The sequence below is a fragment of the Campylobacter concisus genome, assembly GCF_902460715.1.
Lineage (GTDB): Bacteria > Campylobacterota > Campylobacteria > Campylobacterales > Campylobacteraceae > Campylobacter_A > Campylobacter_A concisus_AK.
In genome coordinates this window covers 1093212-1150882 of sequence record NZ_CABPUX010000001.1, presented here as the reverse complement: position 1 = coordinate 1150882, position 57671 = coordinate 1093212, and the positions used below count along the sequence as shown (strand labels likewise).

The 57671-nt window shown below is 38.9% G+C and carries 58 protein-coding genes and 6 tRNA genes (1 of these 64 only partly in view); 14 read left to right on the top strand and 50 right to left on the bottom strand.

Features of this window, described 5'->3' with window-relative positions; translation table 11 throughout:
• Window positions 1-49, bottom strand: partial view of an Mrp/NBP35 family ATP-binding protein gene (locus tag F3G91_RS05710; protein WP_149700953.1) — the 5' end (the start) only. 1052 nt of this gene lie to the left of the window's left edge; 49 of the gene's 1101 nt are visible here — the first part of the coding sequence; the start codon lies at window positions 47-49; its stop codon lies off the left edge, out of view.
• Complete coding sequence (gene thiC, locus F3G91_RS05705) at window positions 43-1338, bottom strand: phosphomethylpyrimidine synthase ThiC (RefSeq protein ID WP_107791674.1); 1296 nt, start codon at window positions 1336-1338, stop codon at window positions 43-45. The genes F3G91_RS05710 and thiC overlap by 7 nt, the downstream gene beginning before the upstream one ends.
• A 146-nt stretch (window positions 1339-1484) precedes the next feature.
• On the opposite strand from thiC, the gene F3G91_RS05700 reads away from it, so the two are divergent.
• The 4 genes from F3G91_RS05700 to F3G91_RS05685 are packed head-to-tail and all read left to right on the top strand — an operon-like array spanning window position 1485 to window position 5125.
• Window positions 1485-2603 carry a bifunctional 2-C-methyl-D-erythritol 4-phosphate cytidylyltransferase/2-C-methyl-D-erythritol 2,4-cyclodiphosphate synthase gene (locus tag F3G91_RS05700; RefSeq protein WP_107791673.1) on the top strand — a complete coding sequence of 373 codons (1119 nt, stop codon included), beginning with the start codon at window positions 1485-1487 and terminating at the stop codon, window positions 2601-2603.
• Window positions 2600-3490, top strand: coding sequence for a response regulator (locus F3G91_RS05695; protein ID WP_103612275.1), 891 nt, complete (start codon window positions 2600-2602; stop codon window positions 3488-3490). Before F3G91_RS05700 ends, F3G91_RS05695 begins: the two co-directional genes overlap by 4 nt.
• Window positions 3468-4649, top strand: coding sequence for a sulfate adenylyltransferase (locus tag F3G91_RS05690; RefSeq protein ID WP_021089996.1), 1182 nt, complete (start codon window positions 3468-3470; stop codon window positions 4647-4649). Before F3G91_RS05695 ends, F3G91_RS05690 begins: the two co-directional genes overlap by 23 nt.
• 8 nt (window positions 4650-4657) lie before the next feature.
• Window positions 4658-5125, top strand: a complete 468-nt coding sequence (locus tag F3G91_RS05685; protein ID WP_149700952.1) for a phosphatidylglycerophosphatase A family protein — start codon at window positions 4658-4660, stop codon at window positions 5123-5125.
• A 55-nt stretch (window positions 5126-5180) separates the two neighbouring features.
• On the opposite strand, the gene F3G91_RS05680 is transcribed toward F3G91_RS05685, so the two are convergent.
• The 31 genes from F3G91_RS05680 to F3G91_RS05530 form a co-directional block, all read right to left on the bottom strand.
• Entirely contained in the window at window positions 5181-5747 is a 567-nt protein-coding gene (locus F3G91_RS05680) for a hypothetical protein (protein WP_149700951.1), read from the bottom strand.
• 78 nt (window positions 5748-5825) lie between these two features.
• The gene (locus F3G91_RS05675; protein ID WP_021089989.1) at window positions 5826-6260 is read right to left on the bottom strand and encodes a hypothetical protein; all 435 of its coding nucleotides are present in this window, start codon (window positions 6258-6260) and stop codon (window positions 5826-5828) included.
• The gene (locus F3G91_RS05670) at window positions 6261-9356 is read right to left on the bottom strand and encodes a cytochrome c biogenesis protein CcsA (RefSeq protein WP_149700950.1); all 3096 of its coding nucleotides are present in this window, start codon (window positions 9354-9356) and stop codon (window positions 6261-6263) included.
• A 45-nt stretch (window positions 9357-9401) separates the two neighbouring features.
• Entirely contained in the window at window positions 9402-9959 is a 558-nt protein-coding gene (locus F3G91_RS05665; protein WP_002941036.1) for a c-type cytochrome, read from the bottom strand.
• Between the two features lie 93 nt (window positions 9960-10052).
• Entirely contained in the window at window positions 10053-11330 is a 1278-nt protein-coding gene (locus F3G91_RS05660; protein ID WP_149700949.1) for a major outer membrane protein, read from the bottom strand.
• Between the two features lie 268 nt (window positions 11331-11598).
• The gene (locus F3G91_RS05655) at window positions 11599-12036 is read right to left on the bottom strand and encodes a hypothetical protein (RefSeq protein ID WP_107944803.1); all 438 of its coding nucleotides are present in this window, start codon (window positions 12034-12036) and stop codon (window positions 11599-11601) included.
• A 123-nt stretch (window positions 12037-12159) separates the two neighbouring features.
• On the bottom strand, window positions 12160-12747 hold the full coding sequence (locus F3G91_RS05650) for a hydrogenase-4 component G (protein WP_149700948.1): 588 nt from the start codon (window positions 12745-12747) through the stop codon (window positions 12160-12162).
• Between the two features lie 83 nt (window positions 12748-12830).
• Window positions 12831-13265 (bottom strand): Dps family protein, encoded by a 435-nt coding sequence (locus F3G91_RS05645; RefSeq protein WP_009294499.1) that lies wholly within the window; start codon window positions 13263-13265, stop codon window positions 12831-12833.
• A 152-nt stretch (window positions 13266-13417) separates the two neighbouring features.
• On the bottom strand, window positions 13418-13795 hold the full coding sequence (locus F3G91_RS05640; protein ID WP_087582022.1) for a rhodanese-like domain-containing protein: 378 nt from the start codon (window positions 13793-13795) through the stop codon (window positions 13418-13420).
• Window positions 13796-14017: 222 nt separating this feature from the next.
• Window positions 14018-14094: transfer RNA gene (locus F3G91_RS05635), tRNA-Arg, on the bottom strand.
• A gap of 78 nt (window positions 14095-14172) precedes the next feature.
• Window positions 14173-16251 carry an elongation factor G gene (gene fusA / locus F3G91_RS05630; RefSeq protein WP_149700947.1) on the bottom strand — a complete coding sequence of 693 codons (2079 nt, stop codon included), beginning with the start codon at window positions 16249-16251 and terminating at the stop codon, window positions 14173-14175.
• Between the two features lie 12 nt (window positions 16252-16263).
• Window positions 16264-16734, bottom strand: coding sequence for a 30S ribosomal protein S7 (gene rpsG, locus F3G91_RS05625; RefSeq protein WP_002941142.1), 471 nt, complete (start codon window positions 16732-16734; stop codon window positions 16264-16266).
• A gap of 78 nt (window positions 16735-16812) precedes the next feature.
• Window positions 16813-17208 carry a 30S ribosomal protein S12 gene (gene rpsL / locus F3G91_RS05620; RefSeq protein ID WP_002941121.1) on the bottom strand — a complete coding sequence of 132 codons (396 nt, stop codon included), beginning with the start codon at window positions 17206-17208 and terminating at the stop codon, window positions 16813-16815.
• A gap of 80 nt (window positions 17209-17288) precedes the next feature.
• Entirely contained in the window at window positions 17289-18422 is a 1134-nt protein-coding gene (gene iadA / locus F3G91_RS05615; protein ID WP_149700946.1) for a beta-aspartyl-peptidase, read from the bottom strand.
• Entirely contained in the window at window positions 18419-19831 is a 1413-nt protein-coding gene (gene nhaC / locus F3G91_RS05610; protein ID WP_149700945.1) for a Na+/H+ antiporter NhaC, read from the bottom strand. The genes iadA and nhaC overlap by 4 nt, the downstream gene beginning before the upstream one ends.
• 136 nt (window positions 19832-19967) lie before the next feature.
• A complete protein-coding gene (locus F3G91_RS05605) occupies window positions 19968-20357 on the bottom strand; it encodes a DoxX family protein (protein ID WP_009294512.1) in 390 nt (129 codons plus the stop codon).
• Window positions 20358-20490: 133 nt separating this feature from the next.
• Window positions 20491-25005, bottom strand: a complete 4515-nt coding sequence (gene rpoC / locus F3G91_RS05600) for a DNA-directed RNA polymerase subunit beta' (RefSeq protein ID WP_149700944.1) — start codon at window positions 25003-25005, stop codon at window positions 20491-20493.
• The gene (gene rpoB, locus F3G91_RS05595) at window positions 24992-29137 is read right to left on the bottom strand and encodes a DNA-directed RNA polymerase subunit beta (RefSeq protein ID WP_149700943.1); all 4146 of its coding nucleotides are present in this window, start codon (window positions 29135-29137) and stop codon (window positions 24992-24994) included. The genes rpoC and rpoB overlap by 14 nt, the downstream gene beginning before the upstream one ends.
• A 117-nt stretch (window positions 29138-29254) precedes the next feature.
• The gene (gene rplL / locus F3G91_RS05590; RefSeq protein WP_012001504.1) at window positions 29255-29632 is read right to left on the bottom strand and encodes a 50S ribosomal protein L7/L12; all 378 of its coding nucleotides are present in this window, start codon (window positions 29630-29632) and stop codon (window positions 29255-29257) included.
• Window positions 29633-29661: 29 nt separating this feature from the next.
• On the bottom strand, window positions 29662-30147 hold the full coding sequence (gene rplJ, locus F3G91_RS05585; RefSeq protein ID WP_009294520.1) for a 50S ribosomal protein L10: 486 nt from the start codon (window positions 30145-30147) through the stop codon (window positions 29662-29664).
• A gap of 103 nt (window positions 30148-30250) precedes the next feature.
• A complete protein-coding gene (gene rplA, locus F3G91_RS05580) occupies window positions 30251-30952 on the bottom strand; it encodes a 50S ribosomal protein L1 (RefSeq protein ID WP_149700942.1) in 702 nt (233 codons plus the stop codon).
• A gap of 59 nt (window positions 30953-31011) precedes the next feature.
• Window positions 31012-31437: a 50S ribosomal protein L11 gene (rplK, locus tag F3G91_RS05575; RefSeq protein WP_002941145.1), complete on the bottom strand. Its 426-nt coding sequence runs from the start codon at window positions 31435-31437 to the stop codon at window positions 31012-31014.
• A gap of 10 nt (window positions 31438-31447) precedes the next feature.
• On the bottom strand, window positions 31448-31981 hold the full coding sequence (gene nusG, locus F3G91_RS05570) for a transcription termination/antitermination protein NusG (RefSeq protein WP_180385147.1): 534 nt from the start codon (window positions 31979-31981) through the stop codon (window positions 31448-31450).
• A 12-nt stretch (window positions 31982-31993) separates the two neighbouring features.
• The gene (gene secE / locus F3G91_RS05565; protein WP_002941070.1) at window positions 31994-32173 is read right to left on the bottom strand and encodes a preprotein translocase subunit SecE; all 180 of its coding nucleotides are present in this window, start codon (window positions 32171-32173) and stop codon (window positions 31994-31996) included.
• 17 nt (window positions 32174-32190) lie between these two features.
• Window positions 32191-32266: transfer RNA gene (locus F3G91_RS05560), tRNA-Trp, on the bottom strand.
• Window positions 32267-32285: 19 nt separating this feature from the next.
• Window positions 32286-32444 carry a 50S ribosomal protein L33 gene (rpmG, locus tag F3G91_RS05555; RefSeq protein ID WP_002941157.1) on the bottom strand — a complete coding sequence of 53 codons (159 nt, stop codon included), beginning with the start codon at window positions 32442-32444 and terminating at the stop codon, window positions 32286-32288.
• A 53-nt stretch (window positions 32445-32497) separates the two neighbouring features.
• A complete protein-coding gene (gene tuf / locus F3G91_RS05550; RefSeq protein ID WP_002941132.1) occupies window positions 32498-33697 on the bottom strand; it encodes an elongation factor Tu in 1200 nt (399 codons plus the stop codon).
• Window positions 33698-33769: 72 nt separating this feature from the next.
• A tRNA-Thr gene (locus tag F3G91_RS05545) sits at window positions 33770-33844 on the bottom strand.
• Between the two features lie 124 nt (window positions 33845-33968).
• A tRNA-Gly gene (locus F3G91_RS05540) sits at window positions 33969-34045 on the bottom strand.
• Window positions 34046-34052: 7 nt separating this feature from the next.
• Window positions 34053-34137, bottom strand: a tRNA-Tyr gene (locus F3G91_RS05535).
• A gap of 52 nt (window positions 34138-34189) precedes the next feature.
• Window positions 34190-34265: transfer RNA gene (locus F3G91_RS05530), tRNA-Thr, on the bottom strand.
• Window positions 34266-34522: 257 nt separating this feature from the next.
• On the opposite strand from F3G91_RS05530, the gene F3G91_RS05525 reads away from it, so the two are divergent.
• On the top strand, window positions 34523-34771 hold the full coding sequence (locus F3G91_RS05525; protein WP_002941090.1) for a hypothetical protein: 249 nt from the start codon (window positions 34523-34525) through the stop codon (window positions 34769-34771).
• On the opposite strand, the gene F3G91_RS05520 is transcribed toward F3G91_RS05525, so the two are convergent.
• The 12 genes from F3G91_RS05520 to hemB form a co-directional block, all read right to left on the bottom strand.
• Window positions 34768-35262, bottom strand: coding sequence for a transglutaminase-like cysteine peptidase (locus tag F3G91_RS05520; RefSeq protein WP_223227820.1), 495 nt, complete (start codon window positions 35260-35262; stop codon window positions 34768-34770). The genes F3G91_RS05525 and F3G91_RS05520 overlap by 4 nt on opposite strands.
• A gap of 124 nt (window positions 35263-35386) precedes the next feature.
• Window positions 35387-36022, bottom strand: coding sequence for a response regulator transcription factor (locus tag F3G91_RS05515; RefSeq protein ID WP_149700940.1), 636 nt, complete (start codon window positions 36020-36022; stop codon window positions 35387-35389).
• A 17-nt stretch (window positions 36023-36039) separates the two neighbouring features.
• Complete coding sequence (locus F3G91_RS05510; RefSeq protein ID WP_149700939.1) at window positions 36040-36537, bottom strand: DUF5416 family protein; 498 nt, start codon at window positions 36535-36537, stop codon at window positions 36040-36042.
• Window positions 36537-38003, bottom strand: coding sequence for an HlyD family type I secretion periplasmic adaptor subunit (locus F3G91_RS05505; protein ID WP_149700938.1), 1467 nt, complete (start codon window positions 38001-38003; stop codon window positions 36537-36539). The genes F3G91_RS05510 and F3G91_RS05505 overlap by 1 nt, the downstream gene beginning before the upstream one ends.
• 2 nt (window positions 38004-38005) lie before the next feature.
• Window positions 38006-40144, bottom strand: a complete 2139-nt coding sequence (locus F3G91_RS05500) for a type I secretion system permease/ATPase (RefSeq protein ID WP_002941147.1) — start codon at window positions 40142-40144, stop codon at window positions 38006-38008.
• A gap of 3 nt (window positions 40145-40147) precedes the next feature.
• Window positions 40148-42097 carry a bifunctional diguanylate cyclase/phosphodiesterase gene (locus F3G91_RS05495; RefSeq protein ID WP_149700937.1) on the bottom strand — a complete coding sequence of 650 codons (1950 nt, stop codon included), beginning with the start codon at window positions 42095-42097 and terminating at the stop codon, window positions 40148-40150.
• Window positions 42094-42753 (bottom strand): transglutaminase-like cysteine peptidase, encoded by a 660-nt coding sequence (locus F3G91_RS05490; protein WP_149700936.1) that lies wholly within the window; start codon window positions 42751-42753, stop codon window positions 42094-42096. The genes F3G91_RS05495 and F3G91_RS05490 overlap by 4 nt, the downstream gene beginning before the upstream one ends.
• 20 nt (window positions 42754-42773) lie before the next feature.
• Entirely contained in the window at window positions 42774-44453 is a 1680-nt protein-coding gene (locus F3G91_RS05485) for a TolC family outer membrane protein (protein WP_103574048.1), read from the bottom strand.
• Window positions 44454-44565: 112 nt separating this feature from the next.
• A complete protein-coding gene (gene hemN, locus F3G91_RS05480) occupies window positions 44566-45927 on the bottom strand; it encodes an oxygen-independent coproporphyrinogen III oxidase (RefSeq protein WP_149700935.1) in 1362 nt (453 codons plus the stop codon).
• Window positions 45920-46405, bottom strand: coding sequence for a DUF2603 domain-containing protein (locus F3G91_RS05475; RefSeq protein ID WP_012001494.1), 486 nt, complete (start codon window positions 46403-46405; stop codon window positions 45920-45922). Before F3G91_RS05475 ends, hemN begins: the two co-directional genes overlap by 8 nt.
• On the bottom strand, window positions 46402-47319 hold the full coding sequence (gene argF / locus F3G91_RS05470; protein WP_149700934.1) for an ornithine carbamoyltransferase: 918 nt from the start codon (window positions 47317-47319) through the stop codon (window positions 46402-46404). The genes F3G91_RS05475 and argF overlap by 4 nt, the downstream gene beginning before the upstream one ends.
• A gap of 1 nt (window position 47320) precedes the next feature.
• A complete protein-coding gene (gene hemB / locus F3G91_RS05465; RefSeq protein ID WP_149700933.1) occupies window positions 47321-48292 on the bottom strand; it encodes a porphobilinogen synthase in 972 nt (323 codons plus the stop codon).
• 68 nt (window positions 48293-48360) lie between these two features.
• Between hemB and ribA the strand changes: the two genes are divergently transcribed.
• Genes ribA through htpX form a run of 5 tightly spaced genes read left to right on the top strand, consistent with a single transcriptional unit; the run spans window position 48361 to window position 50915 of the window.
• Entirely contained in the window at window positions 48361-48924 is a 564-nt protein-coding gene (gene ribA, locus F3G91_RS05460; protein ID WP_149700932.1) for a GTP cyclohydrolase II, read from the top strand.
• Window positions 48924-49490 (top strand): 16S rRNA (guanine(527)-N(7))-methyltransferase RsmG, encoded by a 567-nt coding sequence (gene rsmG, locus F3G91_RS05455; RefSeq protein WP_149700931.1) that lies wholly within the window; start codon window positions 48924-48926, stop codon window positions 49488-49490. Before ribA ends, rsmG begins: the two co-directional genes overlap by 1 nt.
• Window positions 49487-49681 carry a hypothetical protein gene (locus F3G91_RS05450; RefSeq protein ID WP_103570813.1) on the top strand — a complete coding sequence of 65 codons (195 nt, stop codon included), beginning with the start codon at window positions 49487-49489 and terminating at the stop codon, window positions 49679-49681. The genes rsmG and F3G91_RS05450 overlap by 4 nt, the downstream gene beginning before the upstream one ends.
• Window positions 49678-50040 carry a hypothetical protein gene (locus F3G91_RS05445; RefSeq protein ID WP_149700930.1) on the top strand — a complete coding sequence of 121 codons (363 nt, stop codon included), beginning with the start codon at window positions 49678-49680 and terminating at the stop codon, window positions 50038-50040. Before F3G91_RS05450 ends, F3G91_RS05445 begins: the two co-directional genes overlap by 4 nt.
• Window positions 50041-50048: 8 nt before the next feature.
• Entirely contained in the window at window positions 50049-50915 is an 867-nt protein-coding gene (gene htpX / locus F3G91_RS05440; protein WP_149700929.1) for a zinc metalloprotease HtpX, read from the top strand.
• 915 nt (window positions 50916-51830) lie between these two features.
• Here the strand turns inward: htpX and F3G91_RS05435 are convergent.
• The 5 genes from F3G91_RS05435 to pgp2 are packed head-to-tail and all read right to left on the bottom strand — an operon-like array spanning window position 51831 to window position 54877.
• Complete coding sequence (locus F3G91_RS05435) at window positions 51831-52172, bottom strand: hypothetical protein (RefSeq protein WP_180996301.1); 342 nt, start codon at window positions 52170-52172, stop codon at window positions 51831-51833.
• Between the two features lie 50 nt (window positions 52173-52222).
• Window positions 52223-52654: a peptide deformylase gene (locus F3G91_RS05430; protein WP_103608467.1), complete on the bottom strand. Its 432-nt coding sequence runs from the start codon at window positions 52652-52654 to the stop codon at window positions 52223-52225.
• Between the two features lie 9 nt (window positions 52655-52663).
• On the bottom strand, window positions 52664-53677 hold the full coding sequence (locus F3G91_RS05425) for an alanine racemase (protein ID WP_149700927.1): 1014 nt from the start codon (window positions 53675-53677) through the stop codon (window positions 52664-52666).
• Window positions 53670-53909, bottom strand: a complete 240-nt coding sequence (gene cmeU / locus F3G91_RS05420) for a CmeU family protein (protein WP_149700926.1) — start codon at window positions 53907-53909, stop codon at window positions 53670-53672. Before cmeU ends, F3G91_RS05425 begins: the two co-directional genes overlap by 8 nt.
• A gap of 2 nt (window positions 53910-53911) precedes the next feature.
• A complete protein-coding gene (gene pgp2 / locus F3G91_RS05415) occupies window positions 53912-54877 on the bottom strand; it encodes a cell shape-determining L,D-carboxypeptidase Pgp2 (RefSeq protein ID WP_149700925.1) in 966 nt (321 codons plus the stop codon).
• A 136-nt stretch (window positions 54878-55013) separates the two neighbouring features.
• Between pgp2 and F3G91_RS05410 the strand changes: the two genes are divergently transcribed.
• From F3G91_RS05410 to F3G91_RS05395, 4 genes are all read left to right on the top strand, one after another.
• The gene (locus tag F3G91_RS05410; RefSeq protein ID WP_103611158.1) at window positions 55014-55436 is read left to right on the top strand and encodes a copper chaperone PCu(A)C; all 423 of its coding nucleotides are present in this window, start codon (window positions 55014-55016) and stop codon (window positions 55434-55436) included.
• Window positions 55436-55900: a hypothetical protein gene (locus tag F3G91_RS05405; RefSeq protein WP_149700924.1), complete on the top strand. Its 465-nt coding sequence runs from the start codon at window positions 55436-55438 to the stop codon at window positions 55898-55900. The genes F3G91_RS05410 and F3G91_RS05405 overlap by 1 nt, the downstream gene beginning before the upstream one ends.
• Before the next feature lie 9 nt (window positions 55901-55909).
• Window positions 55910-56452 (top strand): SCO family protein, encoded by a 543-nt coding sequence (locus F3G91_RS05400; RefSeq protein WP_149700923.1) that lies wholly within the window; start codon window positions 55910-55912, stop codon window positions 56450-56452.
• 117 nt (window positions 56453-56569) lie between these two features.
• The coding region (locus tag F3G91_RS05395; RefSeq protein ID WP_149700998.1) for a HAMP domain-containing protein at window positions 56570-57671 on the top strand (1102 nt) is incomplete at its 3' end.

Sequence of the window (57671 nt, the reverse complement as noted above, 5' to 3'; positions counted from 1 at the left end):
GATATATGACGCCTTTTAGTCTATTTAAGACCTCTTCTTTATTTAACATTTTTCTCCTTTTTCTAGATCTTTTGAAATTTTATATGCACAAAATTTTGGTCCGCACATCGAACAAAAATGAGCGCTCTTAAACGCATCTTCTGGCAAGCTCTCATCGTGAAGCTCTCTAGCCTTTTTTGGATCAAAGCTAAGCTCAAACTGCTTGTTCCAGTCAAACGTATATCTCGCATCACTCATCGCATGGTCTTTTTCGATAGCTCCTGCCTTGCCAAGTGCGACGTCTGCGGCATGAGCTGCTATCTTGTGAGCTACGATGCCCTCTCTTACGTCATTTTCATTTGGCAAGCCAAGGTGCTCTTTTTGCGTCACGTAGCAAAGCATGCTAGCGCCGTGATATGCTGCCATCGTACCACCAATCGCTGAAGTGATATGATCATACCCCGCGCCGATATCGCTAACAAGCGGCCCAAGCACGTAAAATGGGGCATCATGGCAGAGCTCTTGTTCGATTTTCATATTATACTCAATTTGATTTAATGGCACATGACCAGGGCCTTCTATCATCACTTGTACATCTTTTTCCCACGCACGAAGTGTAAGCTCTCCAAGCACCTTTAGCTCACTAAGCTGTGCCTCGTCTGTTGCGTCGTAAAGGCAGCCTGGACGAAGTCCGTCGCCAAGCGAGAGCGAGACGTCATATTTTGCGCAAATTTCTAAAATTTGATCAAAAATCTCATAAAATGGATTTTGCCTATTTAGCTTTGACATGTAGCTAGCGCTCAAGCTGCCGCCACGGCTTACTATGCCCATTTTGCGCTTTTTAACAAGTGGCAAAAACTCACGCAAAAAGCCAGCGTGTATCGTAAAGTAACTAACCCCTTGCCTTGCTTGCTTCTCTAGCACGCTTAAAATTAGCTCATTTGTGATATTTGTAACCTCTTTTGCCTCTTTTAAAATTTCATACATCGGCACCGTTCCAACTGGTACGCTTGAATGCTCAATAATAGCGCTTCTAATGGCGTCTAAATCGCCGTCCGTGCTTAGATCCATAACCGTATCAGCGCCAAATTCTAAGCAAATTTCAAGCTTTCTAAGCTCCGCGCAAATGTCACTACTTAGGCTTGAGTTGCCGATATTTGCATTGATTTTCGTCTTTAGCTTTCTGCCTATGCCCATAGGCTTTAAATTTGTGTGATTTACGTTTGCTGGGATGATGATGCTACCTTTTGCCACCTCATCCATCACTAAATTTTCGCTCACTCCCTCGATCTTTGCCACATAGCTCATCTGCTTTGTGAGCTCACCTCGCCTAGCATAGTGCATCTGCGTCTTTGTCATGACTAGCCTTTTTTTAAAATTTAAAGGCTCATTTTAGTCCTTTTTTGTTTTGATCTAACTAAATGCTAGCCTTAAATTTATTTCTATAAAAAGAAATATTTAGCTTTTAGGTGTATAATTCCGTAACAATCTTCAAAGGAGCTACCTTGCTTGATATCTCACTTATAATGCTAGGAGCAGGAAATTCCAGCCGTTTTGAGCTACCTGTAAAGAAGCAATGGCTTCGCATCGGCAGCGACCCACTTTGGCTATTTGCCACTAAAAATTTGAGTAACTTTTACACATTTAAGGAGATCATCGTCGTTAGTAAAGAGTGCAAATATATGTCTAAATTTGCTCCAAATTATAAATTTGTTGATGGCGGCGAGACAAGACAAGATAGCCTAAAAAACGCACTTGAGCTAGTAAGTAGCGAATTTGTCTTAGTTAGCGACATCGCGCGCCCTTGCATATCAAGCGAGCTCTTTCACAAGATCATCGAGGCGGCCGCTCAGGCTGACTGCGTAGTGCCTGCGCTAAAGATCGCTGACACTGCCTATCTTGGCGAAAACGCAATAGACAGAGAAAAGGTAAAACTTATCCAAACGCCGCAGCTCTCGCGCACAGCACTTCTTAAAAAGGCTCTTAGTAGCGGCGAAATTTACACAGATGATAGCTCGGCTATGAGAGCCATTGGCGCAAGCGTTTGGCACATTTTGGGCGATGAGATGGCTAGAAAGATCACTTTTAAAGAGGATCTTGCCAAAATTTCAGCCCTAAAAGCACCAGAAAACGAGCTCTTTGTAGGTAACGGCTTTGATGTGCATGAGTTTGAAAAGGGGCGTCCGCTTGTGCTTTGTGGCGAAAAGATCGACTATGAGTTTGGGCTAAAGGCACACAGCGACGGCGACGTGGCACTTCATGCGCTAACTGACGCTATTTTAGGAGCTGCTGGACTTGGCGATATAGGCGAACTCTTTCCTGATACGGACGCTAAATTTAAAGATATTAGCTCTATTTATCTATTGCAAGAAGCCTATAAAAGGGTGCAAAGCGTGGGCTTTGTGCTAACAAACGCTGATATCACGATAATGGCGCAAAAGCCAAAACTCTCAAAGCTAAAATCAAAAATGGAGGCAAACATCGCGCAGGCTCTAAATTTAAGCCAGAGCCGCATAAATGTCAAGGCGACAACGACTGAGGGGCTTGGCTTTGTGGGCAGATGCGAAGGGATCGCTGTCATGGCAAGCGCTAGCCTTAAATTTTACAACTGGACACAAATATGAAAATTTTAATAGTAGAAAACGAAATTTACCTAGCTGGCTCGATGGCTAGCAAACTAGCTGACTTTGGCTATGACTGCGAGATCGCAAAGAGCGTCAAAGAGGCTTTGAAATTTGAAAATTTTGACGTAGTGTTACTTTCTACCACACTCCCAGGGCAGGACTTCTACCCAGTCATAGAGAAATTTAAAAGCTCTATCATCATCTTACTCATCGCCTACATCAACAGCGATACCGTGCTAAAGCCGATACAAGCGGGCGCGGTGGACTACATACAAAAGCCATTTATGATAGAAGAGCTTGTTAGAAAGATAAGGCATTTTGAAGAGTTTAGAGGCTTTAAAAACGAGATAAAAAACTACGAAAACTATATAAATTTCGCCCTAAAAGACTACGAGATACCTTGCTTTGAAGCTAAAAAGATCAAATTTCCACTTCTTTTAAAATCAAGCAAAAATGGCTACAGCGATAAATTTATCTTTAACTATGTAAAGGCAAACAAAACGCCATTTTTGTTTTTAGGCAAAGCCTGTTTTAGCGAGCTTGAAAAAGCACTTGCTCAAAGTGGCGACGAGCTAATATACATCACAAATCTCGAAGAGCTAAAAGAGGATGAAAAAGAGAAAATTTTAGAGCTTTGCAAAAAGAAAAAAGTGGCTATCCAAACTAGCGATTTTGCGCAAAGTGCGCCATTTGAGGAGCTTGAACTCTCCGTCCGAGATAAAAACTTTGACATCGGCGAGATCGTCACGATCGATGAATATATAAAATATATCATCGTTAATTATCAAGATAAATTCCCCGACACCGAGCTAAGCAAAAAGCTTGGAATTTCTAGAAAATCACTTTGGGAAAAGAGAAAGAAATATGACGTCAGCAAGAAAAAATAGTGAAATTTCTATAAACACCGAAGTTTATGGCGCCTTAGAGCTTATCAAAAACAAAATTCTCTCAAATTTTAGCGCCCTGATGGACGACGAGCAGATCAAAGAGGTGGCAAAAAAGGGCTACTTTAACGGCGAGCCTATGCCCTACTCTTTTGGCTTTGCGCCATTTGGCGAGGTCAATCAAAATATCGCTAGCAAGCTGCATGCTGGACAAAGAGTAAATTTAAATATGGACGGCAAGATCGTTGGGCACATCGACGTGGCAAAGGTCTTTAAATTTGACGAGAGCATGCGAACTAAAAATATATTTTTAGCAAATGAGTCAAACAGCGAAATGTCACTAAATTTAGGCAAATACGGCATAAGCGGCGAGTTTGAGCTATATGATGAGAGCCTCCAAATAAGCAAAGATGCACTAAATGAGCTGATAAAAGAGAGTGGCGCTAAGAAGATAACGGCTGTCTTTTTAACGGCTGATCCATTTAACCGCGCGCATGAACGCCTAGTTAGGATGACTATCGATAAGGCCGATCTCGTGGTCGTTTTTCTAATAAGAACGCGCGAAGAGAGGCACATCGACTACGAGATCAGAAAGCAAGTGCTTGACTTTTTTAACCAAAACTATCTGCCGACAAAAAAGGTCTTTGTCTTTGCGCTGAAAAACACGACCCTTTTTAGCTCGCACGCCAACCCAACGCTTGAGTGCATCGCGGCTTCAAGACTTGGCGCAAACAAGCTAGTCATCGGGCAAAACCACTCAGGAATTGGCATGTTTTTTGACCACAACGAAGTTCATACGATACTTGACATCTACAAAAACGATCTAAATTTAGACGTGATCGTCCTGCCAGAGCTCGTTTATTGCAACAAGTGTAAGACGCTAGTTAGCACCAAAAGCTGCCCACACGGACAGCACCACCAGATCAAATACCACCCAGACGTGATCAAAGAGCTGCTATTTAACGGCATCATGCCACCAGCCATACTAGTAAGACCTGAAATTTCAGCGCTCATCTTAAGCAAGCTCTATGTAAATCGCTTTAAAGATATACAAAAGCTCTGCGACGATCTCTTTGTAAATTCTGGGCTGCTTGAAAACAAGACCGACCGCGACTTTTACGAGGAGCTCATGAAGCTCTACCAGACATCATCACTCACTTAAGGAAATTTATGCAAAAGCTATTTTTGACATTTTTTGGATTTGGACTTTTACCAAAGGCACCTGGCACTTGGGGCTCGGTGGCTGGAGCTGTGGCGGCTTATTTTGTGCTATATTTTTTCTCATCTACCACGCTTTTGCTAGCTAGCATTTTGTTATTTTTGGTGAGCATCAGCGTCATTGATGATTTTGAAAAAAAGGTAAATTCACACGACGAGAGCTTTATCGTGATCGACGAAGTTGCTGGCGTTTGGCTTGCTATCGCCATTAGTGGAGCGACGATCTCGCAGCTAGTTCTCTCACTCGTGCTTTTTAGAGTGCTTGATATCAAAAAGCCTTCGATCATTGGCAGGATAGACCGCAACGTAAAGGGCGGACTTGGCGTCATGGGTGATGATATGGTTGCTGGATTTTTCGCTGGCATTATTAGCGCGATGATATATGGCGTGGTTATGAAATTTGGCGTAGTTTTGCCGTAAGCTGAGCTAGCTATCTTGCTGGCTCTTTTAAATTTAACCCTCCCTGCTTTTTATTTTAGACCTCTTTTGAGATGAGAACTTTGTCGCTAGAATTTTTCTCGCCCTTGCCAACAAATTTATCTTTGTCGTGATTTTTTCTAAAGACGATCATATTATAAAGTGAAAATTTTAGCTCTCCAAAAAGGCTTAAATTTTTTGCATTTTCAGGGGTTATCTCATTGCCATTTTTGTCACGTCCTTTGCCACCTAAAAACAGCAAATAAACAAGCGGAGTCATGAAGTTAAATCTTAAAAGTAACGCCCAAAAGCAGTTTAAAAAGCCGTGATTATATTTAATGCAAACGTAAAAACCAAAAACGGCGTAAATGGCTATTATAAAAAGCATAGTGTAAAAAATATAAGTTAGCCCATCATCGTTTGAAACGTCAAAATACTCACATACTGCACAAAAGATAGCTATAAAGATGGGAAATATCACGAGCGGAAAGATGAGATGCAGTCCAACTAGATCAAATTTACTCAGATAAACTTTTATATTTCGCCTGCCAGCAAAGATCATCAACAAAATAGCTAGCACTACCGGCAAAAAGACCAAACTAGCATTGAGATCATTGATGTCCAAGTTGCGCTCCTATTTTACTTTGTAAATTTGATTTTTGCTAACGATATTTTGTGCTCTTAAATTTAAAAAAAGCTAAATTTACCTGCGGTTTTTGCGGTTTTCTATGCCTATCCTCTCACTGTCTTCGATCTCTGCAACATAGCTTGGATTTTTCTTTTTAGCCTCTTTGTCTAAAAAGCTAATAAGCTTTGCATCGGCATTTTGGTGAGAGCAGATGAGGATTATAAAATTTATGTAGTTGCTAGCTTCTTTTGGAGCGACCTGATTTTTTTTCGCTGGTATTATAAATTTCTCTCCAAAAATTTGTATAAGCTCGAAAAGCTCGTTTTTGCTTAGAGTTTTATCGCTAGCAAGCTCTTCAAGCTTTTCGATCGTGATCTCTTCTTCACCCTCAGCTTCTAGTCCTCTTGCTAAGACTTGATGATCTTTGTTCTTTAGCAAAAGATAGATTAACGCGCAAATGGCAACTATAAGCAAAAAGACAAAAAAGACTATCAAGCCTTTAAGAAGCATCTATAGCCTTGTGCAAAGAGAGCGTTTCGTAAATGCAAGAACACTCATCGCTATCATCACTACGATGCTTATCCAGACGAAATCAGGTACTGGAAGCGGATCTCCAGCTGCGTATGAGTGCATGCCAGCTAGATAGAAATTTACCCCAAAATAGGTCATTATGATCGACCAATAAGCAAAAAATGATGCAACAGCAAATGCGTATTGATTATTAAGCTTTGGTATAAATCTCATGTGAAGCACCGCCGCATAGACGAGGATCGAAACTAGCGCCCAAGTCTCCTTGCTATCCCAACCCCAGTATCTACCCCAGCTCTCATTTGCCCAGACGCCGCCTAAAAAGTTTCCAAGCGTAAGTAAGCTAAGACCAAGGATCATCGCCATCTCATTTATGCGCGTTGCTTCAGTGATATTGCGCGCGATCTCTGCATTTGGCTTTTTCTTGTTTTGCAAGATGATAAGCAGCAAAGTAAATCCACCAAGCAACGCACAAAGGCCTAAAAATCCATAACTTGCAGTTATAATAGAGACGTGGATAGTTAGCCAGTAGCTCTGAAGCACAGGCACAAGCGTCGTGATCTGCGGATCCATCCAGCTAAGGTGCGCGACAAACAGCGTAACGCCAGCCAATATAGATGTAAGCGCAAGTGCGATCGGACTGCGTTTTGCAAAGATGATACCAGATAGACCAAGCGCCCAAGCGATATAGACCATCGACTCGTAGGCATTACTCCAAGGGGCGTGCTCAGCGATGTACCAGCGAAGACCAAGTCCAGCTGTGTGCGCAAGAAAAGCTAGTAAATTTATAATATATACAGCTTTAACTATGCCATTTATCTGCACTTTTGGCGCTAGCATCTTGACAAAAACAAATAGCAAAAGTGCAAGTCCAGCCAAAAGATATATCGGTGTCAAGCGGTCAAATACTTGAAATTTATTAAATAAAATTTCTATATCTATCTTTTTCTCACTTGGCATGACTGCGGCACCGTATTTGTGCTGATAGGCTGAAATTTTCTCAAGTGCCGCATCCGCCTTACTCCAGTCATTATCCTTTGAGGCTGCATCAACAGCTGAGAAATACTCTCTCATCATGCCAACTACTAGCTCAGCCTCTTTTGGCGAGAAGTACATCATCGCGCTAGCTGGCGAATACCAAGAATTTGACGGATCGTCTTGTTTTGGGAAAATTTTAAAAATTTCACCGATAAATATCATATAAAATACATTTAGTCTCTCGTCGATCTTTATCACATCTTTGTCAAATGTATTGCGTGAACCTGGGTGTTTGCGGTTTGCTATTTCAGCAAATTTTGTTAGTTTATACTCGCTTCCACCATCTTTTGTCGCTTTAAAAAATTCATCAAAGCTTGCGTATCTTGCATTCTCATCAACGCCTAGCTCTTTTTTTAGCTCTTTACTCTGACCAAGCGCGATGATCTTCTCATTTCGCCAAAAATCAGGCGTTACCATTATAGAAAGCATCGCTTGGTTTGAATTTAGACTACCTATGCTCTCGCCTCTGTGAATTTTGTTTAAAACCTCTTTGCTAAGCGTATCAAATGGCTTCATTCTGCCATCTGGACTTTGCACGATGAGTCTAGCAAGCTTGTCTGCATGCTCTTTGCTGATATGTGGCAAGAAGTCCTCAGCCTTTAGCGAGCTAAAATTTAAGCCCAAAAGTAAGACCGCTATGAGTGCAGCAACTTTTTTACCGACTTTTGTTGATTCATTATCTATGAGTTTTGCTAGCTTTCTAAAGCGGCTGTTAGGGTTTATGACATTTAACAAGAAGCCAAGACCTAGCAAAAAGTAGCCGATATATGTCGGGATCTTGCCTGGGTCTTTATTGACAGAGAGGATCGTGCCTTTCTCGTCAGTATCGTATGAGCTTTGGAAAAATCTATATCCATCATAATCAAGCACGTGGTTCATATAAATTCTATAATCAAACCCAGGATCATTCGTGCCGTCTTTTACCACAACCTCACTTGAGTAGCTCATAGGCGAATTTGAGCCAGGATATCTTTTTAGCTCAAAGTCTTTTAAGTAGAGGCTAAATGGGAGTTTTATCTGCTGAGCTCCCCATGAGGCGTTAAATTTCTGTCCAGCCACGGCAATACGTGAAGGCTCCATTAGGTTGTAAAATACATGCATCTCTTTACTCTCACCTTTGTAGTTTAGCTCAGCTATCAACGCATTAAACTCGCTATCCTTTGAGCTAACTAGCTTTCTTGAAGCGTGCGCTGAAACTAGCCTTGGGGCAAAATTTATATTTGAGATAGTATATAAGCTACCTGTGCCAAATTCATTCACGCTGCCAGCTTTTAGCTCAGTTTTAGAGCTGTCCGCCATAGTAAATTTTGAAAGATCGGCATTTGAAGTAACTGTGAAATTTCCATCACTTAGCCTAAAAAGAACGTATTTTTTATTTTCATCTGGTTTGGCATTAAAGATAAAGCTGATATCTCCAACCCTTGCCTCTTCTTCTTCAAGTAAAAATATCTCTTCGCTTTCGCTCTCGTTTGAGACAACAAACTCAACGACAGGCTTCCCGCTATCATCATTTACAAATTTATAGCTTGCATTTGGCACAAATTCTTTAAATTTTAAACTGGCCTCGCCGTCTGCTGTTTTTAACTTTAGATCAAAGCCCTTCTTTACATCAGCAAGTCCCAAAGGCATAGCTGAGCTGATCTCTTCGCCTTTGTCGTTAAGCGCTGTTAAATTTATATATGAAACCTTCGTACTAACGACGTTTGAAGCGGTGTTTTCACGTATATGCATATCAGCTTCAAAGCCAAGGTATCTTGTGATACCAGCGCCGATTAAGATGACGATAAAACCTAAGTGAAAGATGAGTGATGGGAGTTTTTTAGGATCGATTAGGTTGTATCTAAAGATATTGAAGGCTAAATTTATACCAAGCAGTAGTTGGATAAGCGCAAACCAGCCAGCACCATAAACATAGTACCAAGCTGCTTCAGTGCTGGTTTTGCTCTCTATTATTGTGGCGGCTCCACTAGCTATGGCAAAGATTATCATCAAAACGATAGCTGAGCCCATACTTAAAAATAATGTTTTTGGATTTAACATCTGCTTCCTTTTATTTATATTGTGGCAAAGCTACCGAAGTGAAATTTATCTTAAATAACTGCCCTGCTTTGTTTCGGTTGAAACTGGTTTATTTTCGTTTGTATCTTGATCTGCAAGCGCATCCTTGCCTTTTAGATAAGCAAGTATTGCACCTAGATCATTATTTGAGACGATCTTAGCTTGGTTTTGCATCACATTTTTACCGCTACCACCAAAGCTTGAGTCGCTTCTATAAGAGATGATGCTATCTTCTATATCTTTAGCATCCATGTTTTTAAGTGGTGTTGAGCCAAATGGTCTTTTGTCTGCGCTTTCGCCATGGCAGCTAGCGCATTGTTTCTCATAAAGCTCTTTTCCTAAAGAGACGCTATATCTACCTTTTCTATCAACGCCAAATTTTAAAATTCTATTGTCTTTATAGCGTCTTGGATCTTCATCGACATAGACATTTACTTTTTCATTTCTGTCATTAGCCTGCTTTTTTGCCATTTCGGCAAGCTCTTTACCAAACTCTCCACGAGCTTCTATATAATAAACCTGAGAAGCTGCAAAGGCATTTGCCACCAAAAAACACGCCAAAAAAGAAATTTTGATATTTTTCATAAGTTTCCTTGAAATTTTGCTCTAAATTTAAAAATCCCGGATCAGATTGCTCCGACCCGGGATTATATCATAAGTTGATTAACGAGCTATGAATTAGAATGAGTATTTAGCTTCAAATCTGAACTGATCTTCTTTCTTTTTGTCTTGATCAGCAAATTTTGAAGTCTTGAACGCATAGTATGAACTAAATTCTAGCTTTTTGCTATATTGATAAGCAAATCTTGGAGTGATCTCTTCAACTTTTTCTTTACCATTTTTGCCAACAGCTGCAGCATGTTTAATATGACCTTTTATGTAATCTGCACCAACTGTAAATTTATCAAATGTATATCCAGCTGTAGCATATACCAAATTAGCTTTACCATCAGCCCAAGTTGGATCAAGTGTAAGCTCACCTACATCTATCAGACCACCTTTATCTTCAAAAACGAAAGATGTTACGCCTTTATCTTGAACTTTCCAACCCATATAGCCTAATCTTGCGTCAAGGCCAAATAGTGAAGCTGTAAGTTCGCCAGCATAGAAGCTACCGTCATTGTAGTTTGCAACGCCATTAGATGCATCTATACTTTTAGAGAGGTGTGATTTTGCGCTTACATCTGCTGTACTATTAACATAGTTGATTCTACCACCTAAGCTAACATCGTCGTTTATAGCAAAGTTTGCAGTTACGTCAGCAGCAAGAAGATCGGCTAGGTTTGTTAAGCTTGCATACCATAGTTGGAAATCTATTGGGCTATATGAACCAGCAATACCTGCTGCATATAGATTACCAAAATCATAAACTTTTACTCTGTTTATATCTTTACCATTTGCATCTTTAGCCGCGTATAAATCACCATCACTTTCTATATCGTCACCTTCAATAGCATCAAAAGCTAAACCAGTTAAAGTAAGACCTTCAATGTCTTGGTTTACCACTCTTACACCAGTACCAATAGCATCATTAGTAAAGTATGAACCGATCTCTTGTTTACCAGCTGTTATAGTAGTACCACCGATCTTATAGCCAAGATAGAATTGGTGAACACCAAAAGTTCCAGTTGTGTTTGTTTTATCTGTACCAGCACCAGCATTATCTCCTGAGCCATCAGTAGCATTGTATCTTAAACCAACAACGCCAAAGAAGTTGTCATCGATAGCAGCTTTAAAATTTGTGATCATTTTAAAGTTATGACCAGCTTTATTTCTATCTTCTGCTGGTGTTGCATAAGCATCGGCGCTCTTATCTCTAGTATTTGTATATCTATATCTTGCAAATCCTGAAAGATCTACGTTTTTTATAGCTTCTTCAAGTGGAGTAGCACTTGCTACACTTGAGAATGCGCCTAAAGCAACCAAAGCGGCTAAACTAATTTTTGTTAGTTTCATTTTTTCTCCTTTTAAGGTTTTTGTGTCGACGATTATAATCAATAAATTTTAAGATGAAGCTTAAAAAATCATAAAATTTTGCATTTTTGTTACCGATCGTTTACCGATTTTGACCAAAAAGAGGTATATTTTGATAATTTAACTTTTACAAATGAGACTTTTAAAAAGGGGATAAAAAGAAAAAGGGGCCGTTGCTTTGCCCCTTAAAAGGAGTTCTAGTTTTGATTGCTGATGAAATTATATATGCTAGCAGTAAATCAACGGTAATCTAAAAAGAAATTTTCTCCTCTTTTGGTACTTCGATATTTGTTTTTATATTTTTTCTTTTAACGACTACTTCATTTTGTGGTTTTCTTATGCCATTAAATGCACCTCTGGAACCACCCTCTTTTATAAGAAGCATGTCTATGAGCTTGTCTGCGTAAAAAGTCGCATAGACAAGATCGCCTTTATCGTAATAATATCTGTTTGCACAAAAATTTGCTTTGTTTAGTTTGTGATTTTTCACATCGCTGGCTACTATCTCGTAGCAGTATTTTGAATCTTTATAGCTAACATCTTTTATGAAGCCTTTAATCGAGCTTTTTGCAGGCGCAGTTTTGGTAGCTTGCCTTGGTTGCTTGCGAACTGGTGGATTATCATCAAAAAATGAACATCCCAAAAACATAGTGGCTACTGCTAGAGGAAGTAAAATTTTAGCTTTCATCTTTTCTCCTTAATATAAAGAGCAAAGTATAGCTTTTAAGATTAAATAAAATTTGCAAGTTTTAAAATTTGAGTTCCGTGCTTACATTAATATATAAATTTCTTGGGAGAGACCCCAAGAAATTTAGGCTGATACGTTTAAAACATTACCGCCAAGCTCGGCGATCTTTTTATCAAGCGTCTCAAGGGTCTTTTCGATAGTCTTTTGTGAAATTTCAGGAAGCTCTCCGCCCCAAATTTTCTTTGCGTCCTCAAAGCCCTTTGCCACGCCCTCTCTACCAGCTTTTAGCTTCTCTACATCATCACCTGCGCCATTTAGCACAAAGCTGGCTATCCTATCAGCTGTATTTGCGATACCAAAAAAGCCATTTTCACTAACTAGCTCGCTCGCCTCATCGCTACTTAGCTCTCCTAGAGCTTTGCCGTTGTAGCCGATGCCTGCTAGATCAAGTCCAGCTAAAATGTCTGATAAATTTTCAGGCATACTAAAGCTTAGACCGCCTTGAGCTAGTAAATTTGAACTAGCATTTTGAGTAATATCTTTTTGATACTGCAAAAAGTAGCTATTTGATATCTCTTTTGCACTTAAATTTGAAATCTCAGGCTGCTTTTTAGAAACCTCTTTTTCATCTTTATGAAGCGAAATTTCTGATTTTACATTTTCTTTTACGCTTGATGTGTTGTATGAGCTTACGATTTGACTGATTTGCATATTTAGCTCCTATAAGTTTATAAAAACTATATCGCCAAAAGGTGGAATTTATTTAGGATAAAGCGGGAGAGCTCCCGCTGTGATTATTTGCCAAGTGTTGCGTTTAGCATCCAGATGGCTTTTTCAAATTTAGCTATTTGATCTTGTGCGTACATCTGAGTTGTTGTGTCACCCTCTGCAAGCTCATCAAGCTTTTTAAACTCGCCCAAAAGGTGCTTGTAATCAGCCAAAACGATCTCTAAAACTTCAGTTGGTGTGTAGCTCTCTTTTGGCTCGTGTTTGATGTGAGCGACTTTTGCTAACTCCTCAGCCTTGACGATAGGCCTACCACCAAGCATAAGAGCTCTCTCAGCTGCGTCATCAAAAATCTCACTCATATCTTCGTAAGCTTTCTCTGTGTATTCGTGGACGCTAAAAAATTGAATGCCTTTTACATTCCAGTGAAGATCGTGAAATTTGATATAAAGTGCATTTGCATCAGCCTGAATTGTGTTTAACTGTAAAATAACTTTTGACATTTTGTCTCCTTCTTTATTGTTTAAATGTGGTGAAATTATATTGACTTAGAGTTAATCACTGGTTAATCAAATAATAAAATTTATTATTTAGTATAAATTTTGACTACAAAATAAATTTATCTTGTAGTCAAATGTAGAATTTAGAAATTTGTCTATTTTTTATAAGGTGTAGTTTTATAGCCTTGCTCGATCAAACTACTCATGCCACCATCTAAATTTATAATCTTAAGATCTGTGCTATCTATCGCTGCAGCTGCTGCTGTGCTTCTTCTGCCGCTTCTACAAACAAGAGCGATAGGCTTTTTGATATCAACCGCTTTTGAAAGCTCATCTAAAAATGCACTCTTATTGCTTGGATCAAAAGTGATGGTCTTCGCACCAGCTATGATGCCAGTCTCTTGCCATTCAGATGGGGTTCTAATATCAACGATCTGATCATACTTTTTGATCTCATCTGGACTTATATTAACAGTTTTAACATCAGCTGACAACATGCAACAAACGGCTCCTAAAAGTAAAATTTTTTTCATCTACTCTCCTTAAATAAATTTTTGAAATGTTAGCATGGATTATTAAATATATAAAATTTTTGTTGATAAATTTTATTGATAGTGAGGTCATACAAATAATTCATTAAAAAATAAATTTATTTATATGTCAAACACAACTACTTATAAAAATAGGAATTCTAAATATAAATGATTTAAAGCACTCTATACAAGATTTTTATGAGATAGTATTTAAAGCAGGAGTGGTGTCCCCAGCGAGGTTCGAACTCACGACCTCAGAATTAGGAATTCTGCGCTCTATCCAGCTGAGCTATGAGGACAAATTTACAAGATAGTTTAAATTTTTATCCAAGTAGTTAAATTTTAAAGGGCAGATCGCTCTGCCCTATTTTGGCTAATTAGCCATTTCTCTTTTTAATAATCTCTTCACTTACGTTTTTAGGAACTTCTTCGTAGTGATCAAATTCCATAGAGTAAGTCGCACGACCTTGAGTCATTGAGCGAAGATCTGTTGAGTAGCCAAACATTTGAGCAAGTGGACAATAAGCTGCAATGATTTTTATACCATTTCTATCATCCATTGAATTTACTTGGCCACGGCGCTTATTGAGGTCACCGATAACATCACCCATATACTCTTCTGGAGTCTCAACTTCAACTTTCATCATAGGCTCAAGAATAACCGCACCTGCTTTTCTAGCGCCCTCTTTAAAGCCCATAGAAGCAGCAAGTTTAAATGCCATTTCAGATGAGTCAACTTCATGGTAGCTACCATCAAAAAGTGTAACCTTAACATCTTCAACTGGGTATCCTGCAAGAACACCGCTTTGAAGCGCTTCTTTACAACCTTTTTCAACAGCTGGGATATACTCTTTTGGAACAACACCACCTTTGATGTCGTTAACAAATTCAAATCCACTAGCAGCTGGAAGTGGCTCGATACGTAAGAATACGTGACCGTATTGACCACGACCACCTGATTGTTTAGCATACTTATACTCTTGCTCAACTGCCTTACGGATAGTCTCGCGGTAAGCAACTTGTGGTTGACCAACTTCAGCATCAACTTTAAATTCGCGAAGCATACGATCAACAATGATCTCTAGGTGAAGCTCGCCCATACCACTAATGATAGTTTGTCCGCTCTCTTCATCTGTACTAACTCTAAAGCTTGGATCTTCTTGGGCTAGTTTTTGAAGAGCGATCGCCATTTTTTCTTGATCTGCTTTTGTTTTTGGCTCAACCGCAACACTGATAACTGGCTCTGGGAAGTCCATTCTCTCAAGGATAACTTTATCTTTTTCACTTGCAAGAGTATCGCCAGTTAGGGTATTTTTTAGACCAACAACGGCGCCGATTTCACCAGCGAAAAGTTCTGTAATCTCTTCACGTTTATTTGAGTGCATTTTTAGTAAGCGGCCAATTCTCTCTTTGCAGTCTTGAACTGTGTTGTAAGCGTAGCTACCGCTTTCAAGGCTTCCTCTATAAACACGGATAAATGTTAGCTGTCCAACAAATGGGTCAGTCATAATCTTAAACGCAAGTGCGGCAAATTCGCCATCATCTGTACTTTCAACAGTCACTTCAGTGCCATCTTCATAAACACCATTTATCGCTGCAATCTCATCTGGAGCTGGTAGATAATCAACTACCGCGTCAAGTAGAGGTTGGATACCTTTGTTTTTAAATGCAGTTCCGCAAAGCATAGGTGTAATAGTCATTCTTAAGCAGCCTGCTTTTATACCTTTTTTGATCTCTTCTTCAGTTAGTTCTTCGCCTGCAAAGAATTTCTCCATCAAGCTATCGTCTGTTTCAGAAACAGCTTCGATTAGTTTTGCGCGGTATTCTTCAGCTTTATCTTTAACTTCAGCTGGAATTTCTTCTTCTACATAGTCAGTTGGCTTTTTCTCGTCATTCCAAACGTATGCTTTCATTCTTACAAGATCAACCACACCTTTAAAGTTATCCTCTGCGCCGATAGGAATTTGGATAGGCACTGGATTTGCTTTTAATCTTTCTCTGATCTGCTCTTCAACTCTAAAGAAATTTGCACCAATTCTATCCATTTTATTAACAAAAACAATTCTTGGTACGTGATATTTATTTGCTTGTCTCCAAACAGTTTCAGACTGTGGCTGAACACCACCAACAGAACAAAATACAGCAACAGCACCGTCAAGAACACGCATAGAACGCTCAACTTCAATAGTAAAGTCAACGTGTCCCGGAGTGTCGATTAGGTTTATTTGATAACCCTTCCAAAACGCTGTAGTTGCAGCTGATGTAATAGTAATACCACGCTCTTTTTCTTGCTCCATCCAGTCCATAGTAGCAGCGCCATCATGAACCTCACCTATCTTATGGCTCATACCAGTAAAGAACAAAATTCTCTCACTAGTAGTTGTCTTTCCAGCATCAATGTGAGCCGCAATACCGATATTTCTTACCTTATGTAAAGGCGTTTTTCTCTCTGCCATACTAATTCTTTCTTACCAGCGGTAGTGAGCAAATGCTTTATTAGCCTCTGCCATCTTGTAAGTATCTTCCTTCTTCTTGAAAGATGCACCTTTTGAATTTGCCGCATCTAAAAGCTCATTTGCTAGTTTATCAACCATTGTTCTTTCGCTTCTTTTTCTAGCAAAAGTTATAAGCCAGCGGATAGCAAGAGCTTGTTGGCGAGCTGGGCGAACCTCAACTGGTACTTGATAAGTAGCACCACCAACACGGCGTGATTTAACTTCTAAAATAGGTTTTACATTTTCGATAGCGTCGTTAAAAACGTCGATGCCTTTAACCTCAGCATTTTTCTTTTCGATAGCCTTAATAGCACCATACATTATCTCTGTAGCGACGCTTTTTTTGCCATCATACATAAGAGAATTAATAAATTTAGTGATTATTTTATTTCCGTAAATCGGATCAGGTAAAACTTCCCTTACAGGAGCTTTTCTTCTTCTCATTTTGATTTTTCCTTCAAATTTTTATGAAATTTTACTCAAACGTTTGCAAATTTAAGCAACGTCTGCGAACCTAATTTTTTACTTTTTTGGAGCAGCAGCGCCAGCTTTAGGGCGTTTTGCACCATATTTAGAACGAGAAACTGTTCTTTTTGCAACACCAGCAGTATCAAGTGCACCACGAACGATGTGATATTTAACACCTGGTAAGTCTTTAACCCTACCGCCGCGAACTAAAACGATACTGTGTTCTTGTAGGTTGTGACCTTCACCGCCGATATAGCTGATGACTTCAAAACCGCTTGTAAGCCTAACTTTGGCAACTTTCCTCAAAGCTGAGTTTGGTTTTTTAGGAGTTGTAGTATAAACCCTAGTGCAAACTCCTCTTCTTTGAGGGCACTCTTTTAACGCTGGAGATTTTGACTTAACAGTCACTTTCTTGCGTTCATTTCTGACCAATTGATTTATGGTTGGCACAATAATTCCTTTCAACTAAATTTATTAAAAAGACCTAATTTTATTTAAAAAAAGCTTAAATAACGGTTAATAAGTTAGACTTATTCATACGTTCCTTTTTTTATAAAACCTCTGTCATCTTTTAAAATTTCACCCTTTGCAACGACAAATTTAATCTCAAATTTCTCATCGATTAGCAAAATATCTGCATCGTAATTTTCTTTTATCTCGCCTTTTTTATTTTGTAAGGCCACACTTTTTGCCACGTTTGTCGTAAAATATGGCAACGCCTCTTCGATACTAAAGCCATCTTTTACGAAATTTATAAACTCTTCATATAAGCTCTTAACGCTAGCGATGCCAATTTTTAGTAAATTTCCGTCACTATCATAGCTAGAGTAGCTACCAAAGCCGTCTGAGCTAATGGTGATCTTATTTGTCGGTAAATTTTCTTTTTTGACGCGCTTTACAGCTTCAAGTGGCGTAAGTCCTGGCATGCAGGTAAAGTCGATATAACCGCCATCTTTTATAAATTTAAAGCTTTGTTTAAAAAGCTCCTCGTTTCTATTTACGTGCGTTGGCTGAAATAGCGTGATTGGCATGTCGTACTCATTTAGTACTTCATAGATCAAATTTAAGCCCTTTTTGCCATCCCCCATGTGAAGCGTGGTGTGGCCTGACTTTGAGCTGATCATACCGGCCACCCTGCCAGCCGAGACTATGTGAGCTAGCTCATCTTTACTCACGCTTGATGAGCGGTGATCGCTTATGGCTAGCTTGGTGCCAATTATCGGACCGACAAAGACGATATCTTTTTCGATCTCGCCAGTTATGGTTGGCGTTTTGGAGCTGTATGCGCCTGTGTGGGCGTAGCATGTGATGCCCTCGTCGTTTAATGCGTGTGCTTTTGCCACTAAATTTTCAACGCTTCTTGTCGTGCTGTCAGTTCCAAGTAGGCCAACTGCTGTCGTTATGCCAGCTTCTATTAAATTTGATAACATGATCTCAGGCACCCTAGTTTTAAAGCCGCCCTCTCCGCCGCCTCCAGTGATATGCACGTGCTTATCAATAAGACCTGGTATAGCTGTGAAATTTGGGGCATCGATCACCTTTACATTTGGCAAATTTGGCTCTATATTTTCAGCTATGCAGACGATCTTGCCATTACATATAAATATATCTTTTTTACCAAGAAATTTTGGCGAGTAAATTTTGGCATTTTTTATAAGTATCATTTGGCATCCTTGTTTATCTTAGCTATGCCGATGCCAGTAAGTGCTAAAATGATTGCAAAGACAACACCCATGTAGTTTAGTATCGCCCAAGGCAAGTACTCTACCGTTGGCACTCCAAGTGTAGCTGTCATATATGCGCCTGCTGCTGACCAAGGGATGAGCGGAACGATAACGGTGCCAGAGTCTTCAAGTGTTCTTGATAGGTTTTTGGCTGCTAAATTTTTCTCTTTATAGAAGTCCTTAAACATCTCACCAGGGATAAGGATAGAAAGATATGAGCTACCTGTGACAAATGCGACAGTTAGGCATGATCCGATAGTCGAGATGATGACGCCTGCTGCTGATTTGACCTTTGCCATGATAGTGTGAAGCACCTTTGTAAGCATGCCGGTTTTTGAGATGATGCCAGCAAAGCCCATAGCGCAGATGACTAGGATGGTGGTTGAATTTACCGAGCTCACGCCGCCTCTGTTTAGAAGCTTGGTGATATCTTTTGAAAACTCCATATTAATGCCGCTCATCGTGACATTAAAGCCAGTCATCACTGAGATAAAGCCATTTTTAAGGCTAAAACCTTGAACGATCACACCAAGAAGCACTGAAAATAGCGAAGCGATGATCATTACAGGTATCGTTGGCCACTTTAGCACCGAGCCAGCCAAGACAAAAAGCACAGGCAAAAGCAAGATGATATTCCAGTGAAAAATTTTATCAAGCTGACCTTGAAGTGCCAAAACCGACTCTGAAACATTTGCGCCACTGCTTGCCGCCTCGCTACCAAAGAATAGATAAGCTGCTATCGCAACGATAGTTGCTGGGATAGTTGTATAAAACATATGTCTGATGTGCTCATAAAGTTCTGAGCCAGCTGCTATCGGAGCTAGATTTGTCGTATCTGAGAGCGGAGAAAGCTTATCGCCAAAGTATGCTCCTGCAACTACCGCGCCAGCAGTTGCCGCTAAATTTACATCAAGACCTTGAGCTATGCCCATAATAGCGACGCCAACTGTGCCAGCAGAACCCCAAGATGTGCCAGTTACGGTTGAGATGATAGCTGCGATGACAAAAGCAGTTAGGACTAGATACTGCGGGCTTATAAGATCCACGCCGTAGTAGATGATCATAGGGATAGTGCCTGAAAATACCCATGAACCAATAAGCAGACCGACTGCCCAAAGTATCATAAGCGCTGGCAATGAGCTTGAAATTTTCTCTATCACCCCTTCTTGAAGCTCACTCCAACTATATCCTAGTCTCCAAGCGATGCCACCAGCCACGAGGGCTGCTATCAAAATGATCGGCTCAACCTTTAGTTTCATGTAACCAACGCCAAGCGCAAGACCTACGATCATAACCAAAATAGGCGTAAGGGCTAGCAGAAACGAAGGCTCTTTTTTTATAGAGTTCATCATGTGTCCTTTAAATTTGAGATATTTTTTGAATTTAAAGGCTACAAACTTAAATTGTTATAAAAAAATAAAATAAATTTAAAATTTAAATAAAATGTGTGAAAATTTAGCACATCTGATATGTGCTAAATTTAGATCAATCTTGTTTGATAGCGTATTTACCGCTACCAGTCGAGATGATGCAAAGTGACATAGCGATATAAAGATATATAAGCTCTGCTTTAAAGCCATTTACATTAGTTAGCTCAAGTAAATTTGACAAGCCAAAATACGAATACAAAATGACAAGACTAGAGCCAAAAACTAGGAGCGCGCCAAGCCTTGAGTAAAAACCAACGGCGATCATTATAGGGGCTAAAACCTCGCTAAGATAGGCGAAATACGCCAGAAAACTAGGTAGTCCAGCATCAACTAAAATGCTCTTTACACCGCCAACTCCGTGTAAAATTTTGCCAAAGCCGTGCATAAAAAGGCAAATTCCAAGGCCTAAGCGCAGAAACAAAAGTCCAAGATCGACATTTTTCATAATATCTCCGTTACATATTTTTAGTTATAGATTTTATTTAATATTGATTAATGGCTTGTAAATTTTGAAATTTTGTAAATTTAAGTGGGTAAATTTATAAGAGGATTAAGCCCCAGAGGTGGGGCTTAATATATTAGTTTTCTTTGATCTTTATCTTTTTATCTTTATAAAAACCAGTACCAACTGGGATCATACGTCCAAGGATGACGTTCTCTTTTAGATCTTCAAGATAGTCAAATTTAGCAGCGATTGACGCTTCTGTTAAGACCTTAGTTGTCTCTTGGAATGACGCAGCAGAGATCACACTATCACTTCCGATAGCCGCTCTTGTAACACCGAGAAGGATCGGCTCAGCGATAGCTGGCTCGCCACCCATTTTCATGATACGCTCGTTCTCTTCTTTAAATTTGTTTCTTGAAACCATGTCGCCAACGATGAAATTTGTATTTCCACTATCGACGATTTTGACTTGGCGAAGCATTTGAGAGACGATGATCTCGATATGCTTATCAGCGATCGCAACACCTTGGCGGCGATAAACTTGCTGAATTTCACTGATCAAATAGTAGTGAAGCGCCTTTTCGCCAAGAATTCTTAAGATATCGTGGCTTGAGATAAGTCCGTCTGTTAGCTTCTCGCCAGCATGGACAAATTCGCCGTCTCTTACTTGGATCTGGCGGCTCTTTTCTATCAAATACTCAGCTGTCGTGCCATCTTCTGCTTGGATGATGATGCGCTCTTTTGAGCGAAGTGGCTTGTCAAATCTAACAACACCGTCGATCTCTGCAACGATAGCTGTATTTTTAGGACGTCTTGCTTCAAATAGCTCACTAACTCTTGGAAGACCACCGGTGATATCTTTTGACTTAGCAACAGCTTTTGGAGTCTTAGCCAAAATGTCGGCCTGAGCTACTTCATCGCCACTTGAAACAAAGATCGCAGTTTTTGGATCAAGTGGATACTTGATCAAATGTCCGCTCTTTGTAGTGATAATGATCGCTGGTTTTACGCCACTTGGCAAATACTCATTGATGACAAGACGTCTTTGACCAGTTGCCTCATCAGCTTGCTCAGTCGCACTATATCCTGGCTCGACATCTTCAAAGCTAACCACACCAGCCTCTTCTGCGATAGTTGGAGTTGAGTATGGATCCCACTCAGCGATTATTAGCTTGTCATCTTTTTCAGGTAGTGAGACTACTATCGCTCTTTCTACCGCATCATTGTCTGATACTTGGATGATAGAATTTCTTGGGATGTAGTGGCGAACTGCCTCACGTCCATCCTTGTCAGAAACGACAACAAAGAAGCCTTTTTCAGTTACTTTGTGACCTTTTTTGATATCTTTTAGTCTATCAAGGAAGTCACCTTTTAGTATGAAAAATTTAACCACACCATTTGCATCTGCTGTGATCTTTCTAGTTACCGGATCGCCATCTGAAATTTTAAGCTCACTAGCATAAGGGATACGATTTGGAATGTTCCAACCCTCTTTGATGATCTCAACAATACTCTCATTCTCTTTTACCTTATCGCCATTTACGTAAGGGATATACATCTTGCCTTCGATCTTGCCGCTAACGCCAGCTAGTTCGTTTGGCTTAGCAAGGTCGTTTCTTCTGATGGTATATTTTATCTCTTCTTTTTTGCCTTTGATAACGATATTTACATCTTCGTGAGCATATTCGATCTCGATTTTACCATCGATTGTTGATTTTATCTTTGGCTCAACAAGTAGCACAGCTGCACTTCTTCTGTTTGCAACGATTTTCTTGCCGTTGTTCTCGTATGTACTAAGGTTGTAATACCTAATAAAGCCCTCTTTTTGAGCAATGACTTGACGATCTTGCTGCTCAGTAGAAGCCGTACCACCGATGTGAAATGTTCTTAGAGTTAGCTGAGTACCTGGCTCACCGATTGATTGAGCTGAGATGATACCAACAGCCTCGCCCGGTTTTACAAGTTTGCCCTCTCCCAAATTTAAGCCGTAGCATTTTGCGCAAACGCCCTTTGGTGCCTTGCACGTGATAGGCGTTCTAATGCTTACTGATTTTATGCCAGCTTCTGTTATTGCCTTAGCTTTCTCCTCATCAAGTAAAGTACCTTCGCTAAATAAAATTTCATTTGTTATAGGATCGATCACATCATCTGCTAAAACACGGCCTAATACTCTCTCTTCAAGGCTTTCGATTAGCTCGCCGCTCTCTGTGATATCTGTGATCTCAACGCCCTCGTGCGTACCGCAGTCATGCATTGTGACTTTAACGTTTTGAGCAACGTCGATTAGTTTTCTTGTTAGGTAACCAGCGTTGGCAGTTTTTAGCGCGGTATCTGCAAGACCCTTTCTAGCTCCGTGGGTTGAGTTAAAGTACTCCATTATGTTTAGACCCTCACGGAAGTTTGAAATGATCGGTGTTTCGATGATCGAGCCATCTGGTTTTGCCATAAGACCACGCATACCAGCTAGCTGACGAATTTGCGCTGCACTACCTCTCGCACCAGAGTCAGCCATCATATAAATTGAGTTAAATCCACCCTTATCACTTTGAATAAGCTTCATCATCTCACTTGCAACGCTGTTATTTGTATCTGTCCAGATATCGATGATCTTATTGTATCTCTCACTATCTGTTAAAAGACCAGCGCCATATTGCTTTTGAATTTCACGAACTTTTTTCTTGGCTTCGTCGATATACTTTTGCTTGCTATCTGGCACGATGATGTCTGCGATAGAGATAGAAATTCCCGCTTTTGTAGCATATCTAAAGCCTAAATTTTTAAGCTTATCAAGGAAGTCAGCCGTTACTTCAAGGCCTCCATTTCTATAAACATAATCAACCAAATTTGCAATGTCTTTTTTCTTCATGATCTTATTCCACATATTATCAGGGACAAAATCAGGTAGTATCGCTCTTAAGATCAAGCGACCAGCCGTTGTGAAGATGATCTTATTATCAACCATTGTCTTAATTTTTGCGTGAAGGCCAAGTGTATTAGCCTCTTCAGCGATCATTACTTCATCAACGCTTGAGAAAATTTTGTTTGCACCTTTTTCGTCATTTCTCTCTAAGCTTAGATAATAAATTCCCAAAACCATATCTTGTGAAGGAACTGTGATAGCCTTACCACTTGCAGGAAGCAAGATGTTCATTGAGCTAAGCATCAAAATTTTGCACTCAGCGATAGCCTCTTGAGATAGTGGCACGTGAACAGCCATTTGGTCGCCGTCAAAGTCAGCGTTGAACGCCGCACAAACTAACGGGTGAAGCTGGATCGCCTTGCCCTCAACAAGCACTGGGTGAAACGCCTGGATAGAAAGCTTGTGAAGTGTCGGAGCACGGTTTAGCATAACTGGATAGTCTTTAACGACCTCTTCTAGGCACTCCCAAACCTCATTTGTCTTATCTTCTATCATCTTTTTAGCTTGCTTAACAGTTGTCGCATAGCCTTTTTCTTCAAGGCGAGCAAGCAAATGTGGCTTAAATAGCTCTAACGCCATCTTCTTTGGAAGACCGCACTGATCCATCTTTAGCTTTGGACCAACGACGATAACAGAACGTCCAGAGAAATCAACACGCTTACCTAGCAAATTCTGACGGAAGCGGCCTTGCTTACCTTTGATTATCTCACTTAGTGATTTTAGTGGGCGTTTATTTGCACCTTTTACCGCATTTGCTCTACGGCCATTGTCAAATAGCGCATCAACAGCCTCTTGAAGCATTCTCTTTTCGTTTCTTATAATGATCTCAGGTGCGTCAAGCTCAAGTAGGCGTTTTAGACGGCTATTTCTATTTATTACACGGCGATATAGATCATTTACGTCCGAAACAGCAAATTTACCACCATCAAGATTAACAAGTGGTCTAAGATCAGGCGGAAGAACTGGTAAATTTGTTATCATCATCCACTCTGGGCGGTTGCCTGAATTTAAAAAGCTCTCGATAACCTTTAGACGTTTTACGATAGTCTTTTTCTTAGCCTCAGAATTTGTAGCCTCCATCTCTTCTTGTAGCTGATTTAAAATTTGAGTTAGATCAAGCTCAGCTAGCATATCATAGATGACCTCACCACCCATTCTAGCACTAAAACCAGTTTCTTCATATCTTGAAGCTAGGCTTTGATATTGCTCCTCGTTTAAAACGTCATATTTTTCAACTTTTTTAGAATTTTCATTGTCATAATAAGCCTCACCAGCGTTATCAACAATGTATGCCTCATAGTAAAGTACGCGCTCAAGATCTTTCATCTTAATACCAAGAAGCGCACCTATACGACTTGGCAAGAAATTTACATACCAGATATGAGCCACTGGAGTTACAAGCTCGATGTGACCCATGCGAGAACGACGAACTTTAGATGTTGTTACTTCAACGCCGCACTTTTCGCACTTGATACCTTTGTAGCGCATCTTTTTATATTTACCGCAAAGGCACTCATAGTCGCGGATCGGTCCAAAAATTTTGGCACAAAACAAGCCATCACGCTCAGGTTTTAGCGTGCGGTAGTTGATAGTTTCTGGTTTTTTAACCTCGCCATAGCTCCAAGATTTTATCTTCTCAGGACTTGCTAAACGAAGTTGAAAAGCTTCAAAATCACGAGGTCTATGCTCTTCTTTTATCTCAACTGGTTTTAAATTAGTTAGTTTCATTTGTCTCATCCTCATCATATACTTCCACATCAAGAGCTAGTGATTTTAGCTCGTTTGTTAGAACAAAGAACGTCTCAGGGATACCAGTCTCAGGAACGTTTTCACCTCTTGTTAAAGCTTTGTAAGCAGAAAGTCTTCCCTCAACATCATCTGATTTTACAGTTAGCATCTCTCTTAGTGTATGAGCAGCACCATAAGCCTCAAGTGCCCAAACCTCCATCTCACCAAACCTTTGACCGCCAAATAGCGCCTTACCACCGACAGGTTGTTGTGTAACAAGACTGTATGGTCCAGTACTTCTTGCGTGAACTTTTTCATCAACCAAGTGGTGAAGTTTTAGCATATACATACAACCAACATTAACGCGTTCTCTTATCTTTGAGCCTGTGCGTCCGTCATATAGCTCAGTTTTACCGTCGCTATCTATCTTTGCCATCTCAAATAGTTTTGCGAATTCGTCAGCTTTAACGCCTTCAAAAATCGGAGTTGCAAATCTTACGCCATTGCTCCAATCTTTTGCATACTCAAGAAGCTTCTCATCACTCATCTTACCAAGAGCTTTTTTAGCGTCCATTAGCTTAGCAACGCTTGCGATCTCTATCATCTTAGCTCTTAGCTCTTTTATCCACTCGCCTTTTTTGGTCTCAAAAATTTCATTGATCTGCTCACCTAAGCGGTAACCAACAAGACCAAGGTGGCTCTCTAAAATTTGACCGATGTTCATACGGCTTGGAACGCCTAGTGGGTTTAGCACGATATCAACGATCTGACCGCTTGGAAGATACGGCATATCTACTTCTCTAACTATATTTGAAACGATACCTTTGTTTCCGTGACGTCCAGCCATCTTATCGCCAACTTTTAGTTTGCGTTTTGTAGCTATATAAACTTTTACAAGTTTTACAACGCCGCTTGGTAAAATGTCATCTTTTTCTAAAATTTCTATCTTAGCGTCGTGCTCTTCTTTAAGCTTTTTCTTCTCATTTTGGAAGTAATTTTTTAGCTCATCATATTTCTTTTGGATATCTTTTGAAAAGCTCTTTACGATAGCATTTAGGGTAAATCTATTGATATTCTCAAAGTCGGCTTTGTTGATCTTTGAGCCTTTTTTATACTCTTTTTTATTTACCTCTTGATCGCTAGCTAGTGGGTTTTTAGAAAGAAGTGCTGTAACTTTTAGCATCTCTTCGCGGTCTAGCATAAGCAGTCTATCGTGGTGCTCTTTTTCTAAAAGTGTCTTCTCTTCTTCGTAAGCCTTGTTTGTTCTGCTATCTTTTTCATAGCCTTTTTTAGTGAAAATTTTAACATCAACAACCACGCCTTCCATTGAAGCTGAAGCATAGAGCGATTTATTTACAACATGGCCTGCTTTTTCACCAAAGATAGCACGAAGTAATCTTTCTTCTGGGGTTGGTTTAACTTCGCCTTTTGGAGATACTTTACCAACAAGGATCATGCCAGGCTTGATCTCTGTACCGATTTTAACGATACCACTTTCATCAAGGTGCATAAGCTCCTCTTCTTTGACGTTTGGTATATCCTTTGTTATCTCTTCAACGCCGTCTTTTAGCTCACGAGCCTCGATCTCTTTTTCGTAGATATGAACGCTCGTAAAGGCATCTTCACGTATCATTTTTTCACTAATAACGATCGCATCCTCGTAGTTGTAACCATTCCAAGGCATAAATGCGATTAGTGCGTTTTTACCGATAGCTAGCTCGCCTTTTTCCATACTTGGACCATCAGCTATGATTTGATTAGCAACAATCTCATCACCTTTTTTAACAATCGGGTGTTGTGAAAATGTCGTATTTTGGTTTGTTCTTAAATTTTTCTCTAAAGAGTAGTGATCGATATATGGACCAGCTTCATCTTCACCAAGGATAAAGATATTTTTATTATCAACCTTTTCAACCACGCCTCCACGTTTTGCTTTTACACTCTCCCAAGCATCTCTTGCGATAACACTCTCCATACCTGTTCCAACGATAGGAGCAGTTGATCGAAGTAGTGGCACTGCTTGACGCTGCATGTTTGATCCCATAAGCGCACGGTTGGCGTCATCGTGCTCTAGGAATGGGATAAGCGAAGCTGCAACACCGGCTATCATACCAGAGCAAAGGTCGATCAGGGTAACATCTTCTCTACGAGCAAGCATCATCTCGCCCTCTTTTCTAACCTCGATCAAATCCTCAACGATATGTCCGTTTTCATCAAGCTTGGTTGACGCTGGAGCGATAACATTGCCCTCTTCTTGTGTCGCTGTTAGATAGACTATCTCATCTGTCACCTTGCCATCAACGACCTTTTTATAAGGTGCCTCAACAAAGCCAAGCTCATTTACTTTTGCATAAGTTGAAAGGGTGTTAATAAGACCGATATTTTGACCTTCCGGGGTCTCAACTGGACAAATTCTGCCGTAGTGAGTTGGGTGAACGTCACGCACCTCAAATCCAGCACGCTCTTTTACCAAGCCACCCTCGCCAAGCGCAGATAGACGGCGCTTATGAGTAACCTCACTAAGTGGGTTTGTCTGATCCATAAACTGGCTTAACTGACCGCCTGTGAAAAATTCCATGATTGTTGCTGTAATCATTTTTGGATTAATAAGATCATAAGGCATGATCTCGTCAGTATTGTTGCTCAGGCTTGTAAATTTATCACGGATAGCCTTTTGCATCTTAACAAAACCAAGGTGAAGCTCACTGGCAAGTAGCTCACCGATGGATCTTATACGGCGGTTACCAAGGTGGTCACGGTCATCAATATGACCTTGTCCGTTTTTAACTTTTATAAGATATTTTGCAGTTTTGATGATATCTTCGCTAGTTAGCACAGTAACATACTCTGGCACGTCAAGCGAGAGCTTATGGTTCATCTTCATACGACCAACTTTTGTTAGGTCATATCTTTCAGGGTTAAACAATATATCATTTACAAAGCTTTTTGCAGCCTCTTTAACTACCGGCTCACCAGGTCTCATGACCTTGTAAATTCTAATCGCAGCAAGGTCATTTTCATCATCTACGCCCTCAGTTTGTTTTAAAACCTTAAGCATGTCGTTGTCGGCGATAAATGAATTTATTATAGCGTCATCAACTCCGGCTGCAGAGTTATTTATAATGTCGATACTTTCATGCTCAGCTAAAATTTTTGCAAGTTTGTTCTCATCAAGAGCAGATAGTGTGTCATATAAAATTTCGCCACTTTCTGTGTTTATCACAGGGTTTGCCAAGTATCTACCTATAAGTGCTTCGATCGGATACTCGACAAATTTAACGCCATCTTCGATTAATTTATCAGCTTTTTTCTTTGTTAGACGCTTGCCAGCTTGGTGAAGAACCTCTCCATCTTCATTTTTTATATCATATTCAACTCTTCCTAGATAATCCTCTGGATTGAAAAGAGTTAAAAATTTATTATTTTTAATAACCAAATTTTGTATCGGATAAAATAGCTTAATAATGTCTTGTTTTTTATATCCTAATGCCCTAAACAAGATAGTTACAGGCACTTTTCTGCGCTTATTTATCCTAACATATAAAATATCTTTTGTATCATATTCAAAGTGCAACCAAGAGCCACGATCTGGGATTATTTGAGCTGTATAAATAAGTTTATTTGCAACAGTCGCACTCTCCTCTTGCTTAAAGATAACGCCAGGGCTTCTATGAAGTTGGTTTACAACAACACGCTCAACGCCATTTATAATAAATGAAATTCTATCTGTCATCAATGGAATTTCACGTATAAAAATTTCTTGCTCTTTTATATCTTTAACGCCGACTTTATCACCAGTCTTATCATCTTTTTCGTGAACGATAAGGCGTATTTTCATCTTTAAATTTACAGAGTATGTAAGACCTCTTTCTATACACTCTCTGATTGTATATTTTGGTTTTCCAATCTCTGAGCTAACATATTCTAAAGTCAAACGATTTTGCGGATCATGTATAGGGAAAATCGACTTAAAAACTTTTTCGATACCGCTTTCTGTCTGATTGTTATTTAGATTTAAAAAATTATCAAAGCTCTTTTTTTGTAGTTGTAGTAGGTTCGGAACGTCTATCTCTTTAACGACATTAGAGAAGTCAACCCTAAGACGATTTCCTGAGTATAAGCTATTTAACATTGCATCTACCTCGTGGTAATTTTGAAAGAAAAGTATAGCCTTTTACAAGGCATCTAAAATTTAAAAAAGAGAGAGCCTCTGCCCTCTCTTGAAATATTAAGCCTAAATAATAAAAAATTATTTAAGTTCAACCTTAGCACCAGCCTCTTCAAGCTCTTTTTTAGCTGCTTCAGCTTCGTCTTTGCTAACGCCTTCTTTAAGAACAGATGGAGTTCCTTCAACTGCGTCTTTAGCCTCTTTAAGTCCAAGACCAGTAAGTGCTCTAACAACCTTAATAACGTTGATTTTCTTATCACCAGAATCAACAAGAACAATGTTAAATTCTGTTTTTTCCTCAGCAGCAGCTGCACCACCAGCAGCAACTGCACCACCAGCTACCATTACAGGAGCTGCGCTAACACCAAATTTCTCTTCAAACTCTTTTACAAGTTCGCTAAGTTCAAGTACAGAAAGATTAGATATAAACTCTAATACGTCTTCTTTTGTAATTGCCATTTTTTATCCTTATTATTTTTTAAATTTAATTAAGCTGATTGTTCTTTTTTCTCTTTAAGCGCATTCAAACCAATTGTGAAATTTTGAATTGGCGCATTCCAAACTTGCAAAAGCATCGCAATAAGCTCATCACGGCTAGGCATTTTAGATAGAGCTTTAACTTTATCAACGCTTGCAACTTCGCCATCAATATAAGCTGTTTTAATTTTGAAAAGATCAGAATTTGACTCTTCAAATTTTGCGGCTACTTTAGTTACTGCTAATTGATCTTCACTCCAAAGATAGATATTTGTATCTTTGAGTTCCATTCCGACTTTATCAGAATTTTTAAGAGCAATATTTGCAAGAGTATTTTTAATAACTTGAACTTTTACATTTTGTTCTTTTGCAGAATTTCTTAAAACTTCAAGTTTTTTAACTGAAAGACCACGATAGTCACAAACTACAATAGCTTCAGCAGTTTTAAATTCACTCTCTAATTTTGCAACAACTTCAGTTTTTTCGTTACGTGTCACTTTTTCTCCTTTCCGACCGGTAATTTCAAGCAGAGCGGGTCGAATCAATTAAGCCCAATGGCCTCGGCTATCTCCAATCTAAGATATAAATTTCTCTAAATTCTTATTTTAAGTCCATAACTTCTTGAGTATCAAGAGTTACAGAAGGGCTCATTGTTAAAGACAATGAAGCATTTTTTACATATCTACCTTTTGCAGTCGCAGGTTTATGTTTATTAATAGCTTTAATAAATGTTGAAATATTTTCATTTAATTGCTCTTTAGTAAAATTGACCTTGCCAAGACCTGCATGTATATTTCCTTGCTTATCAACACGGAAATTTACTTGACCACTTTTTGCATTATTAACAGCTTGTGCAACATCCATTGTAACTGTTCCAGTTTTTGGATTTGGCATTAAACCTTTAGGTCCTAAAATTCTACCAACTTTACCTACAAGACCCATTAAATTTGGAGTAGCTATAAGAACATCAAAGTTCATTATACCCTTTTGGATATCCTCAACTAGATCATCAGCACCAACTATGTCAGCACCAGCAGCTTTTGCCTCATCAGCTTTAGCATCTTTTGCTATAACTGCAACTCTTACAATTTTGCCTGTACCAGCTGGTAAAACAACAGAACCACGAACCATTTGATCAGCATGTCTTGGATCAACGTTTAATTTTAACGCAATCTCAACTGTCTCATTAAATTTAGCAGAAGCTAGAGTTTTAACTGTATCGATAGCCTCGCTAAGGTTATAAATTTTATCTTGCTCTACTTTTTTGAGCAATTCTTGAAATCTCTTACTAGTTTTTCCCATAAATTTCTCCGCATATAAATTGCTTCCGTCTTTTGAAAATCAACCTGACGGTAAAGGTTTTAGTCTACTACTTCGACACCCATTGAACGAGCTGAACCAGCAATAATCTTAGCTGCTTGCTCTTTATCATTTGTATTTAAATCAACAAGTTTTTTCTCAACAATTTCTAAAACTTGAGCTTTTGTTAATTTACCTACTTTATTTTTTAAAGGATTATCTGTTCCTTTTGTTATACCCGCAGCCTTTTTAATAAGGTCTGTAGCAGGTGGCTGCTTTGTGATAAATGTAAAACTTTTATCAGCATAAACTGTTATAACGACCGGGATATTAAATCCAACCATATCTTTTGTTTTTTCATTAAAGGCTTTACAAAATTCCATAATATTAACGCCCTTTTGTCCTAATGCTGGACCAACTGGCGGGCTAGGATTTGCTTTTGTTGCGGCAATTTGTAATTTTATTTCACCTATAACTTTTTTAGCCATTTCTTGCTCCTTAAATTATCTTCTCAACTTGTGAATACAAAATATCAACAGGGGTACTTCTACCAAAAATAGAAACATTGAGTCTAAGCTTGCCATGTATCATATCGTATTCTTCAACGATACCTGTAAAGTTAGCAAAAGGACCTTCTGTTATGCGAACGCTTTCACCATCCTCAAAAAATATTTTAGGTTTTGGTGCCGCTCTTTTTTGAACTTTCTCCAAGATAGTATTTATGTCTTTTTCAGTCAATGGTGTAGGCTTTTTGGCCTCACCGATAAAACGTCCAACCTTTGGCAAAGACTGAATCTTATGCCAAAGAGCTGTATCAAGATCTAAACATGCAAAAGCATATCCAGGATAAAGAGTTCTTTCATTAATTTTTTGCTTACCGTTTTTTATCTCTATTACGTCTTCTGTAGGAACGATAACTTCTTTTAGTTGATCTTCGATACCGTGATCTCTAACTAAATTTTCAATTCCCCTTTTTACTGCCATTTCGCTACCAGCGTAAGTTTGTATAGCATACCATTTGTGTGACATTATTTTTTCCCCATTCTATATAACTTTAGAAAGAACAAAGGACATAATAACATCAACAAGAGCTAAAAAAAGTGAAACAACAGCGACCACGATAAAAACTGCAATAAAAGCATTTCTAATTTGTTCTTTAGTAGGAAAGATAACTTTCATTATTTCCAATTTAGATAGCTTTATATAATTTATAAATTTTTCCATAATCTTAACCTTAATTGTGGCAGGGCAAGAGGGATTCGAACCCCCAACCATTGGATTTGGAATCCAGCGCTCTACCGTTGGAGCTATTGCCCTAATAGCTACTTATTCTTAATTAGCTTTTTAACTTAACTTCTTTATGAACAGTATGTTTTTTTAATCTTGGGCAATATTTTTTGAGCTCAACCTTATCTGTAGTGGTTTTGCTGTTTTTCGTAGTAGTATAATTGATATCACCACACTCAGAGCATTTTAAACCGATTTTAATTCTCATATATATTCCTTATAGAAAGCCAAAGGGTTTCCCCTTTGGCATAATTTTATAAATTAACCAAGTATTTTTGAAACAACACCTGAACCAACAGTTCTACCACCTTCACGGATAGCAAAACGAGTACCTTCTTCAAGTGCAACTGGAGCGATAAGCTCAACAGAAATTCTTACGTTATCACCTGGCATAACCATCTCTGTACCTTCTGGCAATGTAATAGAACCAGTAACGTCAGTTGTTCTTACATAGAATTGTGGTCTATAGTTGTTAAAGAAAGGAGTATGGCGACCGCCCTCTTCTTTAGTTAGAATATAAACCTCACCCTCAAATTTTGTATGAGGAGTAATTGACTTAGGTTTGCAAAGAACCATACCACGTTCAACGTCTTCTTTTTTAGTACCACGAAGAAGAACACCAACGTTATCGCCAGCTTCACCTTGGTCCATCTCTTTTCTAAACATCTCAACACCAGTAACTGTTGTTGTTTGTGTAGGTTTGATACCAACGATTTCTATTGTGTCGCCAACTTTTACAACACCTTTCTCAATTCTACCTGTTACAACTGTACCACGACCTGAAATTGAGAAAACGTCTTCGATTGGCATAAGAAGATCTTTATCTGTAGCACGAACTGGAGTTGGGATATAGCTATCAACCGCATCCATTAGTTCCATAATTTTTGCTGACCATTCGCCATCTTGTCCAGCTTTTGCCTCTTCAAGAGCTTTAAGTGCTGAACCAGAAACTATTGGAGTATCATCACCTGGGAAGTTATACTCGTTAAGCAGTTCGCGAATTTCCATTTCAACTAGTTCAAGCAACTCAGCGTCATCAACCATATCTGCTTTGTTCATGAAAACAACAATATAAGGAACACCAACTTGGCGAGATAGCAAGATGTGCTCTCTTGTTTGTGGCATTGGGCCGTCTGCTGCAGAAACAACTAGAATAGCACCGTCCATTTGAGCAGCACCAGTAATCATGTTTTTTACATAGTCGGCGTGGCCTGGGCAGTCAACGTGAGCATAGTGACGTTTTTCTGTCTCATACTCAATGTGTGAAGTAGCAATTGTAATACCACGCTCTTTCTCTTCTGGAGCATTATCAATATTATCATAATCTTTTAGCTCAGCAAGACCTTTGCGTGAGAGAACAGCAGATATTGCAGCTGTTAAAGTAGTTTTACCATGGTCAACGTGACCGATAGTGCCTATGTTTACGTGTGGCTTGTTGCGTGAAAATTTTTCTTTAGCCATCTTTTCCTCCGTTATGATATGTGTCTTTATCTAATTCAAATTCGTATAGTAATATAAAATCATATAAACCAGTGGAGCTCATAGCGGGACTTGAACCCGCGACCTCTTCCTTACCAAGGAAGTGCTCTACCTCTGAGCCATATGAGCGAAAAACGCTTGGCTGAGATGATTTTAATCAACATACAAACAACTAAAAATTCATGAAAATAAAGATGGAATAACTGTGTTTAGTAAAATCTAGATACAGCTCCCAGTTTACTTTCCCAAATTTTGGAGCGGGAAACGGGGCTCGAACCCGCGACCCTCAGCTTGGAAGGCTGATGCTCTAGCCAACTGAGCTACTCCCGCATAACAATGGTGGTGAGACGTGGATTCGAACCACGGAAGACATAGTCAGCAGATTTACAGTCTGCCCTCGTTGGCCGCTTGAGTATCTCACCTTAAACATTAATAAGTTATTTTGGTATTTTCTGGTCAAACACTGTTACAAAATGGAGCTGGTGAACGGACTTGAACCGCCGACCCACTGCTTACAAGGCAGTAGCTCTACCAACTGAGCTACACCAGCACCTGTTTTGTGAAGTGGCAATTATAGCCCAAAATAAAATAAAAGTCAAGGAGATTTTGAAAAATATTTTATCTAATTTTTTACAATCAAAAATCTATAGAATTTAAAAAAAAATTTCAAAAATAGCCCACTAATCTGAGCCACTTTTACCAAAAACAAAGATAAATTTTACTTATACAAAATTTCATATTTTCATAGTTTTATTTTTTTTAAAAGCTAAAATTTCTATAATTACGAAAAATTACAAAGGATTTAATATGCAATTTTTACCTTGGGCGGTAATATTACTGCTAATTTATGTGATCTACTTCTTAATGATCCGCTATGAAAAAAAGATAGCGACGCTAAGCAAAATGATCGAGCAAAACAGTGATGGTATCAAAGAAAATAGAGACCTTATAGGTCAAAACAGATCACTAATCGAGAAAAATAAACACAACATTGAGAAAAATACTAAAGATATTACAACAAATGTTGAAAAAATAGACATTGACTTGGAAGATTAATTCTTCCAAAATTTCTCTTCTTTTTCCTTTTTTATCAAATTTTCATAAGTTTGCATTCTTATATTCACTGGCTCTAAATTTATGCCATCTTTTTTTATCTTAAAATATTTCCCGTCCATCAAGCAATACTCTGGAACCAAGTCGTAGCGCTTCGAAAGCGGCAAAACTCTAAAGCTTAGATTATCCAGTATCAAAGGCTCTTTGTGTAAATTTTCCCAAACAGCTAGCACCATATGATATTTTTTTGTATTTTTTTCCTGAACTACTAGAAGGCATTTTTGATTATCCACGCCAAGATCTTTTAGGCTATCGCGCTTTGATATCGCGTACTCTTCGCAGTCTCCGCCACCTCGCCTTAAAAACTCACCCCTAGTGCTCCATACATCGACATTTGTATTGTAAAAATCATCATATCTTGGCATCAAAGAATTTAAGTATGAATTTATGAGCTCTAGCTTTCTGATAAAGCTTTCATGTTCTATTTTTTTCATAAAATTTGCATAGTGATTTAGGATATTTTTGCAAATTTGATTTTTACATTGAGATATATTTTTTGGAGAAATTTCAAAATTATTTGCAAAAAGAAAAGAAGCAAAAAAGAAAAGAAGCAAAATTTTACGCATACAGCTGCTTCATCAAAAGCACAAGACCTATTCTATCTTTCACATTTAGCTTGCTGTAAATCGACGTAGTGTGCGCCTTTACCGTCCTTAAAGTAATGCCTGTTTGCTCTGAAATTTCGTTATTTGTTAGACCTTGGTAGATTAAGTTTGCGATCTCTTTTTCACGTGAGCTAAGCTCACTTAGATCAGACTTTTTCTCTAAAGTTTCACTTTCATTATTTATATATGAGCCAGTTAGCTCTCCGATCATGGCTTGGATAAATTCTGGATAAAGCCAAACTTTGCCATTTAAAATAGTCTCAAAGGCATCTTCAAAGTGTGTTTTTCTCATGTGTGAGTTTGCATATCCTTTGACACCAAGAGCCAGCAGATGTTTGCCTTCACTAAATTTTGGTTCGTTTGCAAGGATTAGACATTTTATATTTGGAAAACTTTCATGAATGGTTTTAATATTTTCATCAAGGCTATCTTTAAAAGCATTTGTGTCGATACCAACGATATCAACCTCGTCGTTTAAATTTGCAAAAAAATCCTTTTTATTGTGAGTAAATTTCACATCGTCATCTGAAAAGTACCCTCGCCAAAGATTATTAAGCGAACCATTTTGAGTAAAAAAAACCACATTCATAACCATATTTCCTTATATCACATATGGGTTTGCTCGTAAATTTTTGACTCATTTACGAAAACGATCAAGTAGCGCTCCTTGCCACTATTTGCCTCAAATTTATAACTAAAAGTGGATAAAAATTTCTCAACCACTTCTTTTTTCTCTTTTAAAAAGATACTCATCTCAAAACAACCATTTGATATAGCGTATCTATATGGCACACTAAGAGATAGTAAATTTAGATCAAAGTCCAAGCTATCGCTGCTTTCATCGTAGCCACTAATTGATATTTTGATGCTCTTTATAAGCTCATCTTTGATCTCTACACCAGATAAATTTATGCAATTTTCACTTTTTAAATTTATCATCTCATCAAAGCTTTTTTCACAGTCTTTAAAGAGAAATTTAACGACTCCTCTTCCGATTAGATCGCATATTTTGCCATCATTTACAATGACAAATTCATCAGCCAGCTTTGCTCTTGAAATTTGATATTCGCTAAAATTTCGCTCAAAGCTAGCTGACTTTTGCATTATCGCTCCGTTAAAGCGTTTTGTTTTGCTTTTAAGATAGGTTTTAACAGATAGTCAAGTATCGTCTTTTTACCAGTGATGATATCAGCTGAAACTATCATGCCAACCTTGATCCTAAGTGGCTTTTTTTCTGTTCCAAGATAGTTTTTCTCAGTTTCTATCCTAACTAGATAGTAGCTCTCGCCTGTTTTTTCATTTGTCTCGGTATCGGCACTGATCTGCGTTACTTTGCCTTTTAAGCCGCCATAAATACTAAAATCATACGCCGTAAATTTAACCATCGTATCAAGTCCAGGTCTTAAAAATGCAACGTCAGCTGGCTTAACCTTTACCTCAGCGATGAGCTTATCTTCTATTGGGACGATCTCAGCGATGTTTTCACCAGGTTTGATAACGCCTGAGACAGTATGCACCATCATCTTACTAACGATACCATTTACCGGAGATCTCACATAAGTTCTTTCGACCCTATCGCTTAGGCTGATTTGCGACTCGTTTATCCTTGCGATCTCAGCAGAAACTTCATTTAGCTCTTTTTTTGCATTGTTTTTAAATGCCAGCTTTGCCTCTTCTATCTTATTTTTTGCCTCTTTTATGGTTGATTCGACCCTTGGCACGGCAAGCACAGATGCGTCAAGCTCGCCCTTTAGGTCATTTACACGTCTTTGAAGCTGGATATACTCGACCTCACTAACAAGACCTTTTTTAAAGATAGGCTCCATGATAGCTTTTTCTTTTAAGACAAGGTTGTAGCTATTTTGAGTTTGAGAAATTTTATTTCTAAGCTCATTTAGCTCACTTTGGCGTTGATGGATCTGCTCTGTTAGAATTCCTATTTGCTCATTTAGGTGATCGATGTTTGAGTTATGCAAGCTTATCTCGTATCTTATAGCCTTGCTATTGTTCGCATCTCTTGTTTCGTTATAGTCAAATTCTTTATCATTTGCCTCAGCATCAAGCCTCATAAATTTAGCCTGAAGCTCATCAAGTCTTAGCTTTGACTCGCCGTAGCTACTTGTAAAGTTTTTATTATCAAGTCTGATTAAAATTTGATCTTTTTTAACCTCGTCGCCCTCTTTTACAAAAATTTGATCCACGATACCACCCTCAAGGTTTTGTATCGCTTGGTTTTTGCCTGATGGGATGATCTTGCCGCTACCTCTTGTTATCTCATCTATCTGCGCCCATGAAGCCCAGATAAGAAGCCAAAATACAGTTATACTAACTGCATAAAGTATCTTTTTTGAGGTTGATGGAGCTTTTGCCAAAACTGCTTCTGAGAGGCTTGACATAAATTTCAAGTCATAAGCATCGTAGTTTTTTGCTTGGATGTTTGACTTGATGCCATCTACGCTATTTAAAATTTGATCTCCAGCGCTCTCTTGATCTTTTATGTCGCTTTTTTGAACTGACTTTTCGTCTGGCTTTAAATTTTCATTTTGTTGATTTTTTATATCTTCTTGCATAATCACTTCCCACTAAGTCTAGCTAAAACTTCGTCTCTTGGACCATCTAGTAAAATTTTGCCGTTATCCATCACTATGAGCCTATCAACAAGATCGAGCATCGATGTTCTGTGAGTTACTAAGATCATAGTTTTATTTACGGTATTTACCTTTAAATTTGCTTTTAGCTTGCTCTCAACTGTATTGTCTAGCGAATTTGTAGGCTCATCAAGCAAGATGATAGGACTATCAAGCAAAAATGCCCTAGCCACAGCTATACTTTGACGCTGACCGCCGCTAATGCCATCACCTCTTTCAAATACTGGCATATCAAATCCAAGTGGGTGAGCATTGACATATTCATCTACGCCACTTACCTTAGCCGCCTTAATGATCTGCATATCATCGACATAAGGAGCTTTTTGAACGATATTTTCCCTAACCGTTCCTTTAAATAGCACAACATCTTGTGGCACGTAGCCGATATTTCTTCTAAGGTCAGCTGGGTCTATCTGGTTGATATCTATACCATCAATTAGTACCGAGCCTTCGGTCGGTGCGTAAAGGCCTAGGATTATCTTTTGCAGTGTTGTCTTACCAGAGCCATTTCTACCTATGATGCCTACTTTTTCGCCCGGCTGAATGACAAAATTTATCCTATCAAGTGAGCCTTTTGTAGTATCTGGATATGTAAAGCTAACGTTTTTAAACTCTATCTTGCCCTCAAAAGAATTTCTTCTAACAAATTTCTTGCCCTCAGGTCTTTCAACTGGCATCTGCATGATCTTGCTAAGGCTTTGATAAGCTGTCTTTGTCTGCTCAAAATTTGCAGCTAGTGAGGCTACTTGACCCATAGGAGCGATCGCACGAGAGCTAAGCATAACAGCAGCGATCAAACCACCCATTGTAAGGTGCGTATCTTGTATCATATAAACGCCAAGAACGATGATAGCGATAGTGTTTAACTGCACCAAAAATGAAGTCACGGTTGTGATCGAAGTAGTGATGATCTTTGACTTGATACTTCTGTTTGCTATCTCGCCAGTCGCCTCTTCCCAGTTCCACTGCACGTGACCGCTAGCACCAAGAGTTTTAATGGTCTCCAAGCTGCTAAGGCTCTCTATCAAAATTCCATTTTTCATAGCTGAAGCCTCAAACGTGCTTTTGATCGCATTTTGAAGTGGGTCTTTTATAAAAAATGTGTAGCACAAAATAGCTATCATGATAACGATAGGCACAAGCACAAGGTAGCTTCCTATAAAGTAGGTAACTATCAAGAAGATTAACGCAAATGGTAGATCCACAATGGCAGCAAGTGACGCAGATGAGAAGAAATTTCTAACTGTGTCAAATTCTTTCAAGTTGCTAGCAAATGAACCAACTGACTTTGGCTTATTGCTAAATTTCATATCCATTACGCGCTCAAACAAGATAGAGCTCATAATGATATCGCTCTTCTTACCTGCGATCTCAAGAAAATATGAACGGACAAATTTTAAAAATAGATCGATGCCATAAACGACGCTCACGCCAAGCGCTAGAACCCAAAGTGTCTCAACTGCATTATTTGGCACAACGCGGTCATAGACGTTCATCGTAAAGAGCGGGCTTGCAAGGACAAATAAGTTTATGATAAAGCTTGCTATCACGACGTCAAAGTAAATTTTCTTAGAGCGCTTTAAAGTGCCCCAAAACCAGTGGTCATTACCAGCGTCAATAAGCTTTGTCGAGCTTGTATCTTCTGGGACAAATTCACGTTTTAGGTAGTAAGCGTAGCCTAGATACTCATCTTTTAGCTTGCTTGTTTCTATCGTGCTAGTGCCAGTTGAAAGATCAGGCGTGATGATGTTTGCCATCTTTTTGTCTTCGCTGAAAGATTGCAAGATACACGCTTTTTTGCCTCTAAGCATCAAGATACAAGGCAAAACTAAAGGCGAAATTTGATCAAGGTCTTTTCTGACAAGCGTCGATGCAAAGCCAGCACGTGAAGCTGCACGAGAAAATAAAGACTTCGAGCTCTTTAGTGAAAAAAGCTCGATCTCTTCGCCATCTTTTACAGGCAGACCGATAGTCAAAGCATCGGCACTATATGGGTTGTTATGAAGTTTGGTAAAGATCACCAAACATTGAAGCAGTTCGTCTTTTATCTTATCGCTATGCATCTATCATCCAATATTTTTGATTTCATCTATGTAAATTCCTTGCATATTTTTAATGCCAAGCTCAATTAGCTTACTCTTTTGCTCTTCGCTCTCAACACCGATCGCAATCAAAATGATATCTTTTGAGCTTAAAACAACATCTAGTGATTGTTTTGTGTTTGCTCCTGATTTATCACTTAAAAAGTCGATTAAGACGCTTGACTGGATCTTTACGTAGTCTGGATTAAATTCTTTTAGCTTCTCAATGCCTTTTGCATTAAGATCAAAGTGGTCAAATCCAAAACCAAAGCCGAGTTCTTTTAATTTTTTAGTAAGTCTAACTATACTTTCGATACTAATATCGTCTTTGTTTGGAATTTCTATATAGTTTTTATATTTTGAAATTTGAGCGATTTTCTTAAGTGTGGCTTCAAGTTTTGAGAAATTTTCATCCGAGCTTAATATCTCTTTACCCAAATTTATCGCCAAGCTTCCTTGAGGCAAGATATTTTCAGGCAAAATTCTAGCGATTCTATTTAGGATATGAAGATCGAGCATCGCACCTAAATTTAGCTCATTTACCATTGGCATAAAGTATGATGCCATACGCCATTTGCCCTCGCTATCAACGAGCCTTAGATAAAGTTCGTACTGCTCAAAGCTTGAGTCAAAACCAACTACTTTTTGAGCTGCAAATTTAAATTTATCCTCTTTTATAGAGTCAAAGATAAGCTCTTTATATTTCTCTTTGCCGATGACTAGGGTGTTTTGATTTGCATTAAATTCTTTGCAAGTAAAGCAGCCAGCCAGTCTTGTACTAGCCAAAGTAACGTCAGCTGATGTAAGTAGCGTCCTCATATCAGTGCTTGGCGTATACTCGACAATAGCAGCATTGACTGGGCATTCGCTATCATTTATAGAGAAATTTGCATAGAGTTTTTTAAACTCAGCCATGATCTTATCGTCTAAAGCTGAGAAATTTGACGAGTTTTTACCGTAAGAAAGCAAGATAAAATCGTTGTCATTTAACCTTGCGACAATCGCATTTTGGTCATTTTCGGTTGATTTTTCTTGTAAAATTTGAGCTATTTTTATGATGACACTTTGCCATTTTTCAAAGCCAAGAACGCCTTTTAACCCAGCTAGATCTTTAAAGCTAACAAGCGAAGCAACACCGCTTGAATACTCTTCACTTGCTAGATACTCACTAAATTTAGTTTGAAAAAATCTTCTATTGTAAGTGCCGCTCATAGAGTCTTTATATAAAAGTTCTTGATACTTACTAAGTGTAGCCGCCTCTCTTTCAAATATGTCTTGAACCTTGCTAACCATCGAGTTCATGGCGAGCACCATCTTTTTAAGGTCGGTTGTGAATGGAATTCTCTTTTGGATGATAAATTTATTATCAAGTATCGCTTCAGCTTGATCTTGCACCTTAACAAGCGGTCTAAATATCGCCTTAAGAGCAAAAAACGCCACGACAAGAGCGATGATGATCATTAAAGCTAGAAAGTTAAAAATATTTTTTGAGTTTGAGTAAAGCTCATTGTAAGCAAGTGCTGTGCTGCCTTGAACATAGAGTGTGCCAAATTTAGCCCAGCCAGTCATGATCTCGCTAGTTGCAACAGGAGCTTCAAATTTAGCAATCTTATAAAACCACTCAGGGATATCTTTAACGATAGTTTGTTGAGAATTTTCTATGAGCACCTTACCATCGACGTCTTCAAGTTTAATGAGCTTGTATCTGCCGCTATCAAACATAGAATTTATCATCGTTTGAGCCAAAGACATATCCTCAGGATCAACTATAGGCTTAAGGGCAAGTCCAAGTGAATTTGCTGTGTGCCTTGCGTTTTCACCGAGCTGGTCGTTGATGTATCCATTTAGGCTCTTAAAATTTAAGTAGCCAACAGCCATAAAAATCACGATGCCAAAAGCTATCACAGCGATCATAATCTGTTTAAATAGCGTCATAAATCCTCTTTTCCTATCCTATCTATTAGTTCCATCCACTTAGGATTTTGTTTTTGATTTCCACCTGGTATTGCCTGACCAAGACCTTCTTGTTTTGCCAAGTATAGCGAATCACCGTTGAAACTATAAACTGGCACAAGGTCTGTTCTTTGAGTTGCGATTTTTATTTTACCATTTATGTTGTCTAAAATTAATGGAATAGACTTTGGTGTATCATAATATGCCAAAACCATATGTGCTTGGTTGTATCTTAAGGCTTTAACGTATGTGAAGTATAATTTTTGAGTTGGAATTCCAAGTTGCTTTAGTGTGAAATATTTTGCGATAACGTAGTCTTCGCAGTCACCAGCGCCTTTTCCTACAAATTCCATTCTGGTAGCCCAGTAATCTTTTTTATGCCAAAGTTGCATATCATCAACCCACCTAAAAGAGTTAAAAAAATCATTTACTTTTATTAATTTCTCTTGTTCGGTTGCATCTTGCAATGAAGTCATTAAAGAATTTAATGCCGATGCCCTTCTTCTTGCATCTTCTCCATAAATTTTAGCCACCTTTGCTATCGTTGTTTGTTTTATAAAATCCCCGACAGCATTTAATGCTAATAACGAAAAAAGGACGCTTAAAATAAGCGTCCAGAATTTTGCTTTGACCCTCATGGTCATCACTTTTTAAATTTTTATCTTAAGTCGTTTTGAATACTGCAAGCGCCTTGAATATATCTCTTAGCAAAGCCTGGCTCAAAACTATCTGAAACCATACCCATGTTATCTAGCAATCTATATTTTGCATAAGATAGTGCAGTCTCAGTTGTAGCTATCTCTTTTAAAGCTGTGTTGTACTCGTTTTCTGCATCAAGTAGGTTGATAAGGTCGCGGCGACCGATTCTAAACTCATCTTGGTATGCATCAAGAGTAGCTTTTGCATACTCAACGTGTTGATTAAGATATCCCATTTTCTCTTGGTTAAGAACATAGTTTTGCCATGAGAATTCTAAAGATTCTTTAAGCTCTCTTACAAGGTTATCCATAGTTTGTTGCTCTTGTTGAACAGCAAGTTGGCTCTTCTCTTTATCTAACTTATCGTTACCTTTGTTGTAAAGGTTATAGTTTAGTCTTAAAAGAGCGTCAAATGTTTGCTCTTCATAATCATCATATAAAACATTTGAGTGATCATAGGCACCTGACACAACAAGATCTAGTTTTGGTAAGAATGGTGCATTTTTCTCTTTTACAACAGATTCTGCCATAGCGATGTTTGATCTTTGAACTAGAAGTGTTGGGTTGCAAAGAACAGCTTTATCATAAACAGCCTCTTTAGTGCTTGGTAATGGCAGGTTAAATTCAGGCATTACTAGGTTTTTAGCAGCAACTTTTCTTCCATATAGTTTTTCAAATGTAGAAAGTGCGTCTTCATAGTTATTTTTAGCAGCTATATAGTTTGATTGAGCCAAAGTATAGCGTGATCCAGCTTGTCTCTCTTCAGAAGCTACGCCGTAACCTGATCTTGCTCTATCTTTGATTTGGCTATAAATTTCTTCATGGCTTTTTACGTTTTCTTCTTCAATGTCAAGAATTCTCTTTGTTTGAAGAACTTGTAGATAAGCATTTGCAGCGCTTAGTGTTAGTCTATCTGCAGCTTGAGCTACTGTGTAAGCAGCTGAGTCAAGTCTTGCGCTTTGAGAGTTGATTCTGTTTTTATCAGCGCCACCATTATAAAGGTTTTCAACTAAAGTTAAAGATGCGCCAGATACTCTGCCGTCGCCTCTTCTTGTTGAGATACCATCATCAAGACGTTTTCTCTCATATCCTACTCTAGCAGCTGCATCAAGTGTTGGATAGTAAGCATTTTTAGCTATTTTTAGATCTTTGCCTACTTGTAAGTAGTTAAATTCTGTAGCTTTTAAGCTTGGGTTTTCATTTAAAATAGTTTTTACAACTTGATCCAAAGTTAATACACTATCATCAGCTTGTGCTGTAGCTGCTGCTTTAGGCTCTGCTGATATAGTTTGCTCTATATTAGATTTTTTAGCTGACTGAGCATTTGTTACAGGTGACTTAGCTCTCATTAAAGCATCTTTATAACCTGACTCATTTTGAACTTTAGCTAACAACTCATTAGCTTCATTTTCAGAAACTGGAGTTGTATCAACATATAAAAACTTTCTTCCACCAACTTCATAAACGCCAGTAGTTAGTCTGCTATCTGATATTTTGCTGTTTACTTTGCTAACAGCACTATCGATTCTAGCAGCGCTATCATCTTGAGCGAATGAAGCTAGAAAAATCCTATAAGGGACATCTTGAGCAGACAGCAACGTTGCTGCGGCCAAAGCACTAATTGCTAACATCTTTTTCATAACTAGATCCTTTTACCTTTTTATTGTCAAGCTTTGGCTCGACTTTTAGTGCGAATTATACACCAAGAAATATTAAACGTATTTTAAATACCTTATGACAAAAAAATAATTTTTATATCGTCTTAGAAAATCGCCTTAAATTCTCTGGAATTTTCTTAAGATACTCATCAAAACACATTGCAATATTTCGTATTATCAGCGTTCCTGTCTCATTTACGCTGATTTTATCTGTCGTAACATCGACAAATTCACTTAAATTCTTTAGCTCTTCAAGCTCATTTTTGAAATGTTCAAAGAAATTTATATGAAATTCATCCTCGACTGCCTTGATATTAAGCCCAAAATTACTCATCAAACTCATGATCACACTTTTTCTAAGCAAGTCTTCATCACTTAGATAAATTCCCTTTGCGTATGGCAACTTTCCACTATCGATCGCTTTTTCATACTCATCCATATCTTTATGATTTTGTGCGTAGTGTCTTTTACACTCACCGATACTTGTGATGCCTATGCCGATAAGATCAGCGCCACCCTTTGTCGTGTATCCTTGAAAATTTCTATGCAAAGTGCCGTTTGCCAAAGCACCAAAAAGCTCATCATTTGGCTTTGCAAAGTGATCCATTCCTATCATTTTGTAGCCATTTTTAATTAAAAATTCAGCTGTAAATTTTAAAATTTCAAGCTTCACTTCTGGATTTGGCAGGGTTGTCTCATCAAATTTACGCATTGACTTTTTTATCCACGGCACGTGAGCGTAGTTAAATACTGCAAGCCTATCTGGATCAAGTGTAAGAGCAAGTTCAAGCGTCTTTTTAAAGCTCTCCAGACTTTGATATGGTAGGCCGTAGATAAGGTCCATATTGATTGATTTTATGCCCTTTTCTCTAGCCATTTTTACGGCATTTTGAGTGATCTCATAAGGCTGAATTCTATGAATTTCTTTTTGCACTTTCTCATCAAAGTCCTGTACGCCGTAGCTTATGCGGTTAAAGCCATGAGATATGAGCACATCAAGCTGCTCGTTTGTCAAAAATCTCGGGTCTATCTCGCAGCTTATCTCAGCCTCTTTTGAGAAATTTTTAAATTTAGCCTTGATAAGTTTGATGATCTCATCAAGCTGAGCGGCATTATAAAATGTCGGTGTGCCGCCACCAAAGTGCATCTGCAAGACCTCGGTGCTTGTATCTAGGTGGCGAGCTAAAATTTCAAGCTCTTTTTCTATATATCTTATATATCTCTCTTTGCGGTCCTCTTTGCTCGTGTAGATGACGTTACAGCCACAAAAGTAGCAAGCACTCCTGCAAAATGGCAAGTGCAAATAAAGCGAAAGCGGCCTTTTTTTATCGCGGTTTTCAAGCTCTTTTACGTAAGCATCATAGCTAAATTTGTCACTAAACTCCGGTGCTGTCGGATAGCTCGTATATCTTGGCCCTGGCCTTGAATACTTCACATACGCACTAAAATCAATCATCTGCCCTGCTCCTTGCCATTTGGATCATCTCTTTTATATCTACAAATAAATTTGGATGCTCTTTTTTGATATTTTTTACCAGCTTATCAAGGTCGATGTTAAACTGCCTGCTCTTTTTATCGTGAGCGATCTTTTTGATCTCATCCATCGCAACCACCCAAACATCGCTAAAATCAACTGGGATATTTTGCCAGATCGTCTTTTCAAGCCTTAGGTCAAAATTCTCTTTTTGCGACTCTTTTAAAGCCTCTATCAAAGCTGAGAGCGATTGTACAGAAATGACCGTGTGTAAATTTTGATTTTCATCAATGCCAAACCACGGCTCTTTCGAGTCCCAAGAGCCACTTTTTAAATTTAAAATGTGCTCGTTTGGATTTTTCGTTGAAACTATCTCAAAGACCGTTTTTTCAGGCTCGCTTAACCCAAGGTTATTACCGATCTCATCTATCTCATCATATATATTTTTCTCTTCACTCATCTTCTTCTCTCATCTAACCAGACCATCACGCCCTTTTGTGCATGAAGTCTATTTTCCGCCTCGCTAAAAATTTCATCCGCGTGCATCTCAAAGACCGCCTCGCTCACCTCGTAGCCTCTGTAAGCTGGCAAGCAGTGCAAAAATATCGCATCTTTTTTAGCTAGGCTCATCAAATTTTCATCCACGCAGTATCCAGCAAAGTCTTTTAGCCTCTTTTCTTTCTCAGCCTCTTGCCCCATCGATACCCAAGTATCCGTAGTCACCACATCGGCACCATCTACCGCCTCTTTTATATCATTTGTGATAAAAATTTTCGCACCTGAAATTTTTGCGTTTTCATTGGCCATTTTTAAAATTTCAGCATCCACCTCGTAGCCTTTTGGCGTGGCGACCCTTAGCTCAAGGCCAAGCTTGCTTGCTAGCATGAGCCACGAGTGAGTCATGTTGTTGCCATCCCCTACGTACGCGACCTTCTCGCCTGCGCTAAATTCAAGCATAGTTAGATAGTCTGCCATGAGTTGCACTGGGTGAAATTTATCACTTAGCCCATTTATCACTGGCATGCTTGAAAATTTAGCAAATTCTTCTAGCGTCTCGTGCTTATCGACCCTTAGCATAGCCATATCGCACATCCTGCTTATCACTCTAGCAGTGTCACGTATAGGCTCGCCGCGGCCTATTTGTATATCATTTTTGCTTAAAAATAGCGCATATCCGCCAAGCTCATGCATGCCTACATCAAAGCTCACTCTAGTTCTAGTTGAGCTTTTTTCAAATATCATCGCAAGCTTTTGATCTTTAAGATATGGCTTAAATTCTCTAGCCTTCGCCTCTTTTTTGATCTTGCGGGCTAAATTTATCATCTGCTCGATTTCATCTTTGCTAAAGTCATTTAGCGTCAAAAAGTGCCTCATCTTAGCCCCTTAAAATTTTAGCCGCTTCTTTTGCGTGATAGGTGATGATCAAATTTGCACCTGCTCTTTTAAAGCCGATTAATGTCTCCATCATGACGCGATCATAGTCGATGATGCCAGCTTTTGCGCCAGCTTTTAGCAGTGCGTACTCGCCGCTTACGTTATAGACGCAGATAGGCAGAAGTGTCAAATTTCTAAGCTCTCTAACGATGTCAAGATAGGCAAGCGCTGGCTTTACCATCAAGATATCAGCGCCTTGCGCCTCGTCCTGCAAGCTCTCATTTATAGCTTCTAGGCGGTTTGCGCTGTCCATTTGGTAGCTCTTTCTATCGCCAAAGCTTGGTGCGCTTTGTGCCACATCGCGAAATGGTCCGTAGTAAGCTGAGGCAAATTTAGTTGAGTATGCCATCACTGGCAAATTCTCAAAGCCATTGTTATCAAGTGTCTCTCTTAGCGTTGCGATGATGCCATCCATCATGCCGCTTGGTGCGATCATGTCGGCGCCATTTTGAGCGTGTATCAAGGCTTGCTTGGCTGAAATTTCAAGCGTTGCATCGTTGTCGATGGTGTTATGCACGTGGTCGATTATGCCGCAGTGACCGTGGTCTGTGTATTCGCAAAAGCAAAGATCAGTGACGACTACTAAATTTGGAAATTTATCTTTTATGGCACGAAGCGCAGTTGCGATGATGCCGTCGTTACTTAGTGCATCGCTGCCAACGCTATCTTTTAGGCTTGGTATGCCAAATAAAATGATCGATTTTATGCCTAAATTTACTATCTCTTCGCACTCTTTTAAAATTTCATCGATACTCATTTGATAGACGCCCGGCATCGAAGCGATCTCGTTTTTAACGCCTTTGCCCTCGACCACAAAGAGCGGATAGATGAAGTCATTTACGCTAAGGCTAGTCTCTCTTACCATGTCTCTTAAAGCTGGATTTATTCTTAATCTTCTAAAACGTTTAAACATATTTTTGCCTTTTCTTTGTTAAAATGCGTGATTTTTAGCTAGTTTAGCACAGTTGGAGTAAATTTAAAATGAAAATAGAAATTTCAAACGCCGCAAATCTACCCTCAAGATTTGGCACTTATAAGGTTCAAGCCTTCAAAGAAGGGGCAAAAGAGCACCTTGTGATCTACAAAGAGCCTCTAAGCGAAGTGGTAAATATTAGAATTCACTCTGAGTGCCTAACTGGCGATGCGATCGGAAGCCTAAAGTGCGACTGTCGCGACCAGCTCGAAGCGAGCCTAAAATATATCGAAGAAAATGGTGGCATGGTCATCTACCTGCGTCAAGAGGGCAGAAATATCGGGCTTTTAAACAAGATAAATGCCTACAACCTCCAAGATAAGGGCTTTGACACCATTGAAGCCAATCACCAGCTAGGTTTTAAGGCTGATGAGAGGACATACGAAGTGGTCGATTTTATCCTAAATCACTACGGCATAAAAGAGGTAAATTTACTCACAAATAACCCATTAAAACTTCACGGACTAAGCTCAGTAAAGATCGTAAAACGCGTGCCTATCGTCATAAAACCAAATAAATTTAACGAAGGCTACTTAAAGGTCAAAAAAGAGCAAATGGGGCACATCTTGTGATGAAAGATGAGCTTTGCTTGCCAGCAGAATTTGACGAAAAAGTAAAGGCTTACGCTCAAATTTTTGCTAAATTTAACAAAGTTCATAGCTTAAGCAACTATAAAGATATAAGCGAGCAGGTGCTTGATAGCATAAAGCCGCTTGAAATTTTTGACCTAAGTGCCAAAACGGCGATCGATGTTGGTAGTGGAGCTGGCTTTCCAGCGATATTTTTAGCGCTTGCGATGCCGCGCACTAAGTGGTACCTTTTTGAGCCGATAGCTAAAAAGTCATCATTTCTAAGCTACGCTAAGATCGAGCTTGGCTTGCAAAATTTAGAAGTTCATAGCCAAAAGATCGAGCTTGCAGATAAATTTACAGCTGATCTCATCACTTCAAGGGCGCTTAGCAAGACAAAAGAGCTTATAAAAATTTGCAAGGGATTTTATGATGAGAGCACTAAGTTTCTCATCTACAAGGGCTCTAGCGTCATGGATGAAATTTCAGGCATAGATGCGCAAATTTATAATGAAAAAAACAGAAACTACATATTTTTTAATCTCAAAAATCAAGGGGAGATACGTTGAAATACTTGCTTTTTGTAGCGATTTTGGTTGCGATTTACATCATATTTTTTAAAAATAGAAAAAAAAGCGACAAGATAAGCAGCAGCAACTTCGAAGAGTGCAGCAAATGCGGTGTCTTTAGCGACATCGATCAAATGGTGCTAAGGGACGGAAAATACATCTGCAAAGAGTGCATAAAGGGTGAGAGATGAAAATTTTGGGTGATGAGCTGATAAAATTTGAACCGCTATTTCTTTGTAAAAGCGAAGATGAAATTTCAAGCGGTAGGCAAAATCTCTTTAAATTTGATAGAAATTTGATAGAAAAAGCGCTAGAAGCTGGAGCAAACTTTAGCATCATTGCAAATGACATAAACGAAGCCATCATCGCAAACGCCGCTGGAGCAAAATTTATTATTGCCGATATTACGCTGGCAAAAGATCTGGCAAAAGTTGCGCAAAACTACCTATTTGACGCACTTATCGCTGTTTTGATAGAGAGTGAAGCAAGCCTTTTCGAGCTTGCGAAATTTGAGATCGACGCAGCGATCTTGCCAAATGCTATAAAATAAGGACAAAAATGGAAATTTTCAAAACCGCTTTTTTAATGGTTGCTTTAATGTTAGTTTTTATCGCTGTTGGCGGCTATGTGGGCGGCGAACAAGGCATGATGATCGCCTTTTTGATGGCAGCTGGCATGAACCTATTTTCTTATTTTTTCAGCGACAAGCTCGTGCTAAAAAGATATAACGCCATCCCAGTCGATGAGAACAACGCTCACGGCCTTTACGAGATCGTCTCACGCCTCACACAAAAGGCGAATTTGCCGATGCCAAAAATTTACATCATCCCAGAAGAGGTACCAAATGCCTTTGCCACAGGTCGCAACCCAAGTCACGCAGCCGTTGCAGTAACCGAGGGGCTTTTAAAAATTTTAAATGAAAACGAGATCGAGGGCGTGCTAGCTCACGAGCTAAGCCACGTAAGGCACTACGACATCCTAACTGGCTCAGTTGCTGCCATACTAGCTGGGGCTATCGCGATGGTCGCAAATTTTGCCAAGATAGGCACCCTCGCTGGTCAAAATCAAAACTCGCAGCGAAACGCCAACCCAGTAATTATGCTAATCATCGCCGTTGTGATGCCTCTAGCTGCCACGGTCATCCAAATGGCGATCTCAAGGGAGCGCGAGTATAAGGCGGACAAAGGCGCAGCCTATCTAACGGGACACCCAGAGTGGCTAGCTAGCGCGCTAACAAAACTTGAAAACTACTCAAATTCTTACGTCATGCAAAACGCAAGCGAACAAAGCGCACATATGTTTATCGTAAATCCATTTGGCTCGCTAACTAGCAAGCTTAGCGTGCTTTTTAGAACGCACCCAAGCACTAGTGACAGGATCGCCGAGCTTCAAAGACTAGAGCAAGAGATAAAAAGAGGTATGTAAAAATTTAGCCCTTAGTAAATTTGGGCTAAATTTTTTGTTTTTTGGTTTAAATTTTAAATAAAGATAGACAAATTTTAAAATTTCATGAACGAGTAATTTTGGCTCTAATTTTAGTGGCAAGTGAAGCCAAATTTTAGTGTCAATTCTTGCGAGTGAGTGAAAGTTTAAAATTTGAAAAGATAGCTTGATTAAATTTATAGATTTCTTTTATTCAAAAGGGAGACAAGGGGACTTGAATTACGGTCTGCTTGCAGTTGCGAGCTAGCGAAGCAAAGCCGTCCCTTTATCTCCCTTTAGATCCCACGTCTGCTTGCAGTTACGAGGCGAAGCCCGAGTAAAAACCCTCGCACGTTAGAGGGGCATGCAACAGTGCTGACGCACTGCATGTGTTTAAAAACTCTAGTAAATTTTAAAATTTATGAGCGAGCATATCACGGCTCTAAATTTAGTGCTAAATGAAGTGTAGCCTAAATTTAGTAGTCTGCTAAGGCGAGTGAGTAAGATTTTAAAATTTGTAAATTTGCTTTGTTAAATCAAGTGATCGTCAGGCAAATTTTAAAATTTCATGAACGAGTAATTTCGGCTCTAAAATTTGAGCTAAGCGATAAGCGAAGCCAAATTTTAGTAGTCAATTCTTGCGAGTGAGTGAAAGTTTAAAATTTGCAAAGCAACCTAATTAAATTTAAATGTTTATTTCTTTGTTAAGGGGGAAGAGGCTTGAATTATGGTCTGCTTGCAGTTACGAGTTTGCGAAGTAAAAGAGCTCCCTTCCCCCTTAACAATCCCCCAACCCCGACAACGTTATAAGTGGCATGCAACAGTGCTGACGCACTGCATGCGGTTTTGTTAAAATTTACAAATACAGTTTGGCTAAAAACTAAATTGACAAGCCAAAAACTGAATTAACCACAAATTTCACTGAAGTCTCTTGCAGTCTTCATCTTTTATAGTGTATTCAAAGATTAGTTCGCCGTTTTCTGAGTAGAAAATTTCATCCAGGCTAACGCCGATACTTAGCATATTTAAAATTTCTTTGTCCTTGCAAGCAGTTCTTAAATTCTCTTTTTTTATAGCCTCGATAAATTCCAAAAGCTCTTTTTCTTCAAGCCTTTTGATCTCTTGCTTTCTTGCGTGTTTGACGGCGTATCTGTAGATGAGCGTGTCGCCAACGTTTAAGATATCGTTAAGCGTTAGCGTCGGCGTGCAGATAAATGGGAGCTTTTTTTTGTAGTATGTTGCGTGATTTTTCGCTGCCATATCTGGCGTATGAGCCAGAGCAAGCGAGCAAAAAACCAGAGCAAAAAGGGCTACTCGCAACTACTCTTATCCAGCTTCAAATCAAAAAGATGTCTACCCTCAAAGCCATAGCTACCACTTAGCGTGATGCCGCGATTTAGCGCAGCTCTTGCCATGCCTGAGTTGCAAAGCGCCTCTTTTCCATTTTGATAAAATTCATCTTTTAAAGCCGAAATTTGAGCCTTGTTATAGCCTTTTAGTTTCTTTGTCTTGGTCTCATTTAAGACAAACTCGCCATGTATGTTTAGCCCGTCGCTGCTTACATCTTTTAGCGTGATCATCTCATCGACCCTGCTTGGTAAATTTGGCTTTGCGGTTTGAACGACAAAGGCTGGGATCTGCTTTGTATCAAGCTGATTTAGTATCTGCTCATAAACTTTAAACTCACTCTCTTGCACACCAAAAGCAAGGCTTACAAGAGCTAATAAAACGATCTTTTTCACATATTACCTTTATATAAATTTTCTAGTGATATTTGGCGAGAGTTTGACCAAGATGTCGTAGTTTATCGTGCCAAAAAAGTTAGCCCAGACATTTGCGTCCTCAAAGACACAGACCCACTCGCCACTATCTTTGCAGCTAAAGCTATCCATAGAAATTTTGCCAAGTATCAGCTCGCCGTTTGCAAGCCTTAGCTCACCAAGTCCATTGTATCTTAGCAGTCCGTCGCCATATCCAAGATCATAAGTAGCGACGTTTATATCATCTTTTGCTATAAATTTAGCCCCATATCCCACGCTTTGACCACTTTTTAAGACCCGTCTGCTAACGCGCTTTGCCCAAAGTGAAAGCACTGGCTTTAAATTTAAAGAGCCATTAAACTGAGCATATCCATACTGGGCGATGCCCACGCGCACCATCTCGTCTTTTATCTCGCTCGTCCTTTCAAGGGCGGCTGAGTTGTGAGAGTGAAAGATCGGTTTTTTTATACCAAACTCATCACAAAGAGCTAAAATTTTCGCTTTTGCGGCGCTAAAGTTTTCTCTTTGCACGAAATAATCAGCATTTAGCTCATCACTTGCGCGAAAGTGCGTATAAGCGCCAAGAAGCTCTAAATTTCTTCTAGCTAAAATTTCAAATGCATAATCAAGCTCGCTTATATCAAGCCCATTTCTATGCATGCCAGTGTCGATGGCGAGGTTGATTTTTGTATTTTCTTTTATCTTTAAAAGTGCGTCTATGTCGTTTATGGCGTAGGTAAATTTAGCGCTCTCATCGCCTGTTGGGATGTGTGAGAGGATCAAGATATTTTCAAAGATATCAGCGATCTCATTGGCTTCAAATTCGCTCTTTACAGCGCAGTTTTTTATGCCAAATTTTTTAGCCTCGCTAGCAATGAGCCTTACGCCGTGCCCATAAGCGTTATCTTTTAGCACGACGATCACTTTTTCTTTTCCGCCAGCTTTGTCACAAATTTTAGTTAGATTGTGGATATAGGCTGCTTTGTTTAAGCGTATCTCAGACATTGAAATTCACATCATAAGCTTTATAAACGTCAGGCAAGAGCTTTCTTACGTTGTAGTCAAATGCATAAAATTTAGCGTAAATTTCTTTTAGATCAGCCTCTTTGACCTTGGTAAAGTCAAAGACGTCAGTGCCATTTTTCTTTGGCACTTGGCGGTCTAGCTCAGCAAAAAATGCAGACCTCGCCTCTAAAATTTTCTCTATCTTCTCTTTTACTTCTTGAGATTTTTCCACTTCTACTCCTCTATAAAAATTTTCATCTCATCGCCATAAAGCTTGACATAAAGGGTCTTTTGACCTGCAAATTTATGCGTATCAGCAGCATAATCCTCATAAAAACTCACACGAAATAGCTTGTCGTTTTTAAGGTTTGGATAAGGCGTGATGAGAAAATTTGAAAAAGCGATATGTTTTTTCTCTTTTTTAGAAAAGATTGCTCGTTTCATATTTTTAAAATTTTCTAAGCTCATGCCGTCATATCGCTCAAAATCTTTATCATAAAATTTCAAATAGCTATTAATGTCGCTCTCGCTCCAAGTCTTCTTCCAGTTAAGAATTCCAGAGATGATCACCGCTATGTCGTTCGCGCTTGCTTCTGGGCGCTTGTCCTCATAGATAAAAGCGAGCGTTTTTTTATGGTCTATAACTTCGTCAAATTTCATCAAGATGTCATTTTGCATAGCCACGCAGCCTTTTGTCTTTAGCTCATCTGTCCTTTGACCATCGAGCGGATAGCCATGTATCCAGATGCCGCTGCCATTACGTTTTGCAAGTTTATCAAGTAAATTTGGATATGAAAGAGAAAAGGCAATAGGTCCAAGATATCTATCATTTGGCGTAAATCTACGTGTGAGCTGATAGACGCCAACTGGCGTTTTTAGGTCGCCCTCAAGCAGTTTGTCGCCATTTTTGCCAACAATGACGCTTGAGCTAAAGAGTTTTTTTGTAACTCCGTCTTTATAAGAGATGACCTCAAGCTCTTTGTCAGTCTTATCAACCACGCTTAGAAGTATCTCGTTGTCGTAGTATCCGTATCTAACGTCCTTGTCTTTGAGCTTGTTCAGCCAGTAGTCCTTACTTAAAATGTTCTTTTCAATGGCTTCTATGACAGCAGATGGGCCATTTTTTAAGTAAATTTCTTCGTAATTTTGGGCAAAAAGACAAGGCGCTAACGCGATGAAGAAAAATAGTATCTTTTTCAAGTGAAGTGTCCCAAAAAGTAAAATTTAGTGCGTAATTATAACCTAAAAAATTTCAATTTTTAAATTTTAAAGGGAATTTTAGTTTCTTTATATGTATAATCTGAAAACCATTATTAATTTACCATAAAGGAAAAATATGAAAAAACTTGTTTTTGGTGCTATGCTAGCAGCTTCTACTCTTATGGCGGCAGATATAAGCCTAGAAAATGTCAGAGCAAGAGACACAAAGCCCGGTACAAACAACAGCGCTATTTTCATGAATATCAAAAATGCTTCAAATGCCGATGTAAAGCTAGTTGGCGTTCATTCAAGTGTTTGTAAAAGCACTGAAATTCACACTCACAAGATGGAAAATGGCATGATGGCTATGGTTCAGGTTGAAGACGCTGTTATCCCAAAAAATGGCGAGACAAAGCTAGCACCTGGCGGTCTTCACATCATGCTTATGGATCTAAATAAGCCCATAAAAGATGGCGACAAGGTTGATTTGGAGCTTAAATTTAGCAACGGCGAAAGCATCAAGCTTGATAATATCGGAGTAACTAAAAACTTTAAATAATGAAAAAAATTCTAATCATTTTTTCACTCATCTTTATCGTAGCAGGCGCTTTTTGGATGGGTCATAAATTTATGGTCAGCAAAGAGGATCCGCCTGAATTTGCCGATGTAAATACATCACTTGATCCTTTAAAATGCGATCTAAACAAAGATGCTTGCGAGGTGAAATTTAATGGCGTTAAGCTAAAGATAGACATCTCGCCAAGACCGATCTTTGCGATGAGGCCGTTTAGCTTTAAGATCATTAATGGCAAAAATTTAGGGCTAAAAGATCCAAACCTTGTAATCGATGGCATAAATATGAACATGGGTTCTATAAAGGCAAGGCTTGATCAAAGAGGCGATAATCTAATAGCCCAAGTCGTGCTAAGTGCTTGCGTGGTCGATCTTATGAGGTATAGGTTTAAGCTGCTTGATGGCGAAAAAGAGACTGGATTTTTTGTCGATCTTGATCTAAAAATGTAAGGGCAAATGATGAAAAAGACACTTTGGGGCTTAATAATAATCTTAATATGCGCTGGTCTTGCGATGCTTTTTATAAAGCCAAACAAGTATGATTTTAAGGCGCTTTCAGAGCATGGCGAAGTGAGCCTTAAAAACTATAACGGCAAGTATAAAGCGATATATTTTGGTTATCTTTACTGCCCCGATGTCTGCCCTACTACGCTCTCTCTTGTGGGCGATGAGCTAAATAAGCTAAAAAGAGACGACTTTGAGCTACTTTTCATCACTCTTGATCCTGATCGTGACACGCCTGAAAATTTAACCCTAATGGCAAAAAATTTCTACAAAGATGCAGACGGGCTAAAGATGAACGATCTGCCAAAAGTTGCTAAAAACTACGGCGTAAAATACCAAAAAATGCATCTTAAAAACTCTGCTATGGGCTACTCTGTCGCTCACAGCTCTGCTATCTATCTGCTAGATAAAGAGGGGAATTTCTACGGCGAAATTTCAAATTTAACTAACGAAAATATCAGAGAAAATCTTTTAAATTTAATAAAAGATAGACCTTAAATTTATCTTTTAGATCAAAATTTCTTATTTTTAAAGAAAAATTTTTTAAACAGCTATACAATTCTTTTTAAACTAGCCGATATTGCGACAATGTAAATCATATGTAAAGGAATTCGTGTGAAGTCAATCACCAATAAAATAGCACTAATGCTAATAGTTGCTCTATGTATATCGTTTGTGGCTATGTCGGCTACTAGTTACTACACTGCCCAAAACAAAACGATCGAGCTAGTCACGCAAACACAGCGCCAAATTCTAAAAGATGTTAAAAATGCAATGAATACATTTTTTAATAACAATCTTCATATCGTGGATAGCATGTCCTCCATCTTGTCTAAGCTAGACGAAAACCGCAACGGCATCGACGCCATCCTAGCTCAAGGCAAATCGATGTCAAATAAAGAGGTTGGGCTTGTTTATGCTGGCTATAATGACGGTGCGATGTACCGCTCAAATGGCAAAAATGAAACCCCAAAAGATGGCTATGATCCAAGAGCTAGAGACTGGTATAAACTAGCTAAAGAAAAAAATGGCATTACCTTTACCGATCCTTACGTATCTGCATCTTTGCAACAAATGGTGATAAGCTTCGTTGCTCCTATAAAAGACATCGGTGTAACAGCGACAAATGTTAGCATCGAAGAGCTAAGCAAAGAGATCATGAGTATCAGCAAGACTGATTATAGTTATGCTTACGTAATAGATAAAGATGGCAAGATCATCATCCACCCTGACAAAGATCTAGTCGGTAAAGACAATCCAACCACAAGCAAGCTAGTCGCTAGATATAAAAATAAAGAATTTAATGAAAATGGACTAATTGCCTATAAAAACACAAAGGGCGAGGATAGATATGCTGACTTCATAGAGCTAAACGATCGTGGCTGGCTGGCTATCTCTGCTATGCAAAAAGATGTATTTACGTCAAATACTATGCCCCTCCTAAAGATCCAACTAATCCTAGCAGTGCTATTTATCGTTATCCTCTCAGCATTTGTCTATTTCTTACTTAAAAAGTCTCTTAACCCTATAAAAACTATCCAGTCTAAGCTTGATGATCTATTTAAATTTGTAACTTACGAAGCAAAAGCACCAAGCAAGCTAGAGGTAAGATCAAATGATGAATTTGGTGAGATGAGTAAAGCTATAAATGAAAACATCGATAAAGTCGTAGCTGGCATCAAAAAAGATAGCACTATGATAGATGAGCTAAATAAGG

Bases quoted from the DNA above. Each gene is read 5' to 3' on its own strand.
- F3G91_RS05490 (WP_149700936.1), bottom strand. From the start codon at position 42,753: ATGAGGGTCAAAGCAAAATTCTGGACGCTTATTTTAAGCGTCCTTTTT.
- F3G91_RS05445 (WP_149700930.1), top strand. From the start codon at position 49,678: ATGAAAATTTTGGGTGATGAGCTGATAAAATTTGAACCGCTATTTCTT.
- F3G91_RS05655 (WP_107944803.1), bottom strand. From the start codon at position 12,036: ATGAAAGCTAAAATTTTACTTCCTCTAGCAGTAGCCACTATGTTTTTG.
- rpmG (WP_002941157.1), bottom strand. From the start codon at position 32,444: ATGAGAATTAAAATCGGTTTAAAATGCTCTGAGTGTGGTGATATCAAT.
- thiC (WP_107791674.1), bottom strand. From the start codon at position 1,338: ATGACAAAGACGCAGATGCACTATGCTAGGCGAGGTGAGCTCACAAAG.
- ribA (WP_149700932.1), top strand. From the start codon at position 48,361: ATGAAAATAGAAATTTCAAACGCCGCAAATCTACCCTCAAGATTTGGC.
- rpsG (WP_002941142.1), bottom strand. From the start codon at position 16,734: ATGAGAAGAAGAAAAGCTCCTGTAAGGGAAGTTTTACCTGATCCGATT.
- nhaC (WP_149700945.1), bottom strand. From the start codon at position 19,831: ATGAACTCTATAAAAAAAGAGCCTTCGTTTCTGCTAGCCCTTACGCCT.
- F3G91_RS05650 (WP_149700948.1), bottom strand. From the start codon at position 12,747: ATGCAAATCAGTCAAATCGTAAGCTCATACAACACATCAAGCGTAAAA.
- hemB (WP_149700933.1), bottom strand. From the start codon at position 48,292: ATGTTTAAACGTTTTAGAAGATTAAGAATAAATCCAGCTTTAAGAGAC.
- F3G91_RS05525 (WP_002941090.1), top strand. From the start codon at position 34,523: ATGCAATTTTTACCTTGGGCGGTAATATTACTGCTAATTTATGTGATC.
- F3G91_RS05425 (WP_149700927.1), bottom strand. From the start codon at position 53,677: ATGTCTGAGATACGCTTAAACAAAGCAGCCTATATCCACAATCTAACT.
- F3G91_RS05675 (WP_021089989.1), bottom strand. From the start codon at position 6,260: ATGCTTCTTAAAGGCTTGATAGTCTTTTTTGTCTTTTTGCTTATAGTT.
- hemN (WP_149700935.1), bottom strand. From the start codon at position 45,927: ATGATTGATTTTAGTGCGTATGTGAAGTATTCAAGGCCAGGGCCAAGA.
- fusA (WP_149700947.1), bottom strand. From the start codon at position 16,251: ATGGCAGAGAGAAAAACGCCTTTACATAAGGTAAGAAATATCGGTATT.
- F3G91_RS05670 (WP_149700950.1), bottom strand. From the start codon at position 9,356: ATGTTAAATCCAAAAACATTATTTTTAAGTATGGGCTCAGCTATCGTT.
- F3G91_RS05520 (WP_223227820.1), bottom strand. From the start codon at position 35,262: ATGAAAAAAATAGAACATGAAAGCTTTATCAGAAAGCTAGAGCTCATA.
- F3G91_RS05695 (WP_103612275.1), top strand. From the start codon at position 2,600: ATGAAAATTTTAATAGTAGAAAACGAAATTTACCTAGCTGGCTCGATG.
- F3G91_RS05505 (WP_149700938.1), bottom strand. From the start codon at position 38,003: ATGCAAGAAGATATAAAAAATCAACAAAATGAAAATTTAAAGCCAGAC.
- rplK (WP_002941145.1), bottom strand. From the start codon at position 31,437: ATGGCTAAAAAAGTTATAGGTGAAATAAAATTACAAATTGCCGCAACA.
- secE (WP_002941070.1), bottom strand. From the start codon at position 32,173: ATGGAAAAATTTATAAATTATATAAAGCTATCTAAATTGGAAATAATG.
- F3G91_RS05510 (WP_149700939.1), bottom strand. From the start codon at position 36,537: ATGCAAAAGTCAGCTAGCTTTGAGCGAAATTTTAGCGAATATCAAATT.
- F3G91_RS05690 (WP_021089996.1), top strand. From the start codon at position 3,468: ATGACGTCAGCAAGAAAAAATAGTGAAATTTCTATAAACACCGAAGTT.
- rsmG (WP_149700931.1), top strand. From the start codon at position 48,924: ATGAAAGATGAGCTTTGCTTGCCAGCAGAATTTGACGAAAAAGTAAAG.
- F3G91_RS05515 (WP_149700940.1), bottom strand. From the start codon at position 36,022: ATGAATGTGGTTTTTTTTACTCAAAATGGTTCGCTTAATAATCTTTGG.
- tuf (WP_002941132.1), bottom strand. From the start codon at position 33,697: ATGGCTAAAGAAAAATTTTCACGCAACAAGCCACACGTAAACATAGGC.
- F3G91_RS05475 (WP_012001494.1), bottom strand. From the start codon at position 46,405: ATGAGTGAAGAGAAAAATATATATGATGAGATAGATGAGATCGGTAAT.
- F3G91_RS05645 (WP_009294499.1), bottom strand. From the start codon at position 13,265: ATGTCAAAAGTTATTTTACAGTTAAACACAATTCAGGCTGATGCAAAT.
- rplL (WP_012001504.1), bottom strand. From the start codon at position 29,632: ATGGCAATTACAAAAGAAGACGTATTAGAGTTTATATCTAATCTTTCT.
- rplA (WP_149700942.1), bottom strand. From the start codon at position 30,952: ATGGGAAAAACTAGTAAGAGATTTCAAGAATTGCTCAAAAAAGTAGAG.
- F3G91_RS05405 (WP_149700924.1), top strand. From the start codon at position 55,436: ATGAAAAAAATTCTAATCATTTTTTCACTCATCTTTATCGTAGCAGGC.
- F3G91_RS05500 (WP_002941147.1), bottom strand. From the start codon at position 40,144: ATGCATAGCGATAAGATAAAAGACGAACTGCTTCAATGTTTGGTGATC.
- F3G91_RS05495 (WP_149700937.1), bottom strand. From the start codon at position 42,097: ATGACGCTATTTAAACAGATTATGATCGCTGTGATAGCTTTTGGCATC.
- F3G91_RS05640 (WP_087582022.1), bottom strand. From the start codon at position 13,795: ATGAAAAAAATTTTACTTTTAGGAGCCGTTTGTTGCATGTTGTCAGCT.
- F3G91_RS05485 (WP_103574048.1), bottom strand. From the start codon at position 44,453: ATGAAAAAGATGTTAGCAATTAGTGCTTTGGCCGCAGCAACGTTGCTG.
- F3G91_RS05605 (WP_009294512.1), bottom strand. From the start codon at position 20,357: ATGAAAAATGTCGATCTTGGACTTTTGTTTCTGCGCTTAGGCCTTGGA.
- F3G91_RS05400 (WP_149700923.1), top strand. From the start codon at position 55,910: ATGAAAAAGACACTTTGGGGCTTAATAATAATCTTAATATGCGCTGGT.
- F3G91_RS05435 (WP_180996301.1), bottom strand. From the start codon at position 52,172: ATGGCAGCGAAAAATCACGCAACATACTACAAAAAAAAGCTCCCATTT.
- htpX (WP_149700929.1), top strand. From the start codon at position 50,049: ATGGAAATTTTCAAAACCGCTTTTTTAATGGTTGCTTTAATGTTAGTT.
- iadA (WP_149700946.1), bottom strand. From the start codon at position 18,422: ATGATACTTATAAAAAATGCCAAAATTTACTCGCCAAAATTTCTTGGT.
- rpoB (WP_149700943.1), bottom strand. From the start codon at position 29,137: ATGTTAAATAGCTTATACTCAGGAAATCGTCTTAGGGTTGACTTCTCT.
- F3G91_RS05660 (WP_149700949.1), bottom strand. From the start codon at position 11,330: ATGAAACTAACAAAAATTAGTTTAGCCGCTTTGGTTGCTTTAGGCGCA.
- F3G91_RS05685 (WP_149700952.1), top strand. From the start codon at position 4,658: ATGCAAAAGCTATTTTTGACATTTTTTGGATTTGGACTTTTACCAAAG.
- rpoC (WP_149700944.1), bottom strand. From the start codon at position 25,005: ATGAAACTAACTAATTTAAAACCAGTTGAGATAAAAGAAGAGCATAGA.
- F3G91_RS05665 (WP_002941036.1), bottom strand. From the start codon at position 9,959: ATGAAAAATATCAAAATTTCTTTTTTGGCGTGTTTTTTGGTGGCAAAT.
- argF (WP_149700934.1), bottom strand. From the start codon at position 47,319: ATGAGGCACTTTTTGACGCTAAATGACTTTAGCAAAGATGAAATCGAG.
- F3G91_RS05410 (WP_103611158.1), top strand. From the start codon at position 55,014: ATGAAAAAACTTGTTTTTGGTGCTATGCTAGCAGCTTCTACTCTTATG.